We start from the raw sequence: 57,671 nt of genomic DNA, 5'->3' as shown, positions 1-57,671 counted from the left end.
ACCGCGCTGGGCCTCGCCGAGCTGCGGGCCGCGCTCCTCGTCGCCGAGCACGACGCGGACCTGTTCGAGGGGAGCGTCCTGGACAACGTCACCGCGTCCGCGGGACCGGACGCCCCCGTGGCCGCCGCGATCACCGCGTCCGGCACCGACGAGGTGGTGGGCACCCTGCCCGACGGCGCCGACACCGCGGTCACCGCCCGCGGGCGCTCGCTCTCCGGCGGCCAGCGGCAGCGGGTGGCACTGGCGCGGGCGCTGGCCGCCGACACCCCGGTGCTCGTCCTGCACGAGCCCGCGACCGCGGTCGACGCCGTCACCGAGGTCCGGATGGCGGCCGGCCTGCGGGGCCTGCGCGGCGGCCGGACGACGGTACTGGTGACCAACAGCCCCGCCCTGCTCGCGGTGACCGACCGGGTCGTCCTGCTCGACCGGGGCTCGGTCGTCGCGGCCGACGCCCACGACCGGCTGGTCCACCAGCACGGCGCCTACCGTACGGCGGTCCTCGCATGACCGATTCCCCGACGGCACCCGAATCCTCCACCGCACCCGATTCCCCGACCGCGCCCGCATCCCCGTCCTCGCCCGGCACCGCCGCCCCCGAGTCCCAGTCCCCGCTGCTGCCCGTCGCGACCCCCGCCCGCACCCGCGCCGCCGTCGCCCGACTGCTGCGCCCGCAGCGGGCGTTGGCGCTGACCGCGTTCGCCGTCATGGTCGGTTCCACCGCCGTGGGACTGCTCACCCAGCCCCTGCTGGGCCGGATCGTGGACCTCACCGCCGACCGCGGCTCCGTCGACGCCATCACCACCACGGCCGCTCTGCTGGTCGCCGTCGCCGTGGCCCAGGGCGTCACCGCCGGGTTCGGCCTGTCGCTGATCTCCCGGCTCGGCGAGACCACGCTGGCCCGGCTGCGCGAGATGTTCGTCGAACGGGCCCTCGGCCTGCCGCTGGAGCGCGTGGAGCGGGCCGGCGCCGGTGATCTGACCGCCCGGGTCACCGCGGACGTCTCCCTCGTCGCCGACGCCGTGCGCAACGCCCTGCCGGAACTGGCCCGCTCCCTGCTGACGATCTTCCTGACGCTGGGCGCGATGGCGCTGCTCGACTGGCGGTTCCTGCTGGCCGCGCTGCTGGCGGTGCCCGTCCAGGTGGCCACCGCCCGCTGGTACGTGGCCCGTGCCGTCCCGCTCTACGCCGAGCAGCGGGTGGCCGCCGGCGCCCAGCAGCAGCAGCTGCTCGACACCGTCGCCGGGCACTCCACCGTGCGGGCGTTCCGGCTGGAGCGGGAGCACACCGAGCGGGTCACCGAGCGGTCCCGGTCCGTGGTGGCGCTGACCATGCGCGGGGTCCGTCTGGTCCTCGGCTTCTACAGCCGGCTGCACATCGCCGAGTACATCGGGCTCGCCGCGGTGCTGTTCACCGGGTACTGGCTGGTCCGCCAGGACTTGGCGTCCATCGGCACGGCGACCGCCGCCGCCCTGTACTTCCACAGCCTGTTCACCCCCGTCAACGCCGCCCTCGTCCTCCTCGACGACGCCCAGTCGGCCATGGCCGGCCTGGCCCGCCTCGTCGGCGTCACCGACCGGCCGGAGCCCGCGGAAGGTGCCCGGCCGGGCGGGACGGGCCGGGTCGAGGTCACCGTGCGCGGCCTCACGCACGCCTACCGGCCCGGCCATCCGGTGCTGCACGACATCGATCTGACGATCCGTCATGGCGAGCGAGTGGCCCTCGTCGGCGCCAGCGGGGCCGGCAAGACGACCCTGGCCAGACTCGTCGCGGGCATCCAGCCGCCCACCTCCGGCACCGTCCTGGTCGACGGCGTGCCGCCCGCCGAGCTGGGCCGGGCCGCCGCCCGCCGCACGGTCGCCCTGATCACCCAGGAGACCCATGTCTTTTCGGGCCCCCTCGCCGACGACCTCCGGCTCGCCAAGCCCGACGCCACCGACAGCGAACTGCGCGCCGCACTCGACCGCGTCGACGCCCTGGCCTGGGCCGAGGCGCTGCCCGACGGTCTCGCCACGGTCGTCGGTGACGGCGGCCACCGGCTCACCGGCGACCGGACCCAGGCCCTGGCGCTCGCCCGGCTGATCCTCACCGACCCGCCGCTGGTGATCCTCGACGAGGCCACCGCGGAAGCGGGCAGCGCCGGGGCGCGGGCGCTGGAGAAGGCCGTCGCCCGTGCCGTGGACGGCCGTACCGCGCTGATCGTGGCCCACCGCCTCAGCCAGGCGGCGACCGCCGACCGGATCGTCGTCATGGACGCCGGACGCGTCGTCGAGACCGGCACCCACGACGAACTGCGCGCCGCCGGCGGACGCTACGCCGCCCTCTGGGAGGCCTGGTCCGACATCCGCTCCTAGACGCACCGCAATCGCACGTCCGGCCCACAGGAAACCCGAACAGAAGGACCACCGATGTTCCGCTCCCGCCAGGCTCCCCGCCTCGCCGCCGCGCTCGCCTCGTCCCTGCTGCTCCTGACCGCCGCCACGGCCTGCGGCGACGACGACCCGGACGCCGACACCCAGGGCTCCGACCCGAAGGCGAGCGCGTCCGGCGGCGCCGCCTTCCCGGTCACCGTCGCGCACAAGTACGGCAGTACGACCGTCGAGTCCGAGCCGAAGCGGATCGTCACCGTCGGCCTCACCGACCAGGACTCGGTGCTCGCCCTCGGCACGGTCCCGGTCGGCACCACCGAGTGGCTCGGCGGCTACCGGGGCGCCGTCGGCCCCTGGGCCGAGGACCGGCTCGCCGGGGCCGAGGCGCCCACGGTCCTCAAGGACACCGGCACCGGACCGCAGGTGGAGAAGATCGCCGCGCTCGAGCCGGACCTGATCCTGGCCGTGTACGGCGGACTCACCAAGGAGCAGTACGAGTCGCTGTCCAAGTTCGCCCCCGTGGTCGCCCAGCCCAAGGAGTACAACGACTACGGCGTGCCGTGGCAGGAGCAGACCGCGACGATCGGCGCGGCGCTCGGCAAGAGCGAGGAGGCCACGGCGGCCGTCAAGAAGACCGAGGCCGCGATCGCGGCGGCCGTGCGGGAGCACCCCGAGTTCGCGGGGAAGACGGCCGTGATGGCGACGCCGTACGAGGGCATGTTCGTCTTCGGCAGCCAGGACCCGCGCTCGCATCTGCTGACCGACCTCGGCTTCGAACTGCCCAAGGACCTGGACAAGGCGATCGGTGACCAGTTCGGCGCGAACATCAGCAAGGAGCGCACCGATCTGCTGGATCAGGACGCGATCGTGTGGCAGGTCGGTGACGTCGTCAAGGACGCCGGCAAGCTGCACAAGGACGCCTCGTACAAGGACCTGGACGTGGTGGCCGAGGGGCGCGAGGTCTACGTCAACGAGACCAGCGACTACGGCAACGCCCTCTCCATGGGTACGGTCCTGAGCCTGCCGTACGTGGTCGAGCGGCTGGCCCCGCAGCTCGCGGCGGCCGTCGACGGCAAGGCGGACACGAAGGTGGCGCAGCCCGCGTCCTGACACGGATGAGGGGGCGGCCACGGGGCCGCCCCCTCCTGTGGTCCGGTGTGTTCAGTTGTCCATGGCCTCGGCCAGGCTCCGGGGCCGCATGTCGGTCCAGTGGGTCTCGACGTACTCCAGACAGGACTGTCGCGCCGCGGGTCCGTGGACCACCCGCCAGCCCGCCGGTACGTCGGCGAAGTCCGGCCACAGGCTGTGCTGGTTCTCGTCGTTGACGAGCACCAGGTAGACGCCCTCGGGGTCCTCGAAGGGATTGCTCATGCTGCCGTTCCTCTCCTCAGGGTCCTACGGTCGGCTCTTGCGCTCTGCCCGCACGACGAGCCCTTCCAGCGCGCGGAACCACGTCTCGGCGAGGTCCTGGACGGTCTCGCGCGGCAGCAGCCCTTCCAGATAGGACCAGTGGGCGGCCAGCACCGGCCCGTCCGCCCGGTCCTCGGTCACCACGTTGACGGTCAGGGCGTGGCCCTGGCGCATCGCGGACCCGGGCCCGATGTCGGCCGCGTCCTCCTCGGGCGCGTACGACCAGTCCGTCTCCTCCGGGATGCCGAACCGGCCCAGGTAGTTGAACTCCACGCGGGCCGGTTCCCGGGCCGCCAGCTCCTCGCGGGTGCGGGGGTTGAGGTGGCGCAGCAGGCCGTAGCCGAGGCCGTTCGTGGGCAGCGACGCCAGATGCTCGCGCACCCGGCGCACCGCCTCCTCGGCCGCCGGGCCGCCGGTGAACGCGTCGGCGGGGTCGGCCGGGCCCGCATCGAGCCGCACCGGGAAGACGCTGGTGAACCAGCCGACCGTACGGGAGAGATCGGCGCTGTCCCCGGCCAGTTCCTCCTCGCGGCCATGGCCCTCCAGGTCGACCAGGACCGAGGTGTCGGTGCCGCCCGTGCGGCGCTGCCGGTCGGCGAAGGCCAGCGCGAGTCCGGCGAGCAGCACGTCGTTGACGCCGGCGCCGAACGCCGCGGGCACGGCGGACAGCAGTGGCCCGGTGCGCTCGGCGGGCAGCCGCAGGACGACCTCCCGCTGGGTTGCGGTGGTGTCGCGGTCCGGGTCGAGGGGGCGGGTGAGCGGGAAGGGCTCGGTGCCGCCGTCCAGGACGGCCGTCCAGAGCGGGAGTTCCGCCTCCCGGGCCGGTTCGAGGGCCCGCCCGGTGAGCAGCCGCGCCCAGCGGGCGAAGGAGGTCTCGACCGGGTCGAGCCGCACCGGCCGCCCCGCGGAGACGTCCTGCCACGCCGTTGCCAGGTCCGGCAGCAGCACCCGCCAGGACACGCCGTCCACCAGCAGGTGGTGGGCCATCAGCAGCAGCCGTCCGGGGGCGTCGCCCGCGTCGAACCACACGGCCCGCACCAGCGCGCCCGCGTCCGGGTCCAGCGTCGCCCGCGCCGCGTGCGCGTGTACGCGCACGGCCTCGCCCAGCGCCCGGGGGTCGAGGCCCGCCACGTCCACCCGGTCGATCCAGCCGGCGGCGTCGACCGCGCCGGCCGGCGGGACGTGCAGCGTCCAGTCCTCGGCCGCCGTCCGCGAGGGCCGTACCAGCCGCGCGCGCAGCAGGTCGTGCCGGTCGGCGAGGGCCTGGAGCACGGCGGTCAGGCCGGGCAGGTCCAGGGTCGCGGGGGTGCGGACGAGCGCGGACTGGTGGTACGTCGAGAAGGGGCCGCCCAGTTCGCGCAGCCAGTGCATCACCGGGGTGAGCGGGACGGTGCCGGTGCCGTCGTCCTCCCGGCGCGGCGCGGCCGTGTCGGCGACCGTGCTCAGCGCGGCGACCGTGCGGTGCCGGAAGACCAGCCGCGGAGTGATCCGTACGCCTGCCGTCCGGGCCCGGCCCACGAGTTGCATGGCCACGATGCTGTCGCCGCCCAGGGCGAAGAAGTCGTCGTCGACGCCGACCTGTTCGAGTCCCAGCACCTCGGCGAAGACCGTGCAGAGGGCCTCCTCCACGGGGGTGGCGGGCCCGCGTCCCGAGGAGAGGGCGGAGAAGTCGGGCGCGGGCAGGGCGGCCCGGTCCAGCTTGCCGTTCGCCAGCTGCGGGAACCGGTCCAGGGGGACGACGGCCGCCGGGACCATGTGGTCGGGCAGCCGGGCGGCGACGTGGCCGCGCAGCCGCGCCGGGTCCGGGACGGCACCCGGGGCCGCCACCACGTAGGCCACCAGCATTTTGCGAGCGTCCGCCTGTCGTACCGTCACCAGTGCCTGTCCGACCGTGGGATGGGCGGTGAGCGCGGACTCGATCTCGGCCGGTTCGACGCGGAAGCCGCGGATCTTGACCTGGTCGTCGGCCCGGCCGAGGTAGTCCAGGCGCCCGTCGCCCGTCCAGCGGGCCAGGTCGCCGGTGCGGTAGAGGCGTGAGCCGGGCGGGCCGAAGGGGTCGGCCACGAACCGTTCGGCCGTCTGCCCGGGTGCGCCCAGATAGCCGCGGGCCAGCCCGCCGCCCGCGAGATACAGCTCGCCCGTGACGCCGGGCGGCACCGGCTGGAGCAGCCCGTCCAGGACGTGGGCCCGGGTGCCGGCCACCGGCCGCCCCACCAGGGGCCGTTCGCTGTCGCGGACCCGCGCCACCAGGGCGTCCACCGTGGACTCCGTCGGCCCGTACAGGTTGAACGCCTCGGTGCCGCGCAGGTCGGCCAGCCGTCGCCACTGCGCGGCCGGTACCGCCTCGCCGCCGACGCCGACGACCGCGAGGGGGCTCTCGTCGCCGTCCAGCAGGCCGCTGTCGGCCAGCTGCGCGAAGAGGGACGGGGTGACCTCCAGGAAGTCGAAGCGGTGCGCGCGCACGGCTGCCGCGAGCAGGCCGGGGTCGCGCCGGACCTCGTCGGACACGATGTGGACGCAGTGCCCGTCCAGCAGCCACAGCTGGGGCTGCCAGGAGGCGTCGAAGAAGAACGACCAGGCGTGTCCGGCCCGCAGGTGCCGCCGTCTCGTGGCCTCGACGGCCGGCGCGTACAGCGTCTCGCGGTGGCTGTGGAAGAGGTTGCCGAGGGCCTCGTGGGTGACCACGACTCCCTTGGGGCGGCCGGTGGAGCCGGAGGTGTAGATGACGTAGGCAGGATGACGAGGGCTCAGGGGGACCGTCAGGTCCGCCGGGTCCTGGGCGGCGATCCGGGCGGTCGTGGCGGGGTCGTCCCAGTTCAGGCGCTCGGTGCCCGGGGGCAGGGTGAAGTCGCCGGTGGTGACGGTCACCACCGGACGGGCGTCGTCGAGGACGTCGGCCGTCCGGCCGGCCGGGGCGTCGGGGTCCAGCGGCACATAGGCCGCGCCCGCCTTGTGCACCGCGAGCACGGCCACCAGGAACCGCGCCGTGCGCGGCAGCGCCAGGGCCACGAACCGCTCCGGACCCGCGCCGAGTTCGACGAGGACCCTGGCGAGCCGGTTGGCCTCCGCGTTGAGGTCGGCGAAGGTGAGCTCGATGCCGTCGGAGGCCGCCGCGGGCCGCTCGGGGCACTGCCGCACCCGCTCCTCGAACAGCGCGGGCACCGTCGTCGGCGCGGCGAGAGCGGGCCTGCTGTGCCAACCGCCGTGCAGGCGCCGTCGTTCGTCGTCGTCGAGGAGGTCCACCCGGCCCACGGTGACGTCCGGGTCGGCGGCGACCGCGCGCAGCACGCGGCGCAGCCGGTCCGCGAAGGACTGCGCGGTGGCGTGGTCGAACAGGTCGGCGCTGTACTCCAGCACCCCGTCGACACCGCTGCCGTCGCCGCGCTCCACGAAGTCGAAGGACAGGTCGAACTTGGCCGTCGGCTGCAGCACGTCGTCCCGGCGAGCGAGCAGACCGGGCAGCCCCGCGTCCTCCTCCCCGGCCGCCAGGTAGACCACCATCACCTGGAACAGCGGGTGCCGGGCGAGCGAGCGGACCGGGTTGAGCACTTCCACCAGCCGCTCGAAGGGCACGTCCTGGTGGTCGAAGGCGGCGAGATCGGTCTCCCGCACCCGGGTCAGCAGCTCCCGGAAGGCCGGGTCGCCGGAGGTGTCGGTGCGCAGCACCAGGGTGTTGAGGAAGAACCCGACCAGGTCCTCCAGGGCGGCGTCGGTGCGCCCGGAGATCGGGCTGCCGATCGGGATGTCGTGGCCCCCGCCGAGCCGGGTGAGCAGGGTGGCCACCGCGGCCTGGAGCACCATGAAGACGCTGACTCCCTGGTCACGGGCCAACCGCCGCAGGTTCGCGGTCAGTTCGGCGTCGAGGGAGAGATCGGCCGCGCCTCCCCGGTAGCTGGCCTCCAGCGGCCGGGGCCGGTCGACGGGCAGCGCCAGCTCCTCGGGCAGTCCGGCCAACGCCCGCCGCCAGTAGGCGATCTGCCCTTCGCCTACCTGCGCCAGCAGTTGTTCCTGCCACAGCGTGTAGTCGGCGTACTGGACCGGCAGCGGCGCCCACTGCGGCGCCCGCCCTTCGGTCCGGGCGGCGTAGGCGAGGGCGAGGTCCCGGTTCAGGGGTGCCTGCGACCACTCGTCCCCGGCGATGTGGTGCAGCAGGAGCAGCAGGGTCCACCGGTCCTCGCCGGTCCGGAAGACCTGGACACGCAAGGGGGGTTCGCGGTCCAGGGCGAAGCCGTACGCCCCGGCCCGCGCCAGCCGCTCGGCGAGGTGCTCCTCGTCCACGTCCGCCACCTCGAAGGGGATACGGACCTCGTCCGGCGCCAGCACCCGCTGGAACGCCCTGCCCTCCTCGTCGGGGAAGACCGTGCGCAGCGTCTCGTGGCGTACCGCGAGATCGTGCACCGCGGCCCGCAGCGCCTCGACGTCCAGCGCCCCGGTCAGCCGCCAGGCGGCGGGGATGTTGTACGTCGCGCTCGGGCCCTCCACCTGGTAGAGCACCCACAACCGGCGCTGGGCCGAGGACAGCGGAAGCCGCCCGGGACGCGGACCCGGTCCGAGCGCCGGGCGGGCGACGGCCGGGGCCGTGCCGTCCGCCGTGAGCCGCTCGGCGAGCCGGGTCACCGTGCGGGCGTCGAACACCGTGCGCAGGGACACCTCCACGCCGAGCGCCGCCCGGATCCGCGCCGCCAGCCGCATGGCCAGCAGCGAGTGGCCGCCCAGGGCGAAGAAGTCGTCGTCGACGCCGACCCCGGGCAGTCCGAGGGCGTCGGCGAACAGGCCGCACAGGATCTCCTCGCGGGGGGTGCGCGGCCGGGCATCGGCGGTGCTCTGCGCGGCGAAGTCGGGCGCGTGCAGGGCGCGGCGGTCCAGCTTGCCGTTGGGGGTGAGGGGCAGCGCGTCCAGAGGGACGAAGGCGGCCGGGACCATGTGCTCGGGCAGGACGGCGGCGCTGTGGCGGCGCAGCTCGGCCGGGTCGGCGGTGTGTCCCGCGGCCGGTACGAGGTAGGCCACCAGCCGCTGGTCGTGCGCGATCACGACGGCGTGCCCGACGGACGGGTGCCGGGTCAGGGCCGCCGCCACCTCCCCGGGCTCGATGCGCATGCCGCGGATCTTGACCTGGTCGTCGGTCCGGCCGAGGAAGTCGAGCGTGCCGTCGGGCAGCCACCGGGCCAGGTCGCCCGTGCGGTACATGCGGGCGCCGGGCCCGCCGTACGGGTCCGCGACGAACCGCTCGGCGGTGAGGGCGGGGCGGTGCAGATAGCCGCGGGCGAGCTGGACGCCCGCCAGGTACAGCTCCCCGGCGACACCGGGCGGCACCGGGCGCAGGGCGGCGTCCAGGACGTAGGCGCGGGTGTTCCACACCGGGCGGCCGATCACCACCTGCCGGACGCCGGGCGGCACGTCGGTCGCCGTGACGTCGACGGACGCTTCCGTGGGCCCGTACAGGTTGTGCAGCCGGGCCGGGAGGACCCGGTGGAAGCGCTCCGCTACCGCGAGGGGCAGGGCCTCGCCGCTGCACATCACCTGGCGCAGGGTCGTGCAGCGGGCCGCGGTGGGTTCCTCCAGGAACAGCTGGAGCATGGAGGGCACGAAGTGCGCGGTCGTGACGGCCTGTTCCTGGATGAGCGCGGCCAGGCGGGCCGGGTCCCGGTGGGCCTCCGGCGGGGCGACCACCAGGGTGGCGCCGGTGATCAGCGGCCAGAAGAACTCCCACACCGACACGTCGAACCCGGCGGGGGTCTTCTGCAGCACCCGGTCCCCGGCGGTGAGCCGGTAGGTGTCCTGCATCCACAGCAGCCGGTTGGCGATGCCCGCGTGCGGGACGACCACGCCCTTCGGGCGGCCCGTCGAACCGGAGGTGTAGAGGACGTAGGCCGGGCTCAACGGGTTGTGGGTGAGCGGGAGTTCGCCCTCGGGACCATCCGGCAGCGCGTCCCGGATCACGCAGGCGGGCCGGGCGTCGTCCATCAGGAACGCCAGCCGCTCCGCCGGATGACCGGCGTCCAGCGGGAGGTACGCCCCACCGGCCCGGTGCACCGCGAGCAGGGCCACCACGAGGTCGGCCGACCGGGGCAGCGCCACGCCCACCGTGGACTCCGGGCCCACGCCCATCCCGGCCAGGACCCTTGCCGTGTGCTCGACGCGCGCGTCCAACTCGGCGTAGGTCAGCCGCTGTTCCCCGAAGACGAGGGCCGGGGCGTCCGGGGTGCGGGCCGCCTGGGCGCGGAACAGGTCCGGCAGGGTCGTCGCGCCGGCCTCGTGCGCGGTGTCGTTCCACCCTTCGATCAGCAGGTGCCGTTCGTCGGCGTCCAGCAGCTCCAGCTCGCGCACCGGCCGGTCCGGGTCGTCGGCCACCTGCTCCAGCAGCCGGACCAGGTGCCGGGCGATCCGCCGTGCGGTCGGCTCGTCGCACAGATCGAGCGCGTGCTCCAGGAGCAGCGTCAGACGGCCGGGCCCGGTCTCGTCCACGAAGGTGAAGTGGAGGTCGAACTTGGCCGTGCCGGTGTCCATGTCGAACCACTCGGTCGGCAGGCCGAGCACGTCGGGATCGCCCTCGGGCCGGTGGTGGTAGCCGAGCATGACCTGGAAGAGCGGGTTGCGGCCGGTCGCCCGGGGCGGGTTGAGTGCCTCCACGACCTGGTCGAAGGGCAGGTCCTGGTGCTCGAACGCGGCCAGGGAGGACTCCCTGACCCGGGCGAGCAGGGCGCGGAAGGTGAGGTCCGGGCCGGACAGGTCGGTGCGCAGGACGAGGGTGTTGACGAAGAAACCGACCAGATCGTTCAGGGCCTCGTCGGCGCGGCCCGCGACGGGGGCGCCCAGCGGGATGTCCTCGCCGGCGCCGAGCCGGTGCAGCAGGGCAGCGGTGGCGGCCTGGAACAGCATGAACATGCTGGTGCCGGTGGACCGGGACAGCTCACGCAGGGCACGGCCGGTGCCGGGGTCCAGTTCCAGGCGGACCCGGCCGCCCTGTCCGGTGGGCTCGTCCGGGCGGGGCCGGTCCAGGGGCAGGGTCAGTTCCTCGGGGAGGTCGCGCAAGGTCTCGGTCCAGTGCGCGAGCTGCCCGGCGCCGACCTGTCCGAGCAGCGTGTCCTGCCACAGGGTGTAGTCGGCGTACTGGACCGGCAGAGGAGCCAGGTCAGGGGCGCGTCCTGCGCGGCGGGCCAGGTAGGCGGCGGTGAGGTCGCCGAGGAAGGGCCGGTCGGACCACTCGTCGGTGGTGATGTGGTGCAGCATCAGCGCCACCACATGGTCGTCCAGACCCAGTCGCATCACCTCGGCCCGCAGCGGGAGTTCGGTGGCCAGGTCGAAGGGGCGGCGCTGGGCGGCCTCGACGCGTGCGGCCAGTTCGTCCTCGGCGCAGTCGGTGACGCGGAACTCGGGCTCGGTCTTACCGGGCGCCGCGATCCACTGGTACGGCTCGCCGTCCTCCTCCAGGAAGCGCGTACGCAGGGACTCGTGACGATCCGTCACATCAAGCAGTGCTGCGCGGAGTGCGTCGAGGTCGAGTCGGCCGCGGAGCCGGAAGACGAGGGGGAAGTTGTAGGCGACCGAGCCTCCGGCGATCCGCTCGACCAGCCACAGCCGCCGCTGGGCCGCCGACAGCGGGATCCGCGCGGGCCGTTCGGCGGCGGGCGCCGGCACGGGCCGGGACGGGCGTCCGGCCTCCGCGCGCAGCGCCAGGGCCTCCGGTGTGGGGGCCTCGAACAGGTCGCGGATCGCCAGCTCCGCCCCCAGCTCGGTCCGGGCCCGGCTGATCAGCCGGGTCGCGAGCAGCGAATGACCGCCCAGGTCGAAGAAGTCGTCCTCCGCGCCGGTGCGGGGCAGCCCCAGCACCTCGGCGAAGAGCCGGCACAGCACCTCCTCCACGGGGGTGCGCGGGCCGCGCCCCTGGGACAGGGCCACCGCGGGCTCCGCGTCCGGCAGGGCGCGGACGTCGAGCTTGCCGTTGTCGTTCATCGGCAACCGGGGCAGCACCACGAAGGCCGTCGGGACCATGTAGCCGGGCAGCCGCCGACCCAGGTCGTCCCGCAGCCGCCGGATCAGCGCGCCCTGGCCGCGGGTGGCGGTGGGCGTGTTGGCGTACACCTCGGCCCCGCGCGGACGGTACAGGCCCAGGGTGCGGCCGGGGAGGCCAGCGGGCAGGAACACGGCGTCGAAGAAGCCCGGCTCGTCGGACCATGTGGTCAGCACGCGACGGCCGCGGGACTCCCCCAGCCGCCGCAGGTCCTCCGGCTCCACACCGGGGTCCGGCGGCGGGGCCGAGTCCATCGCGCGCATCGCGGCCAGATCGGCCGCCGTACGCGCGTCGGGGATCCCGCGGACCCGGAACGGGCCGGGTGCGTCCAGGTGCCCGGGCAGGTCGCCCGGGTCCACCTCCGGGATCTCGTCCAGGCGGACGGCGTCCGTCGTGTCGGCGTACAGCACCACGTCGTAGCGGTAGCGCGTCAGCTCGTTGTGGTGCCGCCCGGCCTTCGTGCGCAGTTCGACGCCGACGCCAAGGGTGGTGAACCAGTCGGGGTCGACGAGGAGTTCCTTCTCCAGGGCCAGGCCCCGGTCCACCGCCCGGCGCAGGTCGTCGGCGCCCCGGGCGGCCTGGATGCCGGTCTGGAAGACCCGCGCCTGGCGCAGGTCCCGTACGTCGCCGAGGAACAGCGCGCCGCCCGGGGCGAGCAGGTCCAGCGCGCCGCGGATCACCTTGCGCAGGTGGTCCAGGCTCGGGAAGTACTGGACGACGGAGTTGATGACGACCGTGTCGAAGAATCCGGTCGGCAGACCATCCGTCATCTCGGCGGCCTGGCAGCGCAGTTGAACCTTGCGGGCCAGCTCCGGGTCCGCCCTCAGGTCCTCGCCGAGCTTGCGGATCACGGGGGCCGCGAAGTCGGTCGCCCAGTACGCCTCCACGTCGGGAGCGAGCCGGGACAGCAGCAGCCCGGAGCCGACACCGATCTCCAGAACGCGCCGGGGCCGCAGTTCCCGGATCCGCTCGACCGTCGCCTCCCGCCACTCCCGCATCTGCTCCACGGGGATGGGGCTGCCGTCGTAGGAGCTGTCCCAGCCCGCGAAGTCCTCGGTGAACAGGGCCGTGCCGATCTCGGTGTACTCGGCGGAGTAGACCTCCCGCCACTCCCCGATCTGCTCCCGCTCGGCCGCCCGCCGGGCCTCGGCGTCGGGTTCGGCGGGGACGACGTAGCCGACGAGCCGCTGGATGCCGGGCGCGGAGGTGTCGTCGCGGGCGAGCACGGCGGCCTGGGAGACCTCGGGGTGCTGGGCGAGCGCGGTCTCGATCTCGCCGAGTTCCACCCGGTGGCCGCGGATCTTGACCTGGTCGTCGGTCCGGCCGAGGAAGTCGAGGTTGCCGTCCGGGCGGCGCCGTACCAGGTCCCCGGTGCGGTACATGCGCTCGCCGGGCCGCCCGTAGGGGTCGGCGACGAAGCGCTCCGCGGTCAGTCCCGGCCGGTCGAGGTAGCCACGCGCCAGGCCCACGCCCGCGATGTACAGCTCGCCCGCCACACCGTCGGGCACCGGCCGCAGCCAGGGGTCGAGGACGCGGGCGCGGGTGGCGCGGATCGGGCGGCCCACGGTCGGGGTAGCGCTGTCGCCGGTGCCGCCGCCGAGGGTGTTGATCGTGTACTCGGTGGGCCCGTACAGGTTGTAGCCGTAGGTGCCCTCGGTGTCCCGCAGCGTGTTCCACACGGTCTCGGTGACCGCCTCGCCGCCCAGCAGCACCAGCGGCGGGCGGTGTCCCTCCAACAAGCCCTCCTCGATGAGGAGATGGGCGTACGTGGGGGTCACGTTGACCACGTCGACGCGGTGCTCCTCGCAGTACGCCACCAGCGCGGTGGCGTCCCGGCGCAGCTCCTCGTCGCAGATGTGCACCTCATGCCCCTCGACGAGCCACAGCAGCTCCTCCCAGGACATGTCGAAGGCGAAGGAGACGGTGTGCGCGATGCGCAGCCGCCGTCCGCCGGCCGCGGCGATCGCCGGGGCGAAGATCTCCTTCTGGTGGTTGAGCTGCATGTTCGTCAGGCCGACGTACGGCGTGACGACACCCTTCGGGCGGCCGGTCGAGCCGGAGGTGAAGATGACGTAGGCGGGGTGGTCCAGGCTGAACGTCCGCAGGACGGGGTCGGTGGAGTGGCCGCCGAGCGCGGCGGGGTCGTCGAGCAGGACGCGGGGGGTGGCGTCCGTCAGCGTCCGGGAGACCGCCTCGGTCGTCAGCAGGAGCAGCGGCCGGGCGTCGGCCAGCATCAGCGAGAGCCGCTCGGCCGGGTGGTCCAGCTCCAGCGGCAGATAGGCGGCACCGGTGCGCAGGACGGCGAACAGCGCCACCACGGTGTCGATCGAGCGCGGCAGCCCGAGCGCGACGACCTGTTCGGGTCCGGCGCCGCGGGCGATGAGCATCCGGGCCATGCGGTTGCAGCGGGCGTCGAGTTCGGCGTAAGTGACGGTGTGCTCGCCGAAGACGAGCGCGGTGGCGTCCGGGGTGCGGGCGGCCTGGGCGGCGAGCAGGTCCGCCACGGTCTCGTGCGGCACGGGCTGCCGCTGCTCGGCCTCCTCGCGGGCCAGCGCGGCGGCCTCGGCGGGCAGCAGCGCGGACAGCGAACCGACGGCGGCGGACGGGTCGGCCACCAGTCGTCCGGCCAGCAGCACGAACCGGTCCAGCAGAGCGCGCGCGTACGCGTCGTCCAGCAGGTCCGGGCGGTAGGCGAGGGTGACGCGGATCCGCTCGCCGGGGGTGACGACGAGGTTGGCCGGGTAGTGGGTGGCGTCCACGTTGGCGACCGCCGTCGCCCCGTGCAGCTCGCGCAGCTCGGCGAGCCGCTCGTCGGTGTCGGCGTTGCGCAGCACGAACAGCGTGTCGAACAGCCGCCGGTGACCGGTCTCCGCCTGGAGGACGCCGAGGCCCAGGTATTCGTACGGCATGACCGCCAGCCGCTCGCCCTGGACGCGGCGCAGCAGGTCGAGCACGGACTCCCGGGGGTCGAAGGCGATACGGGCGGGGACGGTGTTGAGGAACATGCCGACGACGTTCTCGACGTCCGGCACCTCGCTGGGCCGCCCGGCGACCGTCGTACCGAACACGATGTCGCCGCGGCCGGACGCGCTCGCGAGGACCAGCCCCCAGGCCGCGTTGAGCACCGTGTTGAGGGTGAGGCCGTGGCGGCGGGCGGTGTCGCGCAGCCGCTCGGCGGTCGCCGCGTCGAGGACGGCGTCCAGGTGCTGCGGGATCACCGGTTGCGGACCCCGGTCACCGACGGCCGGGACCAGCAGGGTGGGTTCCTCGAAACCGGCCAGGGCGGCGCGCCAGGCACGGGTCGCCTCGGTGCCGTCCTGCCGCTCCAGCCAGGTCAGATAGTCGCGGTAGGAGCCGGGGCGGGCGAGCCCGGCCGGGTCGCCGCCGCTCTCGTACAGGGCGAACAGCTGGTCCAGGAAGAGCCAGGCCGACCAGCCGTCCCACAGGATCAGATGGCGTCCGACGACGAGCCGGTCGCCGCGCGCGTCGCCGAGCCGCACCAGCAGCAGCCGGAACAGCAGCGGACGGGTCAGGTCGAAGCGGCGGGACCGCTCCTCGTCCATCAACTCCCGCATGCGCCGGTCCTGTTCGGCCGGGGGCAGATCCGCGAGGTCCACCTCGGTCAGCGGGATCTTCGCGTCCCGCACGATGAACTGCACCGGCCGGCGCAGCCCTTCACTGGTGAACCCGGCGCGCAGCGAGGGGTTGCGGGCCAGCAGGGTGCGGGTCGCGGCGCGCAGCCGCTCGGCGTCGACGCGTGCGGCGAAGTCGAAGGACTCGTGGACGGTGTAGACGTCCAACGGGCTGTCGTCGTAGGTGGAGTGGAAGAACAGGCCCTCCTGGAGCGGGGCGAGCGGCCAGACGTCCTCGATCAGGCCGGGGGCCAGCCGTTCGACGCGGGCGCGTTCCTCCTCGGTGAGGCGGAACGCCGTCGCCGTGGCCGCCGCCGTGGAGGGTGCGGCCACCGTTGCGGCGGTGGCGAGCGCGGCCGGGGTGCGGTGCTCGAAAACCTCGCGCGGGCCGAGGACCAGTCCGGCCCGGCGGGCCCGGCTGGCGACGGCGATCGAGCTGATGCTGTCGCCGCCGAGCAGGAAGAAGTCGTCGTCGGCACCGACGTCCGGCAGCTTCAGTACGGCGCCGAAGATCTCCGTGAGCAGCTGTTCCCGAGGGTTGCGCGGGGCGCGGGGCGTGGCGCGTTCGGCCTGCGGGGCGGGCAGCGCGTTGCGGTCGAGCTTGCCGCTGGGGGTCAGCGGCAGGTCGGCGAGGACGACACAGGACGCGGGCACCAGGGCGGCGGGCAGCGACGCCGCCAGCGCCTCGCGCAGGCGGGCCGGGTCGGGGGAGGCGTCCGCGGACGGTACGACGTACGCCACGAGGGCGTTGTCCCGTACCGTGACCGCGGCCCGGGCCACGGCGGGCAGCCGGGTCAGTGCGGCCTCGATCTCGCCGGGCTCGATGCGGTTGCCGCGGAGTTTGACCTGCCGGTCGGTGCGGCCCAGGTACTCGATCACCCCGTCGGGGCGGCGCCTGACCAGGTCGCCGGTGCGGTACATGCGGCTGCCGGGCGGCCCGTACGGATCGGCGGTGAACCGTTCGGCGGTCAGTGCCGGGCGGGCGTGGTAGCCGCGGGCCAACTGCACACCGGTGAGGTACAGCTCGCCCGGGGCGCCGTCGGGGACGGGCCGCAGACAGGTGTCCAGCACCCGCAGGCCGGTGTTCCACACCGGGCGGCCGATGGGCACGGAGGGGCCCTCGTCGGTGCCGTCGCAGGGGTGATGGGTGACGTCGACGGCGGCCTCGGTGGGGCCGTACAGGTTGTGCAGCGGTACGCCGGTCAGCTCCCGCCAGCGCCGGGCGGCGCCGGTGGGCAGCGCCTCGCCGCTGCTCAGTACGCGGCGCAGGGAGGCCGCCCAGCCGGGGTCGGCGGTGACCTCGCCGGACTGGAGGAAGGCTGCCAGCATGGACGGCACGAAGTGCAGGGTGGTGACGGCCTGTTCGCGAACCAGCGCGGCCAGGTAGGCGGGGTCGCGGTGGCCGTCGGGGCGGGCGAGGACCACGGCCGCGCCTTCGAGGAGCGGCCAGAAGAACTCCCACACCGAGACGTCGAAGCTGGAGGGCGTCTTCTGCAGGACCCGGTCGGCGGCGGTCAGTCCGTACTCGTCCTGCATCCAGGCGAGCCGGTTGACGATCGCGCGGTGGCTGACGAGCACGCCCTTGGGCAGGCCGGTGGAGCCGGAGGTGTAGATCAGGTAGGCGGGGTCGTCGGGGTGCGTGGCCACGGGTTCGGCGGGGGACTCGGCGGGAGGTTCCGCCTCGTCGTCGAGCAGCAGCACCGTCGTGTCGGGCGTGGGCGGCAGCCGGTCGGCGGTCGTGCCGAGCGTGATCACCGTCGTGGCGCCGGAGTCGGTGAGCATGTGGGCGACGCGGTCCGCCGGGTAGTCGAGGTCGACCGGGAGATAGGCGGCGCCCGACTTCAGCACGCCGAGCAGCGCCACCACCAGTTCGGCCGACCGGGGCACGGCCACCGCGACGAAGGCGCCCGGTCCCGCACCGCGGATCCGCAACCGTGCGGCCAACGCCTCTGCGCGGGCGTCGAGTTCGGCGTACGTCAGCCGCTCGTCCGCGAAGACGACCCCCGTGGCGTCCGGGGTGCGGGCCGCCTGCGCCGCGAACGCCTCGGCCAGGGTGGTCTCCGGGACGGCCCGTTCCTCGCCGGCCGGGTGGGCGCGCAGGGCCTCGTCCGGGGAGAGCAGGTCCACGGAGGCCGCCGGGCGGGCCGGATCCGCGGCCAGGGCCTCCAGCACGCGTGCCAGGCGGTCGCCGAGCAGCCGTACGGCATCGCCGTCCAGGCGCTCGGCGTGGTGCTTGAGCCGCAGGTCGAGCCGCTCCCCCGGCTTGACGACGAGGGCGAGCGGATAGTGCACGGCGTCGTGGAAGGCGTCGCCGGTGATGCGGACGCTGCCGGTGGCGTCCCGCAGGTCGGTTTCCGCGGGGTAGTTCTCGAACACCACCAGGGTGTCGAAGAGTTCGCCCTGTCCGGCGTGCCCGGCGAGCCGCTGGATCTCCGCGAGGCCGAGGTGCTGGTGGTCCAGCAGCCGCGCCTGCTCCTCCTGGAGGCGGGTCAACAGGTCCCCGAGCGTTTCCCCGGGGGTCCAGCGCAGCCGGGTGGGCAGGGTGTTGATGAACAGGCCCACCATGGAGGCGATGCCGTCGACCTCGCTGTCGCGGCCGGAGACCGTGGTGCCGAACACCACGTCGTGGCGGCCGGTGAGGCGGCCGAGCAGCAGTCCCCAGGCGGCCTGGACGACGGTGCCGAGGGTGACGCCGTGCTCGCGGGCGCGCTCCACGAGCCGCGCGGTGGTCCGCTCGGGCAGCTCCACCCGGACGTGCCCGGGGCGCACCGGGGCCGCGGTGACCGGGGCGTCGACGAGGCGGGTGGGTTCGTCGAGCCCGGCGAGCGCCGTGCGCCAGGCCTCGCGGGCCGCGTCCCGGTCCTGACCGGCCAGACGGCGCAGGAAGGAGCGGTAAGGGGCGACTTCGGGGAGCGGTGGGGTGGCGGTGCCGTAGCAGGCCATCAGTTCGCGGTGCAGGACGGGCAGGGACCAGCCGTCGGCGACGATGTGATGGAAGGTCAGGACGAGTCGGCTGCGCTGTCCGCCGAAGCGGACGAGGGCGCAGCGCAGCAGGGGCGGTCGGGCCAGGTCGAAGCCCGCGGCCCGTTCATCTGCCGCCACCGCCTCGGCCAGGGCGGCCCGGTCCTCGGCGTGGCGCGCCGACAAATCGGCTTCTCGCCAAGGCAGTTCGGCCTGCCGGGTGATGATCTGCACGGGGGTGCCGTCGGGGCCCTGGCGGAAGGCGGCCCGCAGGGGTGCGTGCCGGTCCAGCAGGCGCTGGGCGGCGCGGCGCAGGGTGGGGCCGTCGACCGGCCCGGCCAGCTCGAGCACTTGCTGGACGACGTAGATGTCGTCGTGGATGTCGTCCTGGGCGGCGCTGGTCAGGGAGTGGAAGAAGAAGCCCTGCTGGAGGGGTGTGAGGGGAAGCGTCTCCTGGATGTCCAGCGGGTCCGTGCCCTGGAGGTCGGCCAGGTCGCCGGGGCCGATCTCCAGCAGCGGTGCCTGCTCGGCGTGCTCCTCGACGCGCTCGACGGCCGCCTGGGCGAGGGCCTCGGCGGTGCGGTGCCGGAAGACGTCACGGGTGGTCAGCCGCAGCCCCGACTCCCGGGCTTTGATGAGGAGTTGGATGGCGGTGATGCTGTCCCCGCCGAGGGTGAGGAAGTCGTCCTCGGCCGTGACCGAGTCCAGCCCGAGCACCTCGGCGAACAGGGCGCACAGCAGCTTCTCGCGCGGGGTGCCCGGTGCGCGGCCCGCACTCAGCGCCCCGTAGTCGGGGGCGGGCAGCGCCCGGGCGTCGATCTTGCCGCTCGGGGTGACCGGCAGCGTGTGCAGCGGCACCAGGGCGGAGGGGACCATGTAGTCGGGCAGCCATTCGGCGGCGTGCGCGCGCAGCGTTCTCATCAGCGCGGTCACATCGCGGAACGGAGCGGGACGGTTGGCGTGCGGATAGGCACCGGCCGTCCGGTACAGGCCGGGGCACGGGTCGGAGAGGGCGAGGACCGCGTCGAAGGCGCCGTCGTCGGCGGTGCCGTTCCAGGTGAACGCCGCTTCGTAGCCGTGCCGGGCGGCCAGGGCGTGGATGTCCTCCGGGTCGGCGCCGGCGGCCGTCCTGCCGCTGCTTCCCTCCAGCTGCCACAGGTCCGCGAGGTCGTCGGCGAGGCGGGCGTTGGGGATGCCCGTGAGCCGGAGCCGTGCGGGGCGCCGCTCGGTGAGGAGCGCGTCCAGCCGGCCGGCCTCCGCCCACGGGATCTCGTGTTCGTCGGGGGCGGCGGTCCGCGGACCGGGGCGCAGGACGACGTCGTACCGGTACCGGTTCAACTCGTTGTGGTGGGTGCCCCGTTTGAGCCGGATCTCGGCGTCGAAGCCGTCCAGGGCGGCGAAGTAGTCCGGGTCCAGCAGCAGTTCGCCCTCCCAGCGCACCGACTGCTCCACGGCGGCGCGCAGGGCGCCCTTGTCGTCGGTCGCGGCGCGCCGGGTCTCCACGGCCGCGCGCAGGGTGCGCAGCAGCCGCAGATTGCGTACGTCGCCGACGAAGATCCGGCCGCCGGGGGCGAGGAGTCCGGCCGCCGCGCGCAGGACGTCGGTGAGGTAGTCGGCGCTCGGGAAGTACTGGGCGACGGAGTTGAGGACGACGGTGTCGAAGTGGTGGGCGGGCAGGCCGGTCGTGTCGTGGGCGGGCTGGGCGCGCAGTTCGACGCCGGGCAGGTCCAGCTGGGCGCGCAGGGCGCCGATCGCCTCGTCGGAGAGGTCGGTGCCCCAGTACTCCTCGCAGTGGGGCGCGAGCCGGGAGAGGATCAGCCCGCTGCCGACGCCGATCTCCAGGACCCGTCGGGCCGGGCCGAGTTCGCGGAGGCGCTCGACGGTCGCCTCCCGCCACTCCCGCATCTCCTCGACGGGCAGCGGGAGTCCGTCGTACATGCTGTTCCAGCCCGCGAAGTTCTCCTGGGAGCCCTCCGATCCGGCCGCGCTGTAGAGGAGTTCGTGGACCTGCTTCCACTCCTCGACGTGCGTGCCCGGGCCGTCGAGGTCGGGCACGACGTACGCGACGAGCCGGCGGTCGCCGGGCCGGTCCTCGCGGGCGACGACGGTGACCTGGTCGACGGCCGGGTGGCCGCGCAGCACCGACTCGATCTCGCCCGGTTCGATGCGGAAGCCGCGGATCTTGAGCTGTGCGTCGGCGCGGCCGAGGAACTCCAGCCGTCCGTCGGCCTTCCAGCGCACGAGGTCGCCGGTGCGGTAGAGCCGCTCGCCGGGCGCGCCGAAGGGGTCGGCGACGAACCGTTCGGCGGTCAGGTCGGGCCGGCCGAGATAGCCGCGCGCGAGGCCGGCGCCGCCCAGGTACAGCTCGCCGGTGAAGCCGGCCGGGACGGGGCGGAGGCAGGCGTCGAGGACGTAGGCCCGGGTGCCGGGGTCGGGCACGCCGATCGGGACGATGGAGCCGGCGGGGATGTCCGGATCGCACAGGCCGAGCGTGGAGTTGGTGGTGGCCTCGGTCGGGCCGTAGGCGTTGAACATCATCCGTCCGCGCGCGTAGCGGCCCACGAGTTCCGGGGAGACGCGCTCGGTGCCCGCCAGCAGGGTCGCGGTGGGCGGCAGTTGGACGTCGTCGGGCATGGCCGCGAGCAGCGCGGGCGGCAGGATCATGAAGGTGATGCCGTGCGCGTGGGCGTAGTCGGCGAGGGGGGCGCCCGGCACCCGCCGCTCGGCCGGGACGACGACCAGCCGGCCGCCGGAGAGCAGGCCGAGGCACAGGTCCCAGAAGGCGACGTCGAAGCTCGGCGAGGCGAACTGGAGCACCCTGCTGTGCGGCCCGATGCCGAACCGTTCCGTCTGGGTGGCGACGAGCTTCGCCACCCCGCTGTGGGCGAGGACGACACCCTTGGGGCGCCCGGTCGAGCCCGAGGTGTAGATGACGTAGGCGGCGGTGTCGACGGTGATCGGAGCGCCGGGGTCGTGGGCCGGGTGCCGGACGAGTTCGGCGGCCGTGCCGGGCGCGTCGAGCAGCAGCAGGGCCATGCCCTCCCGCTCGGGCAGGTCTCCCGCGGTCTCCTCGGTGGTGACCATGCACACGGGTCCGGCGTCGCCGAGCATGTAGGCGATGCGGTCCGCCGGGTAGTCGTGGTCGATCGGCAGATAGGCGGCGCCGGACTTCAGGACGGCGACCTCGGCGACGATCAGGTCCAGGGAGCGCGGCAGGGCCAGGGCGACGATGCGCTCGGGACCGGCTCCGCGCGCGAGCAAGGCGTGCGCGAGCCGGTTGGCCCGCTCGTCGAGTTCGGCGTAGGTCAGTTCCTGGTCCTCGAAGACCAGGGCGACGGCGCCGGGGCGGGCGCGGACCTGCTCGGCGAACATCGCGGGCCAGGTGGCGGCGGGCACCGTGTGCTCGGTGGCGTTCCAGTCGAGGACGACCTGCCGGTACTCCTGCGGCCCCATCAGCGTGAGCCGGTCGACGGGGGCGTCCGGGCGGGCGAGCGCGTCGGTCAGCAGGGTCCGGTAGTGGCCGAGCAGCCGGTCGACGGTCGCGGCCTCGAAGAGACGGGGGTCGTACGTCGCCCGCGCCTCGCCTTCGCGCACCGCCAGCAACAGGTCGACCGGGGCGGGCAGTTCGCCTGCGGGGCGGGCGGCCGTGGCGAACGCGGTGTTGAAGAACAGGCCGCCGCCGCGGGTGCGCCGGGGGCGCAGTTCGTCGCTGAGCATGTCGAAGGGCAGCCGGTGGGTCTCGGCTTCCTGCCATGCCTGCGCCACGCGGTGCCGCAGCCCCTGGAAGGTCGGCTCGTGGTCGGCGGACACGCGTAACGGGAGGCCGTCGTGGCCGACGGTGATGTCCATCGCGCCGCTGTAGCGGTGCAGCAGGGCGACGAAGGCGGTGAGCAGGTCGGTGTCCGCGGCGTCCGGGACGCCGGACAGGGTGCGGGTCGCCCGGCCGGGGTCCGGCTCGGACGGGTGCGGCCGGTCGGCGGGCAGTGAGATCTCCAGCGGCAGCGGGGTCAGCAACCGCTGCCAGTAGGCCAGGACTTCCTCGGAACCGCACACGGCAGCGCGCCCTCCCAGGCAGGTCGTTCCCGGCCTGGGCCGGGGATCCGCGCCATAGTAAGGTAAGGGTTACCTAATTTCATAGGTCGCGCACAGATTTGTCGAAGGGGATGGGACGGTGGCGCAACTCGCCCTACAGTCCAGACAGTTGAGGCAAGGCTGACCAAAGGAAGTATGACGTGGGGACCTCTGCGGTCGGGGCGGCGAAAGGCCCCCGCGCGGTACTCCTGCTCGCGCTGTCCGGTGCGGCGCTGCTCGCGCTGTGCGGTCTGTCGATGGCGTTCGGCGCGCTCGGCGTCCCGCTGGACCAGGTCTGGCACACCCTGCTCGGCGACGCGCCCAACTCCCGTGTCGACAACGTGATCTGGTCGGTACGGCTGCCCCGCACCGCCCTCGGCCTCGCCACCGGCGCCGCGCTGGGCCTGTCCGGCGCGCTCATGCAGGCGCTGACCCGCAACCCGCTGGCCGATCCCGGGATCCTCGGCGTCAGCGCGGGCGCCGCCTTCGCCGTCGTGCTGTCCGTCGGGGTGCTCGGCATCGGCTCGGTCTACGGCTACATCTGGTTCGCGTTCGCCGGGGCGATGGCCGCCAGCGTCGTGGTCTACCTGCTGGGCGGGCTCGGCCGGTCGGGTACGACGCCGGTGAAACTGGCCCTGGCCGGCGTCGCGGTGACCTCCCTGCTGTTCTCGCTGACCAGCGCGATCGCCCTGACCGACCCGGACGCCCTGAACCGCTACCGCTTCTGGTCGGCGGGGTCCCTGGCCGACCAGGACGAGGAAGTCCTGCTGCGGGTCCTGCCGTTCCTCGCCGTGGGCGCCGTGCTGGCCCTGGCGTCGGCCCCCGCCCTGAACCGCCTCGCGCTCGGCGACGACGTGGCCAGGTCCCTGGGGCTGCGGCTCGGCCTGGTCCGCGTCCAGGGCGTGGTGGCGGTCACCCTGCTCACCGGCGGGGCGGTCGCCGTCATCGGGCCCGTCGTCTTCGTCGGCCTGGTCGTCCCGCACATCGCCCGCGTCCTCGCCGGACTCGCCGGCCTCGGCCCGGACCACCGCTGGCTGCTGCCCCTGTCGGCCCTGCTCGCCCCCTGCCTGCTGCTCGCCGCGGACATCGCGGGCCGGCTGATCGCCAGGCCCGTGGAGATCCAGGCCGGCATCCTGGTCGCCTTCCTCGGCGGCCCGTTCTTCATCGCCCTGGTCCGCCGCCGCCGACTCGCGGAGCTGTGAGCCATGCCGACTGCCTCCAGCCCGCAGCGCACGACGGCCGCCCCAGGCCGCCGCACCGCCCGTCCCGACGGCCCCTGCTGCCGAGCGCACGCCGCCAACCCCACAGGCCGCCCCGCCGCCGCCCCCGACGGCACCCTCTACCGACCGCACGCCACCGACCCCACACGCGACCCCGCCACCTGCTCCGACGGCCCCCTCGGCCAACCGCACGCCACCCACCCCACAAGCCACCCCACCACCCGCTCCGACGGCCCCCTCCCCACCACGCCGGCCCGCGACGGACAACACGCGGAGCCGATGGCCCCGACCACCCAAGTCGCGCCCCGCCGACCGCAAGCCACCGACCCCACCTCCATCGCCCGCCCCGACCGCCGCCCCCTTCCCACCACCTCGGCCCGCCGCCGACGACCCGCGGAGTGTGAGCCATGAGTACCGAACTCGCGCCCCGGCCGGGCGAGGAGGACTCCGGCGAGCCGCCGGCTCGGCGTACCGCCGGTCGGGTCGGTTTCCGGCTTGCCGTTCCGCCCGTCTCGGGGTTGCTGCGGCCCCGGCTGCTGGTCGTGTGCCTGGGGCTCGCGGTCGCCGCCTTCCTGCTGTTCGCCGTGGAGACCTCGATCGGGGACATCTCCCTCCCGCTCACCGACGTGCTGCGGGCCCTGGTCGGCGCGAGCGACCCCGCGACCGAGCTGATCGTGCACGAGCTGCGCCTGCCCCGGGCCCTGGCCGGTCTGCTCGTCGGCATCGCGTTCGGCGTCTCCGGCGCCCTGCTCCAGACCCTGACGCGCAATCCGCTCGCCAGCCCCGACATGATGGGCATCACCCAGGGCGCCGGCACGGCGGTCGTCGCCGGCATCGTCCTCGGCTGGGACGGGGGCCTGAGCACCCAGGCCCTGGGCCTGGCCGGCGCGCTGCTGGCGGCGCTGCTGGTGTACGCGCTGGCCTGGAAGCGGGGAACCAGCGGGTACCGGATCGTCCTCGTCGGCGTCGGCGTCGCCTGGATCTGCACCAGCGCCACCGACTACCTGATGGCCCGCGGCCAGCGCTTCCAGGCGCAGGCCGCCCTGGGCTGGCTGGTCGGCAACCTCAACGGCCGTACGTGGCAGCAGATCACCCCGCTCGCGGTGGCGATGGCCGTACTCCTGCCGTCGGCGCTGCTGCTCGGGCGGCTGCTGCGGACCCTGGAACTCGGCGACGACGTCGCCCGGGGCCTGGGGACCCGCGTGCAGACCGTCCGCGTCACCGTGCTCCTCGCCGCCGTGGGCCTGGTGGCCTTCGGCACCGCCACCGCGGGGCCCGTGGCCTTCGTGGCGCTCGCCGCGCCCCAGGTCGCCCAGCGCCTCGCCGGTACCGCCTTCCCGCCGCCCGTGGGCGCCGGGCTGACCGGCGCCGTCATGGTGCTCGGTTCCGATCTCGTCGCCCGCAAGCTCATCGACACCGAGCTCCCGGTCGGGATCGTGACGGGCGTGCTCGGCGCGCCCGTCCTGCTGTGGCTGCTCGTCCGCGCCAACCGCGCAGGTTCAGGAGGCTGACAACGTGTCGAAGAAGGACCCCGCACCGGCCGGCCGCCCCGGTCTGCGCGCCGAGGGCCTGCGGCTGGCGTACGACGACCGGGTCGTGGTGGAGGATCTCGACCTGGTGGTCCCCACCGGCCGGATCACCGTGATCGTCGGCGCCAACGCGTGCGGCAAGTCCACTCTGCTGCGCGCCCTGGCCCGGCTGCTGACGCCGAAGTCCGGGGCCGTCCGGCTCGACGGGCGCTCGATCCACTCCATCCCCACCCGCACCCTCGCCCAGCAGCTCGGCATCCTGCCGCAGTCCCCGGTCGCCCCCGAGGGCCTGACCGTCATCGACCTGGTGGGACGCGGCCGTTCACCGCACCAGACGTGGTGGCGGCAGTGGTCCTCCGCCGACGAGGACGCCGTGCACGAGGCGCTGCGGGCCACCGACATGACCGACCTCGCGCACCGCGCGGTGGACGAGCTGTCCGGCGGCCAGCGCCAGCGGGCCTGGATCGCCATGGCCGTGGCCCAGGGCACGCCGGTGATGCTGCTGGACGAGCCGACGACGTATCTCGACCTAGCCCACCAGATCGACGTCCTCGACCTGATCACCGACCTGAACCGGCACCAGGGCCGCACGGTGGTGATGGTGCTGCACGACCTCAACCAGGCCTGCCGGTACGCCGATCACATCGTCGCCATGAAGGCGGGCCGGATCGCCGGCGAGGGCTCCCCCGCCGAGGTCGTCACCGCGGCGATGGTGGAGGAGGTGTTCGGGTTGCGGTGCGTCGTCGGTACGGATCCGGTGAGCGGGACGCCGATGGTGATTCCCATGGGCCGCCACCACGAAGGGGTGGAGGACGCGGCGCCGGTCGGCGTCCCGCATGTCACCGGGTGAGACGGGACGCTACGGACGGGCCGTCAGATAGCCTCCCATCGTGCGGAAGTACTCGGTCGCCGGGTACTCGGTGCCGCCCTCGGTCCGCACCCGCTGGACGAGCAGCCCGGGCAGCCGTCCCGAACGCGCCCCGGCCCCGGCCACGATGACCACGCCGTCCCCCTCCCGGATGAAGATCCGGCCCGGGGTTCCGCCGTAACGCCCTTGCGAGACAGCCGCCTTGACGATCCGGAGGCGTTCGCCGCGATGGTGGGTGAAGGCGTTCGGGTACGGATCCGACTGGGCGCGCACCAGCCGCTCCAGGTCCTCGGCGGGCCAGGTCCAGTCGATGCGGCTGTCCTCCAGGGACCGCTTGTGGAAGAAGCTCGACCGGGAGCGGTCCTGGGCGATCCACTCGGCCTTGCCCGAGGCGATGAGATCGAGGGACTCCCGGACCACCGGGCCGATCAGGTCGACCGTGCGGTGGAACAGGTCGGTGGCGGTGTCGGTGGGTCCGACGGGCACCGCGCGCTGCACCAGGATGTCGCCCATGTCGAGTTCGGCGTCCATCCGGTGGGCGGTGACGCCGACCCGCTGTTCGCCGTTGATGAGCGCCCAGATCAGCGGCGAGAACCCGGCGTAGGACGGCAGCAGCGAGTCGTGGATGTTGAGCGTGCCGTGCGGCGGGAGATCGAAGATCTCCGCGGGCAGCCAGGTGCGCCAGTTGTTGGCGACGATGATGTCCGGCTCGGCGTCCTCGAGCGCCCGCAGCAGCTCGTCGTCCCCCGGACGGTTGCGCAACAGCACCGGTACGCCGTGCTTTTCGGCCAGGTCGGCGACCGAGTCGCTCCAGATCCTCTCGTAGACGTGGTCGCTCTTGGGATGGGTCACGACCAGGACCACTTCGTGCTTGGAGTCCAGCAGAGCCTCTAGCGTCCGGTGTCCCCAGGTCTGGTAACCGAACATGACGACCCGCATATAAGCCCTCCTCAGCCATTGCTAGGTAAGGCTAACCTTATCTAGCATGTGCCTGCTCGGGGGAGCCTGTGGCATCCACTGGAGAACACTGTGAACTCCCCCCTACAGGAGGCGATGACGCGGTGACGACGCTTCACACTGGGCCGGACTCCCCTTACGACGTGCTGGGCATCGGCTTCGGCCCGTCCAACCTCGCGCTCGCGATAGCGCTCCACGAACACGGCGCGACCGCACGCCAGGACACTGGACTGCGCGCCGGATTCCTGGAGCGGCAACCGCGGTTCGGGTGGCATCGCGGCATGCTCATCGACGACGCCACCATGCAAGTGTCCTTCCTCAAGGACCTGGTGACGATGCGTGACCCCACCAGCGACTTCAGCTTCCTGTGCTATCTGCGCGACCGCGGGAGGCTGGTCGACTTCCTCAACCAGAAGACGCTCTTCCCGCTGCGCATCGAGTTCCACGACTACTTCGAGTGGGCCGCCGCCCGCGTCGGCCACCTCGTCGAGTACGGCGCCGAGGTGGTCTCCGTACGGCCCGTCACCGAGGCCGGAGAGGTCCGCTGGCTCGACGTCACCAGCCGCGATCCCGCGGCGCCCGAGCGCACGACCGTCCGCCGCACCCGCACCCTGTGCGTGGCCACCGGCCTCGAACCGCACCTGCCGCCCGACGCGGTGCTGTCCGAACGCGTCTGGCACACCAGCGAGTTACTGCCCCGGGTGGACCAACTCCTGCGCGAGCGCACGCCCGTTCGCCGTGCCTTCGTGCTCGGCGCCGGCCAGAGCGCCGCCGAGGCGGTCGACTATCTGCACCGCAGCTTCCCCGAGGCCGAGATCTGCTCGGTGTTCGCCAAGTACGGCTACACCCCGGCCGACGACAGCCCGTTCGCCAACCGGATCTTCGACCCCGAGGCCGTCGACGTGTTCTACGGCGCGCCGCCCCAGGTGAAGCGGTCGCTGCACGACTACCACCGCGGCACCAACTACTCCGTGGTCGACATGGAGTTGATCGAGTCGCTGTCACGGACCATGTACCAGGAGAAGGTGCAGGGCAGACAGCGCCTGCGGATGCTGAACGTCTCCCGCATCCGGGAGGTCGCGAGCGACGCGGACGGCCTGCGGGTGACGGTGGAGTTCCTGCCGACGGGCGAACGCCAGGTGCTCGGCTCCGATCTCATCGTCTACGCCACCGGCTACCAGCCCCGGGGCATCGGCGACCACCTCGGCGAGATCGCCAAGCTCTGCCTGCGCGACGACGAGGACCAGCTCCGCGTCGGACGCGACCACCGGGTGGAGACCGCCGCGCACGTCACCGCGGGCATCTACCTCCAGGGCGGCACCGAGCACACCCACGGCCTCACCTCGACCCTGCTGTCCACCACCGCCGTACGCGCCGGGGAGATCTGCTCCTCCCTCCTCGCGCAGAACGCGGGCAGCCTCCGGGAGTAGACCCGACCCGTGCGTCACCTCGCCGCCGGCACGCTGCTGCCGGTCAACCCGACGCTCGCCGTCGCCCTCGTCGTCCTGCTGCTCGTGGCCACCGCCGTGGCCGCCGTCTTCCGGCTCTCGCCGGACGAGTCGTACGCACGGGCCCGCGAGGTCGTGACGGCGGGCGTGCGGGCGGCCCTGCAACTGGCGGCGGTGTCCCTGGTGATCGGCTGGGCCGTCCACCACACCGCGGCCCTGCTCGGGTTCCTGTTCGTCATGTTCGCCGTCGCCACCCGCACCGCGGGGCGGCGCATCACGCCGAACGGCACCTGGCGGTGGGCGGTGCTGCCGATCGCGGTTCCGGTGGTCCCGGTCGTCGCCGCCCTGGTGCCGGCCGGTCTGCTCACCGTGCCCGGCATCGCCGTCGTGCCGGTGACCGGCATCCTCATCGGCGGCGCGCTCACCGCGACCGTCCTCGCCGGGCGGCGGGCGCTGGACGAGGCCGCCGGGCGGTCCGGCGAGATCGAGGCCGCGCTGTCGCTGGGCTTCCCGGACCGCGACGCCCACCTCGAAGTGGTCCGCGGCGCCGCCTCCGACGCGCTGCTGCCCGCCCTGGACCAGACCCGCACGGTCGGTCTGGTCACGCTGCCGGGCGCGTTCGTCGGCATGCTCCTGGGCGGCGCCTCCCCCGTGCCGGCCGGCACCGTCCAGGTCTTCGTGCTCATCGCCCTGCTGGCGGTGGAGGCGCTGTCGGTGGCCCTGACCGTCGAACTCGTCGCCCGCCGCAGGCTCCACCGGCAAGGCCCCTAACGGCGGCTGCGGACCAGCAGATACAGGAAGTACGGCGTGCCGATCACCGCGGTCACCATGCCGGCGCCGAGCTGTGCGGGCGCGATCACGGTACGGCCCAGCAGATCCGCCGTGCCCACCAGGGCGGCGCCGAGCAGGACGGCCACCGGGACCACCCGGGCGTGCGGCCGGCCCACCAGGGCGCGGGCCGCGTGCGGGGCGACCAGTCCCACGAAGCCGATCGTGCCCGCGGCGGCGACGGCGGTGGCGCTCAGCAGCACCCCCAGCACGAGGAAGCCGAGGCGCCCGCGGGCCAGGTCCATGCCCAGCAGCCGGGGGGTGTCCTCGTCGAGGGAGACCAGGTCCAGTTCCGCGCGCCGCAGCACCGCGACGACCACGCCCAGCACGACGACGACCGCGAGCGGCACGACGTCCGGCAGGGTGCGGCCGTACGTCGAACCGGACAGCCAGGTCAGGGCCTTGACCGCGTTGAACGGGTCGGTGAGGACGATCAGCAGGCTGATCAGCGCGGTGGCGGCGGTGGCCACCCCGATGCCGACGAGCACCAGCCGGTTCTGCTGGAACCCGCCCCGCGCGGCGAGGCCGAAGACGACGACGGCGCTGACCGCCGCGCCCGCGAACGCCGCGCCCGCAAGGCTCCACGACCCGGCCAGCGGCACGGTCGTCACCAGGAGCACGGCGCCCAGCGCGGCCCCGCCGGAGACGCCGAGCACGGCGGGCTCGGCCAGCGGGTTGCGGGTCACGGCCTGGATGAGCGTCCCGGACAGGGCGAGGGCGGCCCCGGCGAGCAGCGCGGCCAGGACCCGGGGCATCCGGGTGTCCAGCACGAAGGAGACGGTCTGCCCGGCCCTGCCCTGCGCCCAGTTGACGACGTCACCGAGCAGCAGCTTGGCGTCGCCCAGCAGCAGGGCGGCGATCGTCACGCCGACGAGCACGACTGCCAGGAGGGCCGTGACGGTGAGGAAGACGGCCCGGCTCCTGATCCGCAGCCGGTCGGGGGCGGCCGAGGCGGCGGTGTCCTTCAGCCGTACGGCCATGACGACCAGGAAGACGGCGCCGACGAGGCTGGTGACCACGCCGGTCGGCACCGCGACCGCGAGGTCCGCCGGGACCAGGGACCTGAGCAGCACGTCCGAGCCGAGGACCAGGGCCGCGCCGGCCAGGCCGGCGACCGGCAGGCTCCCGCGGGTCCGTGTGAAGGCCCGGTACCGGCGCGCGAGGGGCCTGACGAGGGCGGGGGCGCACAGGCCGACGAAGCCGATCGGTCCGGCCAGGGTGACGGCCGCGGCGGACAGCAGTGCCGCGAGCACGACCGCGGTGACCCGGGTGGCGCGGACCGGCACGCCGACGCCGCGGGCGGCCTCGTCGCCGAGCGCCAGCGCGTCGACCCGGCGGGCCACCAGCAGCAGCCCGAGCAGGCCCGCCAGGCCGAGAGGCGCCATCCGGACCACGCCGTCGAAGCCGTTCTGGCCGATGCTGCCCTGGTTCCACTGGTAGAGCCCGTGGGTCTCCTCCGGGAACAGCAGGAGCAGTCCTTCGGTGACGGCGTTGAGGCCGAGCATCAGGGCGGTGCCCGCGAGGACGAGGCGTACCGTGCCGGCGCCGAGCCCGGACAGGCCGAGCACGACGGCCGCCGCGGCGAGGCTGCCGAGGAGCGCGACCCCGGAGGAGGCGAGCAGCGGCAGCGAGACGCCGGTGACGGCCACCAGCCCGAGGGCCAGGTAGGAACCGGCGTTGACGGCGAGGGTGTCGGGGGAGGCGAGGACGTTGCGGCTGACCGCCTGAAGGGCGGCGCCCGCCATGCCGAGCATGGCGCCGACGAGGAGCCCCGCGGTCATCCTGGGCAGCCGGGAGGCGATGACGACGGAGGCGTCGGCGGGGTCGGCCTGTCCGGTGAGCGCCTTCCACACCTCGGACGCGCCGACGGCGGCGGTGCCCTGCGTGATGTCGACGACCGCGAGGGCCGTGACCAGCAGGACCAGGGCGGCCGTCACCGCGGCCGCGCCCGTCCGGGACGTGGCCGCCGACGGACGGGTGGCGGGGGTTGTCGCGGTGACGGCCATGGCGTTACTTCGTCAGCGCGGCGACGACGGAGTCGACATACTGGTTCATCGACTCGGGACCGCCGAACATCCAGATGCCGTCGTCCAGCCGGTGGACGTTGCCCTTCTTCACGAACGGCAGCGAGGTCCACACCTTGTCCTTGGCCAGGGCGCCGGTGAACGGGGTGCTGCTCTTGTCGCCGTCGTTGCCGATGTAGGCGAAGTGCACGTCGTCGCTGAGCTTGGTGAGGCCCTCGACGTCGGTGGCGCCCAGGCCGTAGCTCTCGTCGCCCTTGACGGTCCAGGCGTTCTTCAGGCCGAGCCGCTCGTTGACCGCGCCGATGAGGGAGCCGCTGGTGAAGGGGCGGATGGAGACCTGGTTGGAGATGTCGTAGCCGTCGGCGAAGGCGTACTCGGCGCCGGCGAGACCGGCGTCGGCGAGGGCCTTCTTGCCCTCGGCGAGCTTGGCGTCGAAGGCTTCCTTGATCTTGCCGGCCTGCTCGGTGGTGCCGGTGGCCTTGGCGAGCAGGTCGAGGTTGTCCGTCATGTGCCCGATCGGGTCGGCGGCGTCGGCGGACTTCACCTCGACCACCGGGGCGACCTCGCGCAGCTGCTTCACGGCGGCGGGCGGCAGGTCGGTGCTGGCGACGATGAGGTCCGGCTTCAGCGCGGCGATCGTGTCCGTGCTGGGCTCGCCGCGGGTGCCGATGTCCTTGGGCTCGTTCGTCAGCGGCACCGCCTGGTCCCAGGTCTTGTACCCCTTGACGTCGGCGACGCCGACCGGGTCCACGCCCAGCGATATCAGCAGCTCGACCTCGTGCCACTCGGTGCCGACGACCTTGGTGGCGGGTCCGTCGAGTTCGACCTTCGTCCCGGAGGCGTCGGTGAGGGTGATGCGCTCGGCGGTCTTCGTGGCCTCGGCGCTGTCGGCGGCGGGCTCGGTGGTTCCGCAGGCGGTCAGGGTGAGGGCCGCGGCGGTGGCGGCCGCCGCGGTGAGGAGGAGGCGTCTCATGAGGGTGTGCTGAGCCTTTCGCTTCGCTGGTGGTGTCGGCCGATCGCGCGGGTGCGCAGCCGGCCGGTGAGGGGGTCGGTGTCGACGTCGATGCGGATGCCGTAGGTGTCGGTCAGCCGCTCGGCCGTCAGGACGTCTTCGGGGAGTCCGTCCGCGACGATCCGGCCCTGGTGCAGCAGGACGATCCGGTCGGCGAGGGCGGCGGCCTGGTCCAGGTCGTGCAGGACCGCGCCCACCGCGATCCCGTGGTCGTCCGCGAGGTCGCGGACCAGGTCGAGCAGTTCGATCTGGTACCGCAGGTCGAGGTAGGTCGTGGGCTCGTCCAGGAGCAGTACGCCGGTCTCCTGCGCGAGGCAGCTCGCGAGCCAGACCCGCTGGAGCTGTCCGCCGGAGAGGTGCTCGGCGCCGCGCTCGGCGAGTTCGGCGACCCCCGTCATGGCCAGCGCGCGGTCCACCGCGGCCGGCCCGTCCGGGTCCGCCCTGCCCCAGCGGCCCCGGTAGGGGTAGCGGCCGAACTCGACGACGTCCCGTACGGTCAGCCCGCTCGGGGTGGGGCGCCCCTGGGTCAGCAGGGCCACCCGGCGGGAGAACTCGCGCGGGGACAGCGCCAGACCGTCGGTGCCGTCGACGACGAGGGTGGCGGTCCTGGGCCGCTGCAACCGCGCGATCGTCCGCAGCAGCGTCGACTTCCCGCTGCCGTTCGGCCCCACCAGCACGGTCACCTGGCCGGGCCGCAGGGTCACGGCCGCGTCGTGCACGACGTCCACGCCGTCGTAGGCCACGGTGACGCCGGTGGCCGACAGTTCATGACCGCGGGCCGTCACGGCCGCGGGGATCTCTTCGCTTGATCGCACGGACAGAGGTTAGCCTAACCTAAATTCGATCTTCACGGGGGCCGGTGCGGCCGGCCGGTTCGGCCGCGGCAGGTAGGCTTGCCCAGGTCATCGGACCGGTTGTCCGCCGCGTCGGGGCCGACGAAGCCCCCGTGCGCCGCCCGGTCGTCGCATCGCCGCCCCCCTGACCGGTCGTGCGGTGCGCCCCGTATCCCTCTTCCGTCGCGTGCCCGCCCCTGCTGCCGGGTGTGCCCGAGCACGACAGGTTCCCCTCGTCTTGTCCTTCTCCGTACTGTCGCCGGCCGCGTGGCTGCGCGGCTCCCGACGTCCGTCGTGGCTGTCCGACCCGAAGGTGCTGCGCACCGAGGTGCTGGCCGGTCTGGTGGTCGCCCTCGCGCTGATCCCGGAGGCGATCTCCTTCTCGATCATCGCCGGGGTCGATCCGGCCATCGGGCTGTTCGCCTCGTTCACCATGGCCGTCACCATCGCCGTGGTCGGCGGCCGGCCGGCCATGATCTCCGCCGCCACCGGCGCCGTCGCCCTGGTCATCGCCCCGCTCAACCGCGAGCACGGCTTCGGCTATCTCGTCGCCGCCGTCATCCTCGCCGGCGTCATCCAGATCGTCCTCGGCTCGCTGGGCGTGGCCAGGCTGATGCGGTTCGTGCCGCGCAGCGTGATGGTCGGTTTCGTCAACTCCCTGGCGATCCTGATCTTCATGGCGCAGGTCCCGGAGCTGACGGACGTGCCCTGGCCGGTCTATCCGCTGCTCGCCGCGGGGCTGGCGCTGATGGTGTTCTTCCCGCGGGTCACCACGGTGATCCCGGCGCCGCTGGTCTCCATCACCGTCCTGACCGTCCTCACCGTCGCGGCCGGGATCGCGGTGCCGACCGTGGGCGACAAGGGGGAGCTGCCGTCCGCGCTGCCGGTGCCCGGCCTGCCGGACGTGCCGTTCACCCTGGACACGCTGACGACCATCGCTCCGTACGCGCTGGCGATGGCGCTGGTCGGCCTGATGGAGTCGCTGATGACCGCCAAGCTGGTGGACGACATCACCGACACCGCCTCCTCCAAGACGCGCGAGTCCGTCGGCCAGGGCGTCGCCAACATCGTCACCGGGTTCTTCGGCGGCATGGGCGGCTGCGCCATGATCGGCCAGACGATGATCAACGTACGGGTCTCCGGCGCCCGCACCCGTCTGTCGACGTTCCTGGCGGGCGCGTTCCTGATGGTGCTGTGCATCGTCTTCGGGCCGGTCGTCTCCGACATTCCCATGGCGGCCCTGGTCGCGGTGATGGTCATGGTGTCGGTCGCCACCTTCGACTGGCACTCCGTCGCCCCGAAGACGCTGCGGCGGATGCCCGCCGGGGAGATCACCGTCATGGTGGTCACGGTCGCGTGCGTGGTCGCCACCCACAACCTCGCCATCGGCGTCGTCGCCGGCTCGGTCACCGCGATGGCCGTCTTCGCCCGGCGCGTCGCCCGGCTCGCCGAGGTCACCGCCGTCACCGACCCCGACGGCGGCAGCGTGGTCTACCGGGTGACGGGCGAGCTGTTCTTCGCCTCGTCCAACGACCTCGTCGGCCGCTTCTCCTACGCCACCGACCCGGAGCGCGTGGTCATCGACCTGTCCGCCGCGCACATCTGGGACGCGTCCTCCGTCGCCGCCCTGGACTCGGTCGAGGCGAAGTACGCCCAGCGCGGCAAGCGGGTGGAGATCACCGGCCTGAACGGGCCCAGCGCCCACCTGCACCAGCGGCTCAGCGGGGAACTCACCGGCGGCCACTGACCGACGTGGTTCCGGTGCCGCACACCCTGCCGGTGCCCGGCACCGGAACCATCCGCGGTGCTCCCCGCGAGCCATCGTGCCCGACCGGCCACCGCCCGCGCACTGCCGGTTCCCGGCAATGTTCGTACCGGTTCGGATGCCGGGGCCGAGAGCCCGGTGCGAACCGACCGCGCGGCCAGTGCCGTTGAGCCTGTCCGGCTTGTTCAGCCGAAGAAGCTCAGCCGTACCTGCCGGTTGGGGTTGTCCTTGTTCGTGTCCACCAGGCACACCGACTGCCAGGTCCCCAGTTCCAGGCGCCCGTTCAGCACGGGGAGCGTCGCGTGCGGGGGCACGAGGGCCGGGAGGACGTGGTCGCGGCCGTGGCCCGGGCTGCCGTGGCGGTGCTGCCAGCGGTCGTCGGCCGGGAGCAGGGTGTGAAGGGCGGCCAGGAGATCGTCGTCGCTGCCGGCGCCGGTCTCGATGACGGCGATGCCGGCCGTGGCGTGCGGGACGAAGATGTTCAGCAGGCCGTCCCGGCCGCCGGCCGACTCCCGGAGGAAGGACTCGCAGTCGCGGGTGAGATCGATGACCGTCTCCGCGGTGCCGGAGGCGACCTGGAGAACTCGAGTGGTGAAGGCGTCTGACATGCCTTCCATCCTCCGTCATCCGACCGCCGCCGCGGCGCCGACGCGTCCCTGTCCCCGGCGGGCGGCAGCGGCTCGGGAAGATCTCCGGCCCCGGTGGAGTTGGTGGAAGCGTGAACAACACCGAGGCAGTCGTCATAGGCGCCGGGCAGGCGGGGCTCGCCGGCGCCTATCACCTGCGGCGCGCCGGGTTCGTGCCGGAGCGTGACTTCGTCGTGCTGGACCATTCCCCCGGCCCGGGTGGCGCCTGGCAGTTCCGGTGGCCTTCGCTGACGTACGGCAAGGTGCACGGGATGCACGCGCTGCCCGGTATGGAGCTGACCGGGGCCGATCCGGCGCGGCCGTCCGCCGAGGTGATCGCCGAGTACTTCGCCGCCTACGAGCGCGCCTTCGACCTGCGGGTACGGCGGCCGGTGGACGTGCGGGCGGTGCGCCAGGGCGAGGGCGGGCGGCTGCTCGTGGAGACCTCGGCCGGGGTCTGGTCGACCCGGGCACTGATCAACGCCACCGGCACCTGGGACCGCCCGTTCTGGCCGCGCTATCCCGGTCAGGAGGGCTTCCGCGGGCGGCAGTTGCACACCGCGCAGTACCCGGGGCCCCAGGAGTTCGCGGGGCTGCGGGTGGTCGTCGTGGGCTCAGGCGCGTCCGGGACGCAGCACCTGCTGGAGATCGCCCCGTACGCGGCCGCGACCACCTGGGTCACCCGGCGGCCCCCGGTCTTCCGCGAAGGCCCCTTCGACGAGGAGGCGGGCCGGGCCGCGGTGGCGCTGGTGGAGGAGCGGGTGCGGCAGGGGCTGCCGCCGAAGAGCGTGGTGTCGGTGACCGGGCTGCCGCTCAACGACGCGATCCGGCAGGGACTCGCGGACGGCGTGCTCGACCGGCAGCCCATGTTCGACCGGATCACTCCGGAGGGCGTCGAGTGGGCCGACGGCCGGCGCGTGCGGGCCGACGTCATCCTGTGGGCGACCGGTTTTCGGGCCGCCGTCGACCATCTGGCACCGCTGAAGCTGCGCGAGCCGGGCGGCGGGATCCGGCTCGAGGGGACCAGGGCGGTCGCCGACCCGCGGATCCACCTCGTCGGCTACGGCCCCTCGGCGAGCACCATCGGCGCCAACCGGGCCGGCCGCGCGGCCGTACGGGACATCAGGCGGCTGCTGGCCGCGGAGCAGCCGCTGGCCGCGTGATGCCCCGCCCGGTCACTTCGCCTTCGGCGAGCTCTGCTGGTTGCGGTTGAACTCGGCGACATTGCGCTGGTGCTCGGCGTAGTCGGCGGTGAAGCGGGTGTCGCCGGGCTTGACCGTGACGAAGTACAGCCAGTCGCCCGGGGTGGGGCTGATCGCGGCACGCACCGCGTCCTCGCCCGGGTTGTCGATCGGGGTCGGCGGGAGCCCCATGCGCTGGTACGAGTTGTAGGGGCTGTCGATCCGGGTGTCGGCCTCGGTGGTCTTCAGCGTCGCCCGGTTGAGGGCGTAGTTGATGGTGGAGTCCATCTGCAGCGGCATGCCGCGCTCCAGCCGGTTGAAGACGACCCGGGCCACCTTGCCCATGTCCGCCTTGGTCGCCGCCTCGGCCTGGATGATGCTCGCGATGGTGACCGCCTGGTAGACGTTCATGGCGTTGCGCTGCGCGCCCGCGGCGATCGGGGCCCCGTTGAACTTCTTGTTGGCGGTGTCGACCATGTACGACAGCAGTTGCTCGGGCGTCGCCTTCTTGCCGTTCCGCTCCAGCGGGTAGGTCGCCGGGAAGAGATAGCCCTCCGGGTTGCCCTCGGCGTCGTTCGGCAGTTTCAGATTCGCCTTCGCCAAGGACTTCTTGGTGCTGCCCGCGGGCAGGGCGAGCGCCTTGTCGACGGCCTCGTAGATCTGGCCGGCCCGCCAGCCCTCCGGGATCACCAGGGTGGTGGGCTTCTTCTCCTCCTCGCCGCCCAGGCTGAGCAGCGGCACCGCCACGGCGGTGCCGGCCACGACGGCCCCGGTCGCGATGAGGACGAGTCGGCCCCGGCGCGTCAGTCGGATCGTGTTCCGTGACGGAGTGTTCATGTGCATGCGGGCACGGTAACCCGCTAAAGCTCACAAATCCGGCATATCTTCATCTTGTCGGCTCCAGTTGGGCGTCCCGGCGGACCAGCGCCGCGTACCGCCCGTCCCGCCCCAGCAGTTCCTCGTGCGTGCCGCGTTCGACGGCCCGTCCGGAGTCCAGGACGACGATCTGGTCGGCGCCCCGGATCGTGGACAGCCGGTGCGCGATGGTGAGCGTGGTGCGGTCGGCCGAGAGCGCGTCGATGGCCTCCTGCACGGCCCGTTCGGTACGGGTGTCCAGGGCGCTGGTCGCCTCGTCGAGGATCAGCACCGGGGGGTCGCGCAGGATGGTCCGGGCGATGGCCAGGCGCTGCTTCTCACCGCCGGAGAAGCGGTGACCGCGCTCGCCGACCACGGTGTCGTACCCCTCGGGCAGCGACGCGATGTGGTCGTGGATCTGCGCCGCCCGCGCCGCCTCGTGCAGTTCCTCGTCGGTGGCGTCCGGCTTGGCGAAGCGCAGGTTGTCGGCGACCGAGGCATGGAAGAGGTACGTCTCCTGCGAGACGACGCCGACCGCCCGGGCCAGGGTGTCGAAGTCCAGGTCGCGGACGTCGACTCCGTCGAGGGTGACCCGGCCGCCGGTGACGTCGTAGAGCCGCGGCACCAGGTGACCGAGCGTGGACTTGCCCGCGCCGGTGGGGCCGACGACCGCGAGACTTCCACCGGCGGGGACGGCGAGGTCGACGCCGTCGAGGATGGGGGCGCCCTCGTCGTCGTAGCGGAACTCGACGTTCTCGAAGCGGACCTCGCCCCTGATCTTGTCGAGGCGGACCGGGCGTTCGGGCTCGGTGATGTCGATGGGCAGGTCGAGGTATTCGAAGATGCGCTGGAACAGGGCGAGCGAGGCCTGGATCTGGACGCCGGTGCCGAGCAGGCTGACGGCCGGGCGGAACAGGCCCTGCTGGAGCGAGACGAAGGCGACGATCGTGCCGATCGAGACCTCCGGGCCGCTGAACTTCAGGGCCAGGCCCGCGGTCCAGTAGATGACGGCGGGCATCGCGGCCATGACGATCGTGATCACGGCCATGCGCCAGCGACCGGCCATGTTGGAACGCACTTCGAGGTCGACAAGGCCCTCGGACTCCACCGCGAAGGACTGCGTGAGCGAGTCGGAACGGCCCATCGTGCGCCCCAGCAGGATGCCGCTGACGGAGAGCGACTCGGTGACCGTGGCGGCCATCGCGGCCATCTGCTTCTGGCGCTGGGTGGTGATCTTCTTGCGTTCGTTGCCGACCCGGCGGCTGATCCACACGAACACCGGGAGCAGCAGCAGCGAGACCGTGGTCAGCCGCCAGTCGAGGACGAGCATCGCGGCGATCGTGGCGACGACGCTGGTGAAGTTGGCGACCAGCGAGGTGGCGGTGGAGGTGACGGTGGCCTGCATGCCGCCGATGTCGTTCGCGATCCGGGACTGCACCTCGCCGGTGCGGGTCCGGGTGAAGAAGGCCAGCGACATCCGCTGCAGGCGGCCGTAGACGGCGGTGCGCAGATCGTGCATGACGCGCTGGCCGACGGTGGTGGAGATCAGGGTCTGCAGGACGCCGAAGACGCTGGTGAGGACGGCGCTGAGGATCATGCCCAGGGCGAGCAGGCTGAGCAGCCCGGTGCGGCCCTCGGGAATGGCGACGTCGAGGATCGCCTTCAGCAGGAACGGCGTGGCCACGGACACCAGCGAGGCGGCACCGACCAGCAGGCCGACGACGGCGAGGCGACCGCGGTAGGGGCGGAACAGACGCAGGATGCGGCGCACCTGCCGGGGCTGCTGTTCGGCCTCGGTCGGCGGTGTCCAGACGGGTTCGCGATCGGGATGCATGGGCTCCTACGGAGGGGTGAGACGGGACTGACGGAGCTTAGCTCATTGTTACCTATGCTCACAATGAACTACGTCCTGATATTGTTCCCGTATGACCACCCCAGATCCCGACGGCACGCTCGCCGAGCAACTGCTGCGGTTCACCCGGCGTGTGCACCGGATCCAGAAGCGGCACATCGAGCAGTCCGGACTGGGCGTCACCCCGGCCCAGTCCAGGCTGCTGCGCACCCTCGCGCACTACCCCTCGCCGCCCCGGATGGCCGACCTCGCCGAGCGTCTCGAAGTGGTTCCGCGGGCCGTCACCTCGCTGGTCGACGGCCTGGAGGCGAGCGGCAAGGTGCGCCGGGTGCCGGATCCGACGAACCGGCGGGTGATCCGGATCGAGCTCACCGAGGACGGGGTCAAGGCGCTGCGGGCACTGCACGGGGCACGCCGCTCGGCGGCCCAGGAGATCCTCGCGCCGCTCACGGACGGCCAGCGCGAGGTGCTCGGCGGGCTGTTGGACACCCTGGTGGACGGGGTCAACCGCTGCTGAGCGCCGGGGGCGGACGGTGATCCGACGCGCTGTCGTTCAGCAGCCTGTCGTTCAGCAGCTCTCCCGATCCTCCGTCAGTACGCCCTGGTCGGTGGCCAGCTTGCGGTCGTAGCAGCCGCCGGGCACGTGTGAGCCGTACAGCCGGTAGCGCTCGCTCGACGTGCCCACCGCGCGGCGTCGGTCGCGCGGCACGTTCACGGTCCAGGTCGCGTCAGCGGCGTAGGTGTCGTCCAGTCCCGACCAGGCGGTGCGCCGCCCGTCGCGCGTGGTGACGGCCGACGCCCGGTCGCCGAGGCGCAGCACGGTGCGCAGCCGGTCGTCCGCGCCGAGCGTGGTCGTGCCGTCCATCGTGTACGTCCGGTCCGTGCGCATCGTCCTGGCCGGTCCGGGTCCGTCGACCGTCACCGACTCGTCGTCGCGCCAGGTGGCGTCGAGTGCGTCCATGGTCTCGCCGTCGGTCCAGCGATGGACGGAGGTGTGCGCCAGTGACCTGCGGACGGTGGTGGTCACCCGGCCGTGCGAGGTGTCGACGTATCCGGCGACGGCCGGCCGGTGCCCGCTCTCGGTGTCCACCCGGTGCTCCGGACCGGACGTGTACGTCGAGCAGTTGGCGAGGCCCTGGTCCCGGTGCGCGGTGAGCGCGCCGGTGACGCGGGCGCGGCCCTCGTCCTGCCGGACCAGGATGTTGACGGGGGCACTCCAGCCGGGCCTGCCTTCGGGCAGTCCGGCGACGGAGACCTGGGTGTCGTGCGGGCGGCCGCCGTTGAGGATCCCGGCGAACGGCGTCAGGTCGTAGGTGATCGGCCGGACGTCGGAGGTGCACGGTCCGGGAACGACGTACCAGAGGAAGGGATGGGACCAGCCGCCGGTCCACACGTGCGGGAAGGGCGCGGCGACACCGGCCAGTCGGCCGTCCACCCTGGCCTGGACGGCAAGGTCAAGGGCCGTCAGTACGACCGCCTCGGCCACGTCAGCGTGGGCGGAGTCGAGATCTTCCGCACATCGATCCCGCAGCCCTCGCCGGACGGCATCGCATGGTCCGTCGAGAAGGACGTCACACAGCACGACCTTGTTCCAGCGGTCGCCGCAGTCGGCGGGCGGGGTGTACGTGCCGCGGTACGGCGTGAATCGGAGCGGAGACGGGCGGGGTACGGGAGGCGTGCGGGCGGGTCGGCCAGCCGTGGGTCCCGCGGCTGCCGGAACCTCTGGGTCCGGTGGGGTCCCAGGGGACAGCCGGATCGTTTCGGCTCTGCGGAAAAACCGGTTGCCCCCGACCACGCTGCGACGCGAACCTGTCACGGTTTGCTGCCGCAGCGCGCGGTGCCCGCCTCTCCGCCCCCGACCCGAGCCACTGGGACGTCATGCAGATTCAAGACCTTCCGTATCCCGACCCAGGCGTCCCGGACGCCCGCTCGGGACCCCGCTTCCTGTGGTGGCTCTTCCGGAACCAGCTGGGCGGACAGCTGAAGGCGCTGGCCTGGGGCCTGGTGCACTTCGTGTCCGTCGCCTCGCTGCCGTTCTGCGTCGGACTCGCCATCCAGGCCGTCGTGGACCGCTCCGGCAGCCGGCTCGCCCTCGCCGGCGGACTGCTGGCGGTCGCCTGCGCCGGCAACGCCCTCGGCGACACCTTCCTGCACCGGGCCGCCGTCACCAACTGGATCGTCGCCGCGGCCCGCGTCCAGCAACTGCTCGCCCGCAAGGCCGCCCTGCTCGGCTCCGCGCTGACCCGGCGCGTCGCGGCCGGCGAGGTCGTCGCCGTCTCCACCGGTGACGTCGAGCGGATCGGCTGGTTCGTGGAGGCCGTCTCCCGGTTCACCGCGGCCGCGGTCACCATCGTGCTGGTCTGCGTCGGCCTGGTGCTCTACCAGCCCGCGCTCGGCGTGATCGTCGCCGTCGGCCTCCCGGTCCTGGCGCTGGCGGTGCTGCCGCTGCTCCCCCGGGCCACCCGGCGTGCCGACGTCCAGCGCGAGAAGGCGGGCCGCGCCACCGAACTGGCCTCCGACACTGTCGCGGGGCTGCGCGTGCTGCGCGGCATCGGCGGCGAGGAACTCTTCCTCGACCGCTACCGCAGCGCTTCCCAGGAGGTCCGGCACGCCGCCGTGCGCAGCGCCCGGATGTGGGCCCTGATCGCCGCGATCCAGGTCCTGCTGCCCGGCCTGCTGCTGATCGCGGTGGTCTGGTACGGCGTCCATCTCGCCCGCGACGGCCGCATCGCCGTCGGTGAACTGGTCACCGCCTACAGCTCGATCATGCTGCTCACCTACCCTCTGCGGCACTTCGAAGAGATCGCCATGGCCTACTCCTTCTCGCGCCCCGCGGCTCGGCGGGCCGCTGGGGTGCTGTCACTGGAGCGAGCCGTCGACGACCGGGGCACCGCCGGGTCGCGCGCGGCGGACCTGCCGTCGGGTGACCTGTACGACCCGGCCACCGGACTGCTCGTGCCCGCGGGCCGGTTCACCGCCGTGGTGTGCGGCGACCCGGACGCGGCGGGACGCCTGGCAGAACGGCTCGGCGGCCACCCCTCCGAGGCCGGCACATCGGTCCTGCTGGGCGGAGTACCGCTGGACGAACTGCCGCTCGACACCGCCCGCACGGCCGTCCTCGTCCAGGACAAGGACCCGGTACTGCTGTCCGGCACCCTGCGCGAACTGCTGGACGTGCCCAACTCGGGCGCGATCGGCTCGGCACAGGCGCTGGCGGCGGCCCAGTGCGCGGATGTGCTGGCCGCGCTGGCCCAGGGCTCGCTCTCCGCCGCGGATCCGATGGACGCGCTCATCACCGAGCGCGGCCGGTCCCTGTCCGGCGGCCAGCGCCAGCGCCTGGCTCTGGCCCGGTCGCTGGTGACGGACCCGGAGGTGCTCGTCCTCGACGAACCCACCTCCGCCGTGGACTCCCACACGGAGGCGCGGATCGCGGACGGCCTCCGGGAACTGCGCGCGGGGCGCACCACCGTGGTGTTCACCTCCTCACCGCTGCTCCTGGACCGGGCCGAACGGGTCGTCCTCGTCCACGACGGCGAGGTCACGGCGGTCGGCGAACACCGGGAGCTGCTGCACAAGGAGCCGCTGTACCGGGCCGTGGTGACGCGGGAGACGGACGAGGAGGCGGCACTGCGGGAGGCTGCGGGGGCGGACGGGGACGGTGGGCCGGACACCGGGGTGGATTCCCGACCGGACACCGGGCTGGGCACCGGGGTCGATTCCCGGCCGGACGCGGGGCTCGCCCCCCGGCTGGACTCGCGGCCGGACACCGGACCGCACCCTCGGCCGGACGGGGATGCGAGGCAGGACGCGGATGAGCGGCACGACGCGGATGCGAGGCGGGGCCGCGGTTCCCGGCTCGGGGGCGACTCCCCGCTGGCGGGCGCCGCACGGCTGGACGCACGGGAAGAAATCGAGGAGAGCGCATGATCGGCGTCGCGCCACCGGCCTACGACCCCGCCGCCCCGACGACGGCGAACACCCTGCCCGTCGGCGCCCCGGCCACCGTAAGGGACTACGTGACCGAACTGTTCCGCCGGCACCGCCGGTCCTTCCTGCTCCTGATCGCCGTCAACACCGCCGCCGTCGTGGCCTCCATGGCCGGGCCGTGGCTGCTCGGCGGGCTGGTCGAGCGGGTGTCGGACGGGGCCCGTGAGCTCCATCTGGGGCTCACCGTCTCGCTGTTCCTGGTCGCACTCGTCATCCAGGCGGTGTTCGTCCAGCAGGTGCGGCTGCGCGGCGCGATACTCGGCGAGCGGATGCTGGCCGACCTGCGCGAGGACTTCCTGGTCCGGTCCGTCGGACTGCCGCCCGGCGTGCTGGAACGCGCCGGGACCGGCGATCTGCTGTCCCGGATCACCACCGACATCGACCGGCTCGCCAACGCCATGCGCGAAGCCGTGCCCCAGCTGGCCATCGGCGTCGTGTGGGCGGCCCTGCTGCTGGGCGGACTGGTGATCACCGCGCCGCCCCTGGGCGCCGCGGTGCTGGTCGCCGTACCGCTGCTGGTCGTCGGCTGCCGCTGGTACTTCAAGCGGGCGCCCGCCGCCTACCGCTCGGAAGCCGCCGGCTACGCGGCCGTCGCCGCCGCCCTGGCCGAGACGGTGGACGCCGGCCGCACGGTCGAGGCCCACCGGCTCGCCGACCGCCGGATCGAACTGTCCAAGCAGCGGGTGCGGGAGTGGACCGCCTGGGAGCGCTACACCCTCTGGCTGCGGTCGGTGCTCTTCCCGGTCATCAACGTCACCCATGTCACCGTCCTCGGCTCGGTCCTCATGCTCGGCGGCGTGTTCGTGCTCCAGGGCTGGATCGGGGTCGGTGAGCTGACCACGGGGGCGCTCATCGCGCAGATGCTCGTCGACCCGGTCGGCCTGATCCTGCGCTGGTACGACGAGCTCCAGGTCGCCCAGGTGTCGCTGGCCCGCCTCGTCGGGGTCCGGGACATCGAGCCGGACGCCGGGGACGCCTCGCTCGCTCCCGACGGACGTGACGTCCACGCCGACCGGGTGCACTTCGGCTACCTCGAAGGCGTGGACGTCCTGCGCAAGGTGTCCCTGGAGGTGGCCCCCGGCACCCGGCTGGCACTGGTCGGCCCTTCCGGCGCGGGGAAGTCCACGCTGGGGCGGCTGCTCGCCGGGATCTACGCGCCCCGTAAGGGCCGCATCGCCCTCGGCGGCGCGGAGCTGTCCCGGATGCCGGCCGAGCGGGTCCGCGAGCATGTGGCCCTCGTCAACCAGGAGCACCACGTCTTCGTGGGCTCCCTGCGCGACAACCTGCTGCTCGCCCTTCCTCACTCGCGTCTGCCGTCGAAGGCGGGGGTGGCGGACGACGCCGTCGACGCCGAGCTGTGGGCGGCGCTCGGAGCGGTCGACGCGGACGGCTGGGCCCGCGCGCTCGACGACGGCCTGGACACCGAGGTCGGCTCGGGCGGCTTCGCACTGACCCCGGCGCAGGCGCAGCAGATCGCCCTGGCCCGGCTGGTGCTGGCCGACCCGCACACGCTGGTCCTGGACGAGGCGACGTCCCTGCTCGACCCACGGGCCGCCCGCCATCTGGAACGCTCGCTGGCCCGCGTCCTGGAGGGCCGCACGGTGGTGGCCATCGCCCACCGCCTGCACACCGCCCACGACGCCGACGTCATCGCCGTCGTCGAGAACGGCCGCATCAGCGAGCTGGGCAGCCACGACGAACTGGTCGCGGCGAAGGGCGCCTACGCGGCGCTCTGGCAGTCCTGGCACGGCTGAGACCACCGGCCGGACCCGGGCCGTCGGTGCCGGGTGCACCCGTCCCGGGCCGGAGGGAACGCCCCTCCGGCTCGGTACGGCGCCCGACGACCGATCCCTCCCGCCCCGGAGCTGTGCCGTTGCGCGGGGGTGAAAAGGGGTGGAAGGGTGGATAGCGGCACCGGTTCGGGGAGCACCCGGGAAGCATGCGGCACGCGTCGGGCGCAGCCAGTGCCCCGCGCGCCGGCCTGTCGCCGATCGCGGTGACGACGGGCCCGTCCCCACCACCTGGAGGTACCCGTGAACAGCGCCGACGGATGGGGGGACGACGTCTACCAGCCCGACGCGTCCGAGATCCAGGACGACGCGGGGCTGCTCGACGCCGAGGACACCCTGGACAACGACGGCGTCGACGATCCTCTCGACCGCGGCTGGTCCCCGCCGGAGCGACCATGGGCGGTGGAGCACAACGGTGTGACGGCCGCGGAGCGCCACCAGGGCGAGACCCTGGACCAGCGGCTCGCCGAGGAGCTGCCCGATCTCGCCACCCCCGACGGCGACGGCCTCGGCGACTGCGAGGGCACCGACGGCGAACTGCTGGACAACGAGGTCGGCGCCGTCCGCTCCGGCCGCCTCGTCGCCCCCGACGAGGGCGCCCACGAGGACGAGGAACCCGCGCTGGTCGCCACGGACGTCGGCATCGACGGCGCCGCGGCCTCGGCCGAGGAGGCCGCCATGCACATCGTCGACGAGGAGTCCCTGTCCGGCTGACGCAGCCGTCAGGACAGCCCACGAGGAGCCGCCATGCAGCAGGACAAGCACCCCGACTACCAGCCGGTCGTCTTCCGGGACCGCGCCGCCGGCTACGCCTTCCTCACCCGGTCCACCGCGACCAGCGGCGAGACCATCGAGTGGGACGACGGCGAGACCTACCCGGTCGTGGATGTGGAGATCTCCTCGGAGAGCCACCCCTTCTACACCGGCAAGGCACGCACGGTGGACTCGGAGGGCCGGGTCGCCCGCTTCGAGCGCCGCTACGGCGGGGCAGGCGCCGAAGGAACCTGACCGGCAAGGGCCTCGCTCGCTCAGATCACGTTGAGGGCCGCGGCACCGCCCACGCCGCCGAGCAGCATGAACGCCGGCATCAGCACCTTCAGCTCCACCCAGCTGCCCGCCCGGAACCGCAGGACCTTCGGCGGCCCGATCGGGTACCAGCGCTTGCGGCCCAGCGGGATCGGCCACAGGATCGGGCAGCCCGACACCGTCAGCGCGTCCCCGATGTCGTGCACCAGCGCCCCCAGCACGATCGGCAGCCCGAGCCACAGATACTCCTGGCCCGGCTCCGTGAACAGCCAGTCCGCGCCGTTGCCCGGCTTGGCCAGCACCCCCGCCAGGATCCAGGCGCTGGTCGCCCCCAGCAGCCAGACCAGGACATCGCTGCCGGATCCCCGCGTCGCCCGCCACAGCAGACCCTCGATGGCCAGCACCACGTGCGCGAAGAGGATCCCCAGCACCGCCCAGCGCCCACCGTTGACCGCCAGCGCCGAGGCACCCGCACCGATCAGGACCGCCCACAGCCAGGTGTGCGTGAGCGTGCGGTGCCCGCCGGAGCGACGCGGGTCGCCCTGCTTCTTGGTCGCCTTGTAGACGGCGTAGGAGAGCTTGTCGACGATCTCGCACAGCCCCCGGGAGAGCGGACCGAAGGCCCGGGAGATGGTGGCCGCCTTGTGATCGAGGTCCGGGGCCAGCGCAGCACCGGCACAGACCAGTGCGCCGACCAGCACGACGGGCCAGGGCATCGGGCGCCCGGTCGCGGCGGCAGCCGCCCCGACGCCCAGCCAGGCGGCGGCGCCCGACAGTGAGTGTGCTGGTCCCATCATGGCCGTTGCCCGCCCCATTCCTCGTGTGCCGCTGTCCAGTTGACGGAGTGCGCCGACGTGTCGTCGGCGACACAGCGTAGCGTTCGTGATCTTCGTGCGGGCAGCCGATTCCCTCGTCGGCCAGGACGACAGGCAAGATGGGTGGGTGACCCTCATCGATCAGCTGCCGCCGACCCCCGACCCCGACGCCCTCTACGAAGCCTTCGAGTCGTGGGCGCAGGAGCGCGGTCTGACTCTCTACCCCCACCAGGAGGAGGCGCTGATCGAGGTGGTGTCCGGCGCGAACGTGATCGTGTCGACGCCCACCGGCTCCGGCAAGAGCATGATCGCGGCGGGTGCCCACTTCGCCGCCCTCGCCCGGGACGAGGTCACCTTCTACACGGCCCCGATCAAGGCGCTGGTGTCGGAGAAGTTCTTCGAGCTGTGCAAGCTCTTCGGCACCGAGAACGTCGGCATGCTCACCGGCGACGCGTCGGTCAACGCCGACGCCCCGGTCATCTGCTGCACCGCCGAGGTCCTCGCCTCGATCGCGCTGCGCGACGGCAAGCACGCCGACGTCGGCCAGGTCGTCATGGACGAGTTCCATTTCTACGCGGAGGCGGACCGCGGCTGGGCCTGGCAGATCCCGATCCTCGAACTGCCGCAGGCGCAGTTCGTGCTGATGTCGGCCACGCTCGGCGACGTCTCGATGTTCGAGCAGGACCTCACCCGGCGCACCGGCCGCCCCACGGCCGTGGTCCGCTCGGCGACCCGTCCCGTACCGCTGTCCTACGAGTACAAGTTCACGCCGCTCACGGAGACCCTGACCGAGCTGCTGGAGACCAAGCAGGCGCCGGTCTACATCGTGCACTTCACCCAGGCCCAGGCGGTGGAGCGCGCGCAGGCGCTGATGAGCATCAACATGTGTTCACGCGAGGAGAAGGACCGGATCGCCGAGCTGATCGGCAACTTCCGCTTCACCACCAAGTTCGGCAGCAACCTCTCCCGCTACGTCCGGCACGGCATCGGCGTCCATCACGCGGGCATGCTGCCCAAGTACCGCCGCCTGGTGGAGAAGCTCGCCCAGGCCGGTCTGCTGAAGGTCATCTGCGGCACGGACACGCTGGGCGTGGGCGTCAACGTACCCATCCGCACGGTGCTGTTCACGGCGCTGACGAAGTACGACGGCAGCCGGGTCCGCACGCTGCGCGCCCGTGAGTTCCACCAGATCGCGGGCCGCGCCGGCCGTGCGGGCTTCGACACGGCGGGCTTTGTCGTCGCCCAGGCGCCCGAGCATGTCATCGAGAACGAGAAGGCACTCGCCAAGGCAGGCGACGACCCGAAGAAGCGGCGCAAGGTCGTCCGCAAGAAGGCGCCCGAGGGCTTCGTCGGCTGGACGGAGAACACCTTCGACAAGCTCATCTCCTCCGATCCCGAGCCGCTGACGTCGCGTTTCCGGGTGACGCACACCATGCTGCTGTCGGTGATCGCCCGGCCCGGCAACGCCTTCGAGGCGATGCGGCATCTGCTGGAGGACAACCACGAGCCGCGCAAGCAGCAACTGCGGCACATCCGGCGCGCGATCGCCATCTACCGCTCGCTCCTGGACGGCGGCATCGTCGAGAAGCTCGACCAGCCGGACGCCGAGGGCCGGATCGTGCGGCTCACCGTCGATCTGCAGCAGGACTTCGCGCTCAACCAGCCGCTGTCCACCTTCGCTCTGGCCGCGTTCGAGCTGCTGGACCCGGACTCGCCGTCCTACGCCCTGGACATGGTGTCCGTCGTGGAGTCCACCCTGGACGACCCGCGGCAGATCCTCGTCGCCCAGCTGAACAAGGCCAAGGGCGAGGCCGTCGCCGCGATGAAGGCCGACGGCGTCGAGTACGAGGAGCGCATGGAGCGCCTCCAGGACATCAGCTACCCCAAGCCCTTGGAAGAGCTGCTCTTCCACGCGTACGACACGTACCGCAAGAGCCACCCCTGGGTCGGCGACCATCCGCTGTCGCCGAAGTCGGTCATCCGCGACATGTACGAGCGGGCCATGACCTTCACGGAGTTGGTGTCCCATTACGAGCTGGCCCGCACCGAGGGCATCGTGCTGCGCTACCTGGCGAGCGCCTACAAGACCCTCGACCACAACATCCCGGACGATCTGAAGTCCGAGGACCTTCAGGACCTGATCGAGTGGCTGGGCGAGATGGTCCGCCAGGTCGACTCCAGCCTGCTGGACGAGTGGGAGCAGCTCGCCAACCCCGAGGTGATGACCGCGGAGGAGGCCCAGGAGAAGGCCGACGAGGTCAAGCCGGTCACCACCAACGCGCGTGCCTTCCGCGTCCTGGTCCGCAACGCCCTCTTCCGCCGTGTCGAACTCGCCGCGCTCGACCAGGTCGAGGAGCTGGGCGAGCTGGACGCCGACGCCGGGTGGGACGCGGACGCCTGGGGCGAGGCCATGGACAAGTACTGGGACGAGTACGACGACCTCGGCACCGGTCCCAACGCCCGCGGCCCGAAGCTGCTGGTGATCGAGGAGGAGCCGGCGAACCGGCTGTGGCGCGTCCGCCAGATCTTCGACGACCCGAACGGGGACCACGACTGGGGCATCAGCGCGGAGGTCGACCTCACGGCCTCCGACGCGGAAGGCCGCGCGGTGGTCCGCGTCACCGACGTAGGCCAGTTGTGAGCACAGGAGAATCCCACCCATGACGACGAATCCGGCCGAGAAGCTCGTCGACCTGCTCGACCTGGAGCAGATCGAGCTCAACATCTTCCGCGGCCGCAGCCCCCACGAGTCTCTCCAGCGGGTCTTCGGCGGCCAGGTGGCAGGCCAGGCACTGATCGCCGCCGCGCGGACCACGGACGGCGACCGTCCGGTGCACTCGCTGCACGCGTACTTCCTGCGCCCGGGCCGGCCCGGTGTGCCGATCGTGTACCAGGTCGAACGGGTGCGGGACGGACGGTCATTCACGACCCGCCGGGTCACCGCCGTGCAGCAGGGCCGCACGATCTTCAATCTCACCGCCTCCTTTCACAAGCCTGAGCAGGGAAGCTTTGAACACCAGCTGCCACCGGCCCGGGAGATCCCGGACCCGGAGTCGCTGCCGACGGTCACCGACGAGATCCGGGAGCATCTGGGGGCACTGCCGGAGCAGTTGGAGCGGATGGCGCGCCGCCAGCCCTTCGACATCCGCTATGTGGACCGGCTGCGCTGGACGCCCGAGGAGATCAAGGACGCCGAGCCGCGCAGCGCGGTGTGGATGCGGGCGGTCGGCCCCCTCGGCGACGATCCGGTCGTGCACACCTGCGCGCTGACCTACGCCAGTGACATGACCTTGCTGGACGCCGTGCGCATCCCGGTCGAACCCCTCTGGGGGCCGCGGAGCTTCGACATCGCGTCGCTGGACCACGCGATGTGGTTCCACCGGCCGTTCCGCGCGGACGAGTGGTTCCTGTACGACCAGGAGTCGCCGATCGCCACGGGCGGGCGCGGTCTGGCCCGCGGGCGGATCTACGACATCCAGGGACGGCTGCTGGTCTCCGTCGTCCAGGAAGGGCTGTTCCGGCCGCTGTAGCTCAGACGCCTCTGCGACGCAGCCAGCCCAGCAGACCGTGGGGCGGGCGGGCTGCGTCGGGCACCGCGGTGGCCGGGCGGGGTTCGTCGGGCACCGCGGTGACCCGCTTTGCCGTGGGGCGCGGGGCGGGCCGGTGCTCGCGCGCCTCGTCCACGGCCCGCGCGAGGTCGGCCCGCAGCCAGCCGATCTCGTCGGCGTCGTCCGCCGTCATGATCTGCTCGCACAGGCGCGCGGCCGGTGATCCCGGTGCTCCGTGCACGGGCGGCCCGGGCCGGAAGCGGTGCAGATGGGAGCGGTCGTAGGGGTCGGTGACGACCTCCGCGATCTGAACGGGGTCGAGGAAGGCGGACACGGCTCCGGCCCGCTGCCACAGATCATCGGTCTGCCGCAGCAGGAATCCCAGATGGCGTCCGCGCCAGTTCCGCGGCCGCATGTCCAGGCCGGCGTCCAGCTGGTCCCGCAGCCCTTCGGGGGTACGGGCCCTCAGCAGCGGCGTGTTCTTCTCGTCGGCCGCGAACTGCCGTAGCTCCTCGGCCAGATACATCCAGACCACGGCCCGGTAGCGGTTGAGGTAGTAATGCACGGGCACCACCAGGCCCAGGCGGGCCAGGCGCGTGAACCGGCCGGGCGGCACCTGCATCAGGGCCGCCCCTTCCGTGGTGCCGACCGCCTTCACCCGCTCCAGGAGCGTCTCGGGAAAACCGTGCGAGGCTCGCACCCGCTCGATCTCCGCCCGGTCGACGCGGCGGGCGCCGCCTCCCGCCGCGTCGGGCACGGTCCGGATCTGGTTGAGGTGGACCGCGAGGTCGAACTCGCGCCGCTTCAAACCCAGTTCCCGTGCGGCCCGCCCGGGTGTGCAGGACGTGCCGTGCTGTGGGGTGATGGTGTCGCCTGTCATCGTCGCTCTCCCCCGTGGAGTCCGATGCTCACGCTGTGTGCGTTCGCCGTGACAGAACCGTAGCCGCTGCGGCGGATCTCGGCGCGAGCCTGTGGATAACTCCGCGGAGCAGAGCAAACGTGCAGGTCAGAGGTCTGTGGGAAAATCTCGCTCCGGCTTTCGGGCGTCGACCGCGAGGTGCTCGCCGACCCGGTTGACGAGCAGCGTCATCTCGTACGCGATCTGACCGATGTCGGCCTCCGCTCCGCTGAGGACGCAGAGGCAGCTGCCGGTCCCCGCGGCGGTCACGAACAGCACCGCGTCGTCGAACTCCACCATCGTCTGGCGCACTCTGCCCGCGCCGAAGTGATGACCGGAGCCCTTGGCGAGGCTGTGCAACCCGGAGGAGACCGCCGCCAGATGCTCGGCGTCCTCGCGGCGCAGTCCCGTGCTCGCCCCCGTCACCAGCCCGTCGTTGGACAGGACCAGCGCATGCCGCACATGCTCCACACGCTCGGTCAGATCGTCCAAGAGCCAGCCCAGTCCCTGATTCTGCGCCATGTCCTGTCTCCCCGTGCGATGTCTCCCCCTTGGTCGAGGGGGTATCTGCTCGCCAGCCTCGCCGACGAGCCGGGCTCCGGCAAGGAGGACGGGGGCACGGCACAGAAGATGACCGACACGGAAGGTCCTGGCGCACAAGTCCGTCGCGGGTGCAGCCGGTTCAGCTCACCGAGTCGAGCAGCCGGGCGGTGTGCATCCGCCCGGCGTACTCGACGAGCCGGATGAGCACCTCCTTGCCCGAGTCGCGGTCCCGGGCGTCACAGAGCACCACAGGGGTGCCGCTGTCGAGGTCGAGGGCCCGCGAGACGTCGCGGGCGCCGTAGGCACGGGCGCCCGTGAAGCAGTTGACGGCCACCACGAACGGGATGTGCCGGTGCTCGAAGTAGTCCACGGCCGGGAAGCAGTCCTCCAGGCGGCGGGTGTCGGCGAGGACCACGGCCCCCAGGGCGCCCTGGGAGAGCTCGTCCCACAGGAACCAGAAGCGGTCCTGGCCGGGCGTGCCGAACAGATAGAGCGAGAGCCCGGACCGGATGGTGATGCGCCCGAAGTCCATGGCCACGGTCGTGGTGACCTTCTGGTCCACGCCATCGGTGTCGTCCACCAACTGTCCGGCCTCGCTGAGCAGTTCCTCGGTGCGCAGCGGCCTGATCTCACTGACCGCGCCGACCAGGGTCGTCTTGCCCACGCCGAAACCGCCGGCGACCAGGATCTTCAGCGCCAGGGCGGCGGTCTCGCCGTCCGGGTCGGCGGAGTGCTCGGAGACCATCGATCACTTCTCTCGGGAGTGCCGGCAACGGGCGACGTCGTCGGGTGCGCACCGCGGCCTGACGGAACGCGCGTGCGCGGTTTCAGTGCGTGTGTGCGAGGTCAGCATGATGACAACTCCAGCCCCTCCGCGAGGGATTCGACCGGTTCTTGCCCTATGCGACCGACTGGCGGTGCTTCCGTGTCCTGAACCGTCATCTACAGCGCCCGCAATCCTTCGATGACTTCCCGCAGAATCCGTTCGTCGGGAAGCTGCGCGGGCGGCACCGGGCGGCTGACGGTGACACGACCCATCTCCAGGAGGTCACCGAGGAGCACGCGGACGACGCCCACCGGAAGGTCGGCGCCCGCGGCGAGTTCCGCGACCGACTGCGTCTCGGGCCGGCACAGGTCGATCAGTGCCCGGTGCTCCGGTCCGAGGGCGGTGTCGTCGTCGACGCGCGGGGCGCTCGCGTCCAGGGTGACGAGCGCGATCAGGTCGAAGCGGACTCCGGTGGGACCGGATCTGGTGCGTCCGCCCGTCATGGCGTACGGGCGGACGAGGGGTCCGGCCTCGTTGTCGTACCACTGGCTGCCCTGCTCGCGCGGGGCGTCCCTGAGGTCTTCGTTCATCGGTACCGACCGCCCTGCCTCAGCCTGCGGCGGGCGGCCGTACGGCGACGCGCGGGGCGGTGCGGAGGTGTTCGCCGACACGTTTCACCAGCCGCGCCATCTCGTAGGCGACGAGGCCGATGTCGGCGGTCACGGCGGTGAGGACGGCGAGGCAGGAGCCGTCGCCCGCGGCGGCCACGAAGAGGAAGCCGTCGTCCATCTCCACCATGGTCTGGCGCACGCCACCGGCTCCGAAGTGCCGGCCCGCGCCCTTGGCGAGACTGTGGAAGCCGGACGCGACCGCCGCCAAGTGTTCGGCGTCCTCGCGGCTGAGGTCGGTCGACGCGCCCACGGCGAGCCCGTCGTTGGAGAGCACCACCGCGTGGCGCACCTCGCTGACGCGCAGCACCATGTCGTCCAGCAGCCAGTCGAGTTCGCCGGATCTCCCCCACTCTCGGCTTCGCTCGCGCGGGGGGACCCCCACGCCGTCCCTCATGCCGGGGTCCTGGATCATGCGGGGTCTCCTTCGCTGCTGTCTCTGCGCACTGTGGGATCGGGCCCGCCGCCGCGTCCGGGTCGCCGCCCGCCGCCGCGCGTCCAGCCGTCGCGGTACGCCGCCATGCGGTCCCGTACGAGTTCGGGCGTGCGCCGGTCCTCGTCCTGGGCGGACGGCCGGTCCGGCTCCTCGGTGTGCGGCTCGCGCAGTTGCGGTGCGAGGCTCGCCTGCCGGACGCGGCGCGGGAGGTCGTCGGTGCCGTCGGAGTCGTCCGGTGGGCGGTGCAGTCGCAAGGTGGTGACTCCGGGGGGCGGGGTGGCGGTCTTCGCGGCGATGGGTGCGGGGGCCACCAGCGCGGGCCGGCCGGCCGGTGCCTCGACCGGCTCCTGGTGCGCGGCGCCGCCGGGCACGCGCGCGTACTCGCGTTCGGCGGGCCTGGGCGCTTCGGCGGCCTTGCGGGGGGAACGTTCCGCCGCGCCGCCGTGCAGCAGCGAGGTGGGCAGCAGGACGACCGCGGTGGTGCCGCCGTAGGGCGAGGTGCGCAGGTGCACCTTGATGCCGTGCCGGGCGGCGAGCCTGCTCACCACGAAGAGACCGAGCCGGTCGCTGTCGAACAGGTCGAGCGCCTCGGACTGTTCGATGCGGCGGTTGGCCTCGGCGAGGGTCTCCTTGCCCATGCCGAGCCCGCGGTCCTCGACCTCGACCGCGTAGCCGTTGCCCACGGGTTCGCCGGTGATGCGCACGCGCGTGTGGGGCGGCGAGAACTGAGCGGCGTTCTCCACGAGTTCCGCCAGCAGGTGGGTGAGGTCGGCGACGGCCGCGCCGACGACGGCCGTCTCGGGCAGCTGTCGTACCTCCACGCGCGCGTAGTCCTCGACCTCGGAAACGGCCGCGCGCACGACGTTCGTCAGGGAGACCGGCATCCGCCAGGCACGGCCGGGTGCCGCGCCGGACAGGATGATCAGGCTCTCCGCGTGTCGGCGCATACGGGTGGTGAGGTGGTCGAGCCGGAACAGGTCGCTCAGTTCGTTCGGGTCGTCGGAGCGGCGCTCCATGCTGTCCAGCAGGCTGAGTTGCCGGTGGACCAGGACCTGGCTGCGGCGGGCGAGATTGACGAAGACCCCGGAGATGCCGCTGGCCAGTTCGGCTCGCTCGACGGCGGCGCGCAGGGCGGCGCGGTGGACGGTGCCCAGGGCCTCGGCGACCTGTCCGCTCTCGTCCTCGGCGGGCGGCCCCGGCGGGGCCTCGGCCCGGACGTCGATCTCCTCTCCGGCGCGCAGTCTCCGCATGGCTTCGGGCAGTTTGCGGCGGGCGATCTCCAGGGCGCTGTTGCGCAGGCTCACCAGCTCCACGACCAGGCCGCGGCCGATGCGTACCGAGATCACCAGCGAGGCTGCGACGGCGGCGAGGCCGAACAGCACGGCGGCACCGGCCGGGGTGAGCAGTCCCCGGGTGAACGGGTCGGCCCGCTCGGCGACTCCGCGTCCCGCGTCGGCCTCGATGGTCCGCATCTCGCCCTGCACGCGCGCGAGTGCCCGGTCCCAGGCGGCCTGCGGGGCGATGTGGATCGCGCGGGTGCCCGGTGCGGCGGCGAGGACCGCGTCCTCCGCGGCGCCCACGGCGGCATAGTCACCGCCGGAGGCGAGCTTGTGCCAGGCGGTGCGCTCGGGGCCGCGCAGGTCGGCGACGGCGGCCTCGGTGAGAGTACGACGGGTCTCGACCGCGCCGGCGAACAGCCGCAGTCGGTCTCCGTCGAGCTTCAGGCGGGCGCCGACCAGTACGGCGTCCTCCTGGGCCAGCGCCTCCCCCGCGCGGGAGAATTCGAGCAGTACGCGCGCGTCGGAGCCGAGCTCGGCGTCCTGGATGCCGGTGAGGGCGCCGCCCACGGAGAAGGCCGCCGCGATCGTCTCGGTGTACCGCTGGTAGGTCTGCTCCCAGCCTGCCCTGCGGTCGAGCACCGCGGTCCGCAGCGAGCCGAGCCGTTCGGCGCCGGTGACGAACTCCTCCAGCCGCTGGGCCACTCCGGCGGGCAGTTCCTCGGCGTCGGCGACGGTGCTGCTGTCGCCGAGGCGCAGCTCGGCCACGGCCACGTCGGTGCGTTCGGTGAGCTTGCGGTAGTCGCCGGCCTGCACCGCGGCGGGGTCGGTGGCGAGCCGTACCGCACTCGCGCGCTCGGTCTGGAGAGCGGCGACGGCGGCCGCGACGGGGGTGCGGATCTCGGCGTCGACGCGCTGGACCTGCCGTAGTCCGGAGACGTCCTGCGCGGTGGTGACCGTGGCGTGCGCCCACAGGGCCAGCAGAGAGACCACGGGCACCATCAGCAGGCAGACGATCTTGGCCCGGACGGTGCGCGGCCGGATCCGCCATCCCCCTCCGCGCGTGGGCGTGTCCTCGGGCAGCGCGCCCGCCTGCTCGTCGGGGCTTTCGTCGGCGGGCGGTCCCGCGTGGGCGCGGCGGCCGCGCACAGGCGGTGCCGACGGCGTCTCGGCGCCGGGTGCGGTGGTCCTACGGGGTGTACGCATGGCCTCCTCGCTCGGAAGTAGTTCGTGCCGGTGGCTAGCGGGCGGCGCTCTCGACCGGCCGCTGGGCGGAGGCAGAGGCCGCGCGCTCTCCCGTCGTCGGGGAGAGGGCGACGAAGGCCGAGGTCAGGAAGAGATAGGACCCGAGGCCGACGGCGAGGGGGAAGATGAACTGCATCGCCGTGGCCCCGGGCAGGACGTCCCCGGCGGGGGTGACCCGCACGCTCACCGCGAACATCCCGGTGTAGTGCATGCTGCTCACCGCCGCGCCCATGATCAGGGAGGCGACGGTGACGGCGACGGTCGACTTGATGTTGAGCGCCGCCCACAGCGCCGCCGTCGCGGCGACCACGGCGATCAGCACCGAGAGCCCGACGAGGACGGGGTCGTAGCTCACCTCGCCGTGCAGGCGCACGGCCGCCATGCCCAGGTAGTGCATGCTGGCCACGCCGAGTCCCGTGGTGAGGCCGCCCAGGAACAGCGCGCGCGTGCGGTCGCGGCCGTAGCCGACGGCGAAGACGCCGGCGCACACAACGGCCATGGCGACGAGCAGGCTGGCGACGGTCAGCGGCACGTCGTAGCGGATGTCGGTGCCGCTGACGCTGAACCCCAGCATGGCCACGAAGTGCATGGTCCAGATGCCGGTGCCGATGGCCGAGGCGGCGGTGACGAGCCAGTTGCGGCGCGAGCGGCCGGTGGCGCCGAGGGCGCGGACGGTGCAGCGCAGACCCAGCGCGGCGCCGATGCAGGCCATGGCGTACGACAGCGCGGGGGTCAGCCACCCCAGGGCGGCGTGGTCCAGGTGTCCCATGGCTCAGGGACGCTAGTCGGGGCAGGGGCGCACAAAGAGGGCGCATTTCGAAAGCTGTTGGAATATGACACGGCTTTCGCCCAGAACGATCGACTGCCGCTCGAACATGTGCGCCGCTGCGTCATCTCTGGAGGGGAGGAGGTCACTCCCTCCGGTGAGGGATCATGCGGAACATGAGCGACGACCACACACATGTCCAGGAGTTCTTCACCGCCCGCGCCGCCGAGTGGGACGCCAGGTTCCCCGACGACGGCCCCGCGTACGACGCCGCGGTCGCCGACCTCGGTCTGCGCGAGGGCGACCGCGTCCTCGACGCGGGCTGCGGCACCGGACGGGCCCTGCCGCCACTGCGTACGGCCGTGGGGCCCTCGGGAGTGGTCCTCGGCGCCGATCTGACTCCGGCCATGCTGGAGGCCGCCGTACGGGCAGGACGGCACCGGGACGGGCAGCTGCT

Annotated in this window: 38 protein-coding genes (2 of these 38 running past the window's edge); 20 read left to right on the top strand and 18 right to left on the bottom strand. The window is 73.0% G+C overall.

The features are described 5' to 3' along the window. The 3 genes in view from ACFYW5_RS16585 to ACFYW5_RS16575 are tightly spaced (at most 54 nt apart) and all read left to right on the top strand, a layout consistent with a single transcriptional unit that may run on beyond the window. Positions 1-507: the end of an ABC transporter ATP-binding protein gene (locus tag ACFYW5_RS16585; RefSeq protein ID WP_389417696.1), read on the top strand. 1,191 nt of this gene lie to the left of the window's left edge; the window shows 507 of its 1,698 coding nt (coding positions 1,192-1,698); its start codon lies beyond the left edge, outside the window; the stop codon is at positions 505-507. Next, on the top strand, positions 504-2,351 hold the full coding sequence (locus ACFYW5_RS16580) for an ABC transporter ATP-binding protein (protein WP_389417695.1): 1,848 nt from the start codon (positions 504-506) through the stop codon (positions 2,349-2,351). Before ACFYW5_RS16585 ends, ACFYW5_RS16580 begins: the two co-directional genes overlap by 4 nt. 54 nt (positions 2,352-2,405) lie before the next feature. Next, a complete protein-coding gene (locus ACFYW5_RS16575; RefSeq protein ID WP_389417694.1) occupies positions 2,406-3,476 on the top strand; it encodes an iron-siderophore ABC transporter substrate-binding protein in 1,071 nt (356 codons plus the stop codon). Positions 3,477-3,527: 51 nt separating this feature from the next. Here ACFYW5_RS16575 and ACFYW5_RS16570 read toward each other — a convergent pair whose 3' ends face one another. Together ACFYW5_RS16570 and ACFYW5_RS16565 are read right to left on the bottom strand one after the other, a co-directional pair. Further along, entirely contained in the window at positions 3,528-3,737 is a 210-nt protein-coding gene (locus ACFYW5_RS16570) for an MbtH family protein (RefSeq protein WP_269657572.1), read from the bottom strand. A 24-nt stretch (positions 3,738-3,761) separates the two neighbouring features. Next, positions 3,762-22,433: a non-ribosomal peptide synthase/polyketide synthase gene (locus ACFYW5_RS16565; RefSeq protein WP_389417693.1), complete on the bottom strand. Its 18,672-nt coding sequence runs from the start codon at positions 22,431-22,433 to the stop codon at positions 3,762-3,764. A gap of 179 nt (positions 22,434-22,612) precedes the next feature. On the opposite strand from ACFYW5_RS16565, the gene ACFYW5_RS16560 reads away from it, so the two are divergent. From ACFYW5_RS16560 to ACFYW5_RS16545, 4 genes are read left to right on the top strand one after another with little or no spacing between them, the layout of a single operon-like run. Continuing rightward, positions 22,613-23,653, top strand: a complete 1,041-nt coding sequence (locus ACFYW5_RS16560; protein WP_389417692.1) for a FecCD family ABC transporter permease — start codon at positions 22,613-22,615, stop codon at positions 23,651-23,653. A gap of 3 nt (positions 23,654-23,656) precedes the next feature. Next, the gene (locus ACFYW5_RS16555) at positions 23,657-24,082 is read left to right on the top strand and encodes a hypothetical protein (RefSeq protein ID WP_389417691.1); all 426 of its coding nucleotides are present in this window, start codon (positions 23,657-23,659) and stop codon (positions 24,080-24,082) included. Beyond that, positions 24,079-25,182 carry a FecCD family ABC transporter permease gene (locus tag ACFYW5_RS16550; RefSeq protein WP_389417690.1) on the top strand — a complete coding sequence of 368 codons (1,104 nt, stop codon included), beginning with the start codon at positions 24,079-24,081 and terminating at the stop codon, positions 25,180-25,182. The genes ACFYW5_RS16555 and ACFYW5_RS16550 overlap by 4 nt, the downstream gene beginning before the upstream one ends. 4 nt (positions 25,183-25,186) lie before the next feature. Then, positions 25,187-26,050, top strand: coding sequence for an ABC transporter ATP-binding protein (locus ACFYW5_RS16545; RefSeq protein ID WP_389417689.1), 864 nt, complete (start codon positions 25,187-25,189; stop codon positions 26,048-26,050). A gap of 9 nt (positions 26,051-26,059) precedes the next feature. On the opposite strand, the gene ACFYW5_RS16540 is transcribed toward ACFYW5_RS16545, so the two are convergent. Then, the gene (locus ACFYW5_RS16540) at positions 26,060-27,007 is read right to left on the bottom strand and encodes a methionyl-tRNA formyltransferase (RefSeq protein WP_389417688.1); all 948 of its coding nucleotides are present in this window, start codon (positions 27,005-27,007) and stop codon (positions 26,060-26,062) included. Positions 27,008-27,129: 122 nt separating this feature from the next. Between ACFYW5_RS16540 and ACFYW5_RS16535 the strand changes: the two genes are divergently transcribed. Continuing rightward, a complete protein-coding gene (locus ACFYW5_RS16535) occupies positions 27,130-28,455 on the top strand; it encodes a lysine N(6)-hydroxylase/L-ornithine N(5)-oxygenase family protein (RefSeq protein ID WP_389417687.1) in 1,326 nt (441 codons plus the stop codon). A gap of 9 nt (positions 28,456-28,464) precedes the next feature. Then, positions 28,465-29,244 (top strand): ABC transporter permease, encoded by a 780-nt coding sequence (locus ACFYW5_RS16530; RefSeq protein ID WP_389417686.1) that lies wholly within the window; start codon positions 28,465-28,467, stop codon positions 29,242-29,244. Here ACFYW5_RS16530 and ACFYW5_RS16525 read toward each other — a convergent pair. From ACFYW5_RS16525 to ACFYW5_RS16515, 3 genes are read right to left on the bottom strand one after another with little or no spacing between them, the layout of a single operon-like run. Further along, positions 29,241-31,307, bottom strand: coding sequence for an iron ABC transporter permease (locus ACFYW5_RS16525; protein WP_389417685.1), 2,067 nt, complete (start codon positions 31,305-31,307; stop codon positions 29,241-29,243). The genes ACFYW5_RS16530 and ACFYW5_RS16525 overlap by 4 nt on opposite strands. Positions 31,308-31,311: 4 nt before the next feature. Continuing rightward, a complete protein-coding gene (locus ACFYW5_RS16520) occupies positions 31,312-32,298 on the bottom strand; it encodes an ABC transporter substrate-binding protein (protein ID WP_389417684.1) in 987 nt (328 codons plus the stop codon). Next, entirely contained in the window at positions 32,295-33,152 is an 858-nt protein-coding gene (locus ACFYW5_RS16515) for an ABC transporter ATP-binding protein (protein ID WP_389417683.1), read from the bottom strand. The genes ACFYW5_RS16520 and ACFYW5_RS16515 overlap by 4 nt, the downstream gene beginning before the upstream one ends. Before the next feature lie 271 nt (positions 33,153-33,423). Here ACFYW5_RS16515 and ACFYW5_RS16510 point away from each other — a divergent pair, with 271 nt between their 5' ends. Further along, positions 33,424-34,917 carry a SulP family inorganic anion transporter gene (locus tag ACFYW5_RS16510; RefSeq protein WP_389417976.1) on the top strand — a complete coding sequence of 498 codons (1,494 nt, stop codon included), beginning with the start codon at positions 33,424-33,426 and terminating at the stop codon, positions 34,915-34,917. 203 nt (positions 34,918-35,120) lie between these two features. Here ACFYW5_RS16510 and ACFYW5_RS16505 read toward each other — a convergent pair whose 3' ends face one another. After that, the gene (locus tag ACFYW5_RS16505) at positions 35,121-35,543 is read right to left on the bottom strand and encodes a secondary thiamine-phosphate synthase enzyme YjbQ (protein WP_389417682.1); all 423 of its coding nucleotides are present in this window, start codon (positions 35,541-35,543) and stop codon (positions 35,121-35,123) included. Between the two features lie 110 nt (positions 35,544-35,653). On the opposite strand from ACFYW5_RS16505, the gene ACFYW5_RS16500 reads away from it, so the two are divergent. Then, positions 35,654-36,724 (top strand): NAD(P)-binding domain-containing protein, encoded by a 1,071-nt coding sequence (locus ACFYW5_RS16500; RefSeq protein ID WP_389417681.1) that lies wholly within the window; start codon positions 35,654-35,656, stop codon positions 36,722-36,724. Between the two features lie 12 nt (positions 36,725-36,736). Here ACFYW5_RS16500 and mltG read toward each other — a convergent pair whose 3' ends face one another. Together mltG and ACFYW5_RS16490 are read right to left on the bottom strand one after the other, a co-directional pair. Continuing rightward, positions 36,737-37,585 carry an endolytic transglycosylase MltG gene (gene mltG, locus ACFYW5_RS16495; protein WP_389417680.1) on the bottom strand — a complete coding sequence of 283 codons (849 nt, stop codon included), beginning with the start codon at positions 37,583-37,585 and terminating at the stop codon, positions 36,737-36,739. Positions 37,586-37,628: 43 nt separating this feature from the next. Next, entirely contained in the window at positions 37,629-39,431 is a 1,803-nt protein-coding gene (locus tag ACFYW5_RS16490) for an ABC transporter ATP-binding protein (RefSeq protein WP_389417679.1), read from the bottom strand. Between the two features lie 91 nt (positions 39,432-39,522). On the opposite strand from ACFYW5_RS16490, the gene ACFYW5_RS16485 reads away from it, so the two are divergent. Continuing rightward, on the top strand, positions 39,523-39,966 hold the full coding sequence (locus ACFYW5_RS16485; RefSeq protein WP_389417678.1) for a MarR family winged helix-turn-helix transcriptional regulator: 444 nt from the start codon (positions 39,523-39,525) through the stop codon (positions 39,964-39,966). 51 nt (positions 39,967-40,017) lie between these two features. Here ACFYW5_RS16485 and ACFYW5_RS16480 read toward each other — a convergent pair whose 3' ends face one another. Then, a complete protein-coding gene (locus ACFYW5_RS16480) occupies positions 40,018-40,935 on the bottom strand; it encodes a peptide-N4-asparagine amidase (RefSeq protein WP_389417677.1) in 918 nt (305 codons plus the stop codon). Here ACFYW5_RS16480 and ACFYW5_RS16475 point away from each other — a divergent pair. The 5 genes from ACFYW5_RS16475 (at position 40,819) to ACFYW5_RS16455 (ending at position 46,234) form a co-directional block, all read left to right on the top strand. Next, positions 40,819-41,433 carry a peptide-N4-asparagine amidase gene (locus tag ACFYW5_RS16475; RefSeq protein WP_389417676.1) on the top strand — a complete coding sequence of 205 codons (615 nt, stop codon included), beginning with the start codon at positions 40,819-40,821 and terminating at the stop codon, positions 41,431-41,433. The two genes, ACFYW5_RS16480 and ACFYW5_RS16475, sit on opposite strands and share 117 nt — an antisense overlap. Continuing rightward, complete coding sequence (locus tag ACFYW5_RS16470) at positions 41,328-43,376, top strand: ABC transporter transmembrane domain-containing protein (protein WP_389417675.1); 2,049 nt, start codon at positions 41,328-41,330, stop codon at positions 43,374-43,376. The genes ACFYW5_RS16475 and ACFYW5_RS16470 overlap by 106 nt, the downstream gene beginning before the upstream one ends. Beyond that, the gene (locus tag ACFYW5_RS16465) at positions 43,373-45,190 is read left to right on the top strand and encodes an ABC transporter ATP-binding protein (protein WP_389417674.1); all 1,818 of its coding nucleotides are present in this window, start codon (positions 43,373-43,375) and stop codon (positions 45,188-45,190) included. The genes ACFYW5_RS16470 and ACFYW5_RS16465 overlap by 4 nt, the downstream gene beginning before the upstream one ends. A gap of 279 nt (positions 45,191-45,469) precedes the next feature. After that, entirely contained in the window at positions 45,470-45,940 is a 471-nt protein-coding gene (locus tag ACFYW5_RS16460; protein WP_389417673.1) for a DUF5709 domain-containing protein, read from the top strand. 33 nt (positions 45,941-45,973) lie between these two features. Next, a complete protein-coding gene (locus ACFYW5_RS16455; RefSeq protein ID WP_389417672.1) occupies positions 45,974-46,234 on the top strand; it encodes a type B 50S ribosomal protein L31 in 261 nt (86 codons plus the stop codon). Between the two features lie 20 nt (positions 46,235-46,254). Here ACFYW5_RS16455 and ACFYW5_RS16450 read toward each other — a convergent pair whose 3' ends face one another. Continuing rightward, complete coding sequence (locus ACFYW5_RS16450; RefSeq protein WP_389417671.1) at positions 46,255-47,049, bottom strand: metal-dependent hydrolase; 795 nt, start codon at positions 47,047-47,049, stop codon at positions 46,255-46,257. A 145-nt stretch (positions 47,050-47,194) separates the two neighbouring features. Between ACFYW5_RS16450 and ACFYW5_RS16445 the strand changes: the two genes are divergently transcribed. Then, positions 47,195-49,708, top strand: coding sequence for a DEAD/DEAH box helicase (locus ACFYW5_RS16445; protein WP_389417670.1), 2,514 nt, complete (start codon positions 47,195-47,197; stop codon positions 49,706-49,708). 19 nt (positions 49,709-49,727) lie between these two features. After that, positions 49,728-50,597 (top strand): acyl-CoA thioesterase, encoded by an 870-nt coding sequence (locus tag ACFYW5_RS16440; protein WP_389417669.1) that lies wholly within the window; start codon positions 49,728-49,730, stop codon positions 50,595-50,597. A 1-nt stretch (position 50,598) separates the two neighbouring features. Here ACFYW5_RS16440 and ACFYW5_RS16435 read toward each other — a convergent pair whose 3' ends face one another. From ACFYW5_RS16435 to ACFYW5_RS16405, 7 genes are all read right to left on the bottom strand, one after another. Next, on the bottom strand, positions 50,599-51,495 hold the full coding sequence (locus tag ACFYW5_RS16435; RefSeq protein ID WP_389417668.1) for a DUF6397 family protein: 897 nt from the start codon (positions 51,493-51,495) through the stop codon (positions 50,599-50,601). 126 nt (positions 51,496-51,621) lie between these two features. Continuing rightward, positions 51,622-52,035: a roadblock/LC7 domain-containing protein gene (locus ACFYW5_RS16430; protein WP_389417667.1), complete on the bottom strand. Its 414-nt coding sequence runs from the start codon at positions 52,033-52,035 to the stop codon at positions 51,622-51,624. A gap of 160 nt (positions 52,036-52,195) precedes the next feature. Next, on the bottom strand, positions 52,196-52,801 hold the full coding sequence (locus ACFYW5_RS16425) for an ATP/GTP-binding protein (protein ID WP_389417666.1): 606 nt from the start codon (positions 52,799-52,801) through the stop codon (positions 52,196-52,198). 197 nt (positions 52,802-52,998) lie between these two features. Further along, positions 52,999-53,412 (bottom strand): DUF742 domain-containing protein, encoded by a 414-nt coding sequence (locus ACFYW5_RS16420; protein ID WP_389417665.1) that lies wholly within the window; start codon positions 53,410-53,412, stop codon positions 52,999-53,001. A 19-nt stretch (positions 53,413-53,431) separates the two neighbouring features. After that, entirely contained in the window at positions 53,432-53,905 is a 474-nt protein-coding gene (locus ACFYW5_RS16415) for a roadblock/LC7 domain-containing protein (protein ID WP_389417664.1), read from the bottom strand. Beyond that, the gene (locus ACFYW5_RS16410; protein ID WP_389417663.1) at positions 53,902-56,409 is read right to left on the bottom strand and encodes a nitrate- and nitrite sensing domain-containing protein; all 2,508 of its coding nucleotides are present in this window, start codon (positions 56,407-56,409) and stop codon (positions 53,902-53,904) included. The genes ACFYW5_RS16415 and ACFYW5_RS16410 overlap by 4 nt, the downstream gene beginning before the upstream one ends. 34 nt (positions 56,410-56,443) lie before the next feature. After that, positions 56,444-57,217 (bottom strand): MHYT domain-containing protein, encoded by a 774-nt coding sequence (locus ACFYW5_RS16405; protein WP_389417662.1) that lies wholly within the window; start codon positions 57,215-57,217, stop codon positions 56,444-56,446. 173 nt (positions 57,218-57,390) lie between these two features. Here ACFYW5_RS16405 and ACFYW5_RS16400 point away from each other — a divergent pair, with 173 nt between their 5' ends. After that, positions 57,391-57,671 carry the 5' portion of a class I SAM-dependent methyltransferase gene (locus ACFYW5_RS16400; protein WP_389417661.1) on the top strand. 319 nt of this gene lie beyond the right edge of the window, so the window shows 281 of its 600 coding nt (coding positions 1-281); the start codon lies at positions 57,391-57,393; its stop codon lies off the right edge, out of view.

The sequence above is a fragment of the Streptomyces sp. NPDC002779 genome (assembly GCF_042888685.1).
Lineage (GTDB): Bacteria > Actinomycetota > Actinomycetes > Streptomycetales > Streptomycetaceae > Streptomyces.
The sequence above is the reverse complement of the archived record's forward strand: the minus strand, read 5'-3'. Positions and strand labels throughout refer to the sequence as shown.

Bases quoted from the DNA above. Each gene is read 5' to 3' on its own strand.
- ACFYW5_RS16485 (WP_389417678.1), top strand. From the start codon at position 39,523: ATGACCACCCCAGATCCCGACGGCACGCTCGCCGAGCAACTGCTGCGG.
- ACFYW5_RS16440 (WP_389417669.1), top strand. From the start codon at position 49,728: ATGACGACGAATCCGGCCGAGAAGCTCGTCGACCTGCTCGACCTGGAG.
- ACFYW5_RS16540 (WP_389417688.1), bottom strand. From the start codon at position 27,007: ATGCGGGTCGTCATGTTCGGTTACCAGACCTGGGGACACCGGACGCTA.
- ACFYW5_RS16430 (WP_389417667.1), bottom strand. From the start codon at position 52,035: ATGGCGCAGAATCAGGGACTGGGCTGGCTCTTGGACGATCTGACCGAG.
- ACFYW5_RS16555 (WP_389417691.1), top strand. From the start codon at position 23,657: ATGCCGACTGCCTCCAGCCCGCAGCGCACGACGGCCGCCCCAGGCCGC.
- ACFYW5_RS16580 (WP_389417695.1), top strand. From the start codon at position 504: ATGACCGATTCCCCGACGGCACCCGAATCCTCCACCGCACCCGATTCC.
- ACFYW5_RS16435 (WP_389417668.1), bottom strand. From the start codon at position 51,495: ATGACAGGCGACACCATCACCCCACAGCACGGCACGTCCTGCACACCC.
- ACFYW5_RS16410 (WP_389417663.1), bottom strand. From the start codon at position 56,409: ATGCGTACACCCCGTAGGACCACCGCACCCGGCGCCGAGACGCCGTCG.
- ACFYW5_RS16405 (WP_389417662.1), bottom strand. From the start codon at position 57,217: ATGGGACACCTGGACCACGCCGCCCTGGGGTGGCTGACCCCCGCGCTG.
- ACFYW5_RS16570 (WP_269657572.1), bottom strand. From the start codon at position 3,737: ATGAGCAATCCCTTCGAGGACCCCGAGGGCGTCTACCTGGTGCTCGTC.
- ACFYW5_RS16470 (WP_389417675.1), top strand. From the start codon at position 41,328: ATGCAGATTCAAGACCTTCCGTATCCCGACCCAGGCGTCCCGGACGCC.
- ACFYW5_RS16455 (WP_389417672.1), top strand. From the start codon at position 45,974: ATGCAGCAGGACAAGCACCCCGACTACCAGCCGGTCGTCTTCCGGGAC.
- ACFYW5_RS16575 (WP_389417694.1), top strand. From the start codon at position 2,406: ATGTTCCGCTCCCGCCAGGCTCCCCGCCTCGCCGCCGCGCTCGCCTCG.
- ACFYW5_RS16505 (WP_389417682.1), bottom strand. From the start codon at position 35,543: ATGTCAGACGCCTTCACCACTCGAGTTCTCCAGGTCGCCTCCGGCACC.
- ACFYW5_RS16490 (WP_389417679.1), bottom strand. From the start codon at position 39,431: ATGCATCCCGATCGCGAACCCGTCTGGACACCGCCGACCGAGGCCGAA.
- ACFYW5_RS16525 (WP_389417685.1), bottom strand. From the start codon at position 31,307: ATGGCCGTCACCGCGACAACCCCCGCCACCCGTCCGTCGGCGGCCACG.
- ACFYW5_RS16520 (WP_389417684.1), bottom strand. From the start codon at position 32,298: ATGAGACGCCTCCTCCTCACCGCGGCGGCCGCCACCGCCGCGGCCCTC.
- ACFYW5_RS16475 (WP_389417676.1), top strand. From the start codon at position 40,819: ATGGGACCAGCCGCCGGTCCACACGTGCGGGAAGGGCGCGGCGACACC.
- ACFYW5_RS16450 (WP_389417671.1), bottom strand. From the start codon at position 47,049: ATGATGGGACCAGCACACTCACTGTCGGGCGCCGCCGCCTGGCTGGGC.
- ACFYW5_RS16550 (WP_389417690.1), top strand. From the start codon at position 24,079: ATGAGTACCGAACTCGCGCCCCGGCCGGGCGAGGAGGACTCCGGCGAG.
- ACFYW5_RS16420 (WP_389417665.1), bottom strand. From the start codon at position 53,412: ATGAACGAAGACCTCAGGGACGCCCCGCGCGAGCAGGGCAGCCAGTGG.
- ACFYW5_RS16465 (WP_389417674.1), top strand. From the start codon at position 43,373: ATGATCGGCGTCGCGCCACCGGCCTACGACCCCGCCGCCCCGACGACG.
- ACFYW5_RS16425 (WP_389417666.1), bottom strand. From the start codon at position 52,801: ATGGTCTCCGAGCACTCCGCCGACCCGGACGGCGAGACCGCCGCCCTG.
- ACFYW5_RS16415 (WP_389417664.1), bottom strand. From the start codon at position 53,905: ATGATCCAGGACCCCGGCATGAGGGACGGCGTGGGGGTCCCCCCGCGC.
- mltG (WP_389417680.1), bottom strand. From the start codon at position 37,585: ATGCACATGAACACTCCGTCACGGAACACGATCCGACTGACGCGCCGG.